Genomic DNA, 56,035 nt, shown 5'->3' on the forward strand with positions numbered 1-56,035 from the left:
CGAACGCGCCTCGTTGTAGATGGAGAGCAGGGCTTCGCTCCGTACCTTGTACTGGCCCTTGATCTGCTTCACCAACAACTCCGAGTCGCTGACGACCTTTACGGTCCCGTAGCTGTGTTCAATGGCGTATTCGAGCGCCGCGATCAGTCCGGAATATTCGGCGAAGTTGTTCGTTTGCACGCCAAGGAAATCGTTGAGCTCGGCAATCCGCTTACCTTGTGCGTCAGTGATGTAGGCTCCGTAGCCAGCAGGGCCGGGATTCCCTCGTGAGCCGCCATCGATGTGGGCCACCATCACCTTGCTGCTCGGAGCGGTGTCGGTCTCGGGGCCGTCGTTAAAAAGTCCGTATGACATAGCGCGAGTGTATCGCAAGTGCTGCCGCCGACTGCTTGAGGAAAACTCTACAGCTCCCGCTATCTTCCTTCGTCCAACCGCAGAGCCAGCGCCTGCGGCAAGCCTGCCTGCAGGATGCGTTGTTGCGCGCGGGTAATCTCGTACGCGATGCGGTAGAAGAGTACCTCTTGCTTGTCGCTGTCATAGAGTGCAAAAGCCGCGCGGCGGTCGCGATCGCGAGGCTGTCCTACCGACCCAGGATTTATGAGGTAATTGCGCAATGCATCGAGTCTCAGCCGAGAGATCTGCAACTGCCCCGAGCCATTGAGCCGTTCCAGCGGAAGCATTTCCGTCATCACGTTCACCTTTGCGAACGCGCATTGGACATGAGTATGTCCGAAGAAGGTGAGGTGAAATGGCGAGTTAGCCAGAGCCTCGGCCGCCGCAAAAGGAGAGGCAATGTAGTCATCCTCTTCCAGTGGGGAGCCGTGCACATAGCGCACACCTTTCAGGTCAGGATCGAGTAGGGGCCCCCCGGGCAGAGCTTTCAGCCAATCGATGTTTGATTCTCTCAGCTCGCGTCGAGTCCAGTTCACTGCGCTGGCGGCTATGGGATTGAAGTTGGAAATGTCTTCCAATCCACAGCATGAGCGATCGTGATTTCCCCGCACGCTGATGGCACCTATCTCGCGGATGCGCTCGATCACCTGGTTGGGGCTTGCGCCATAACCCACGACATCGCCGAGGTTAGCAACGCGATCGTGCTCGGGAGCCGCGTTGAGACACGCCTCGAGTGCTTCAAGGTTGCCGTGGATGTCACTTAGGACAAGTACCCGCACGGCGCACAATTATAGATGGCGCGCATCCCTGCCTAGAAAGAATTAAGCAAACTCGCAAATTCATGCTGGCTAGCTGAGCGAGACCGGATAGAGTAGCGATATGCATTTCCGTTCACAATCGGCGTTCTTGATCCTGCTCACCTTGTTCTTAGCTTGCTCATTCAGCTTGGCTCAGACAGCCCCTGCGGCGTCGCCGATTGGGAATCCTGCTGCTTACGTTGCGGGGCAGTTTGGCCGAAGTTTCAAGGTGGATTCAAAGGTGGCACCCTTGTTTGGCGATCTTGACGGGGATGGCAACGAAGACGTCGTTTTGGTGGGAACCAGCAACACTCCTCTGCTTTCTCAGGAGGATTTCCGGTTCAAGGTTCAGGACCCTTACGATTCCTACTTCGGGACGGGGGACCCCAAAATTACGGCACAGTTCGGACTGCATTTTGATGGCTCTTCCCGCTGTATTCTCATTGTCTTCGGCTGGCGGTTGCCGGAAGGAAAGCCCAAATCCAAGGTGTCGAAGTTCGTTCTGATCAACACGCCATTCGAGACTCTGAGCCTTGTCGATCTGCGGCTCAAGAAGAAGCACCTCCAAGCGATCGAGGCGGTTGACCGAACGACTTTGCACGCATTGGTCTATTGGGATGGCCGACGGTGGCGTTGGCGCGCCGAAGGTATGGAAGGCGACGATACACTTTTCAATATGCCATCACAAAACTAATCCTTGTCGGTACTCGGTATTATCTGGCTATAATTCCCGCCTATGAATATCGAGCAGAAACTTGCAAAACTCAGAGAGCGCGACGAACTGGCCGAAGCCGGCGGTGGCGCAGAGCGGCGTGCACGCGAACATAAGCTTGGAAAGATGACCGCCCGCGAGCGCATTGAATTTCTGCTCGATGAAGGCACGTTTGAAGAGACGGACAAGTTCGTCACCCACCGCACAACCGAGTTTGGAATGGCCGAGCAAGTTGTGCTTGGCGACGGTTTCGTCACAGGCTACGGACGCATCGAAGGCAGACTGGTCTTCGTTTTCGCGCAAGATTTCACCGTCTTTGGTGGCTCCCTTTCCGAAACCAATGCCGCCAAGATCGTGAAGATCATGGACCAGGCTGCGCGTGTCGGCGCACCCGTAATCGGACTCAATGATTCGGGCGGTGCGCGTATTCAGGAAGGCGTTCGCTCGCTCGCCGGTTATGCCGACATCTTTCTTCGCAACGTTCTGTCCTCAGGAGTCGTCCCCCAAATCTCGGCCATCATGGGACCATGCGCTGGCGGCGCCGTGTATTCCCCGGCCATTACGGACTTCATTCTGATGGTGGACAAGACTGCATACATGTTCATCACGGGCCCTGAAGTCATCAAGGCCGTTACGCACGAAGAGGTCACGAAGGACGAACTGGGCGGCGCAACCACTCACAACAGCAAGTCTGGCGTGGCGCACTTCCTGGCCCACGATGACGCCGAATGCCTGTCGATGATCCGCGAACTGCTCAGCTTTGTTCCTTCCAACAATCTCGAAGAGCCTCCACGCAAGCCGACTAATGACCCCGTCGATCGCACGGACGACAAACTCGACACAGTGGTACCTACCGAAAGCAATCTGCCGTACGACATTAAGGACATTATTCACAGCGTCGTCGATGAAGAGTACTTCTTCGAGGTGCAGGAGCACTTCGCAAAGAACATAGTGATTGGCTTTGCGCGTTTCAATGGACGTTCGGTAGGCATCGTCGCCAACCAGCCCAACTACCTTGCCGGGGTGCTCGACATCTCAAGTTCCATCAAGGCGGCTCGGTTCGTTCGTTTCTGTGACTGCTTCAACATCCCGCTCATTATTTTTGAGGATGTACCCGGCTTCCTGCCCGGCGTTCAGCAGGAGCACGGCGCCATCATCATGCACGGCGCGAAGCTCCTGTATGCCTTTGCCGAAGCTACGGTGCCGAAGGTCACGGTAATCACCCGGAAGGCATACGGCGGCGCGTATTGCGTTATGAGTTCCAAGCACATTCGGGGCGATGTGAACTACGCCTGGCCTACTGCTGAAATCGCCGTAATGGGGCCAGCCGGAGCAGTGAACATCGTCTATCGACGAGAACTCGAGCGCGCTGCCAAAGAGGGCGTTGATGGCTTGGCCGGCGAGGCTGCATTCAACAAGATTCGCGATGACAAGATCGAGGAATTTCGTGAGCGCTTCGCGAACCCGTATATCGCTGCCGAACGCGGGTACATCGATGGCGTGATCCGTCCACGCGAGACGCGCAAGAAGATCATTCAGGCGCTCGAAATGCTCGACGGCAAGCGCGACAAGAATCCGTCCAAGAAGCACGGCAACATTCCGTTGTAGTCGGCGATTAACGTTTCTGACGAAAAGTGGACTTTCGCCTGCTCGCGTCATCTAACAGGAGATGTCGTCCGCGCCTTTGCTTGTCTTTGACGGTGAGTGTTCTTTCTGTAATCGTAGCGTGCAGTTCGTCCTGGCGCACGAGCAGCGCCATGATCTGCTGTTCGTGCGCCGCGACTCTTCGCTTGGCCTCAGCTTGCGGCGTCAGTACAACCTTGAGCGCGTGGAATCGCTGCTCTGGATTGAGAACGGACGCGCGTACACAGAATTCGAGGCGGTGGCCCGGACTGCCGCTTACCTTGGTGGAACCTACGCAAGGCTGGCCGCCATCGCTAGTCTGCTGCCCAGTCCGGTGCTTAACTTCGTTTACCGCACTTTTGCCCGGATGCGTCGCCGCCTTTTCGGACGCCCAAAGCGATGCCTCCTGCTCACGCCAGCCCAGCGGCGGCGTTTTCTGGAGTCCGTACCCGCGGTTTCCTGAGTTGAGGACCCAAATAGCTGCAAGTGTAAAATCGTAGACGTATGCACAGTCTTCCTTTGCCGATCGCGGCCTTTTTTGCCGGAGTGCTCTCCTTCCTCTCGCCGTGTGTCCTGCCATTAGTGCCGGGGTATGTTTCGCTCATCTCTGGAGCCAGTGTTGAATCGCTGCAGGAGGCCGACCGCAAACTGCTGCGTACGGTCATGCTGAATTCGCTCTGCTTCATCCTCGGCTTCAGCGTGGTCTTCATCTCTTTGGGCGCAGTCGCGACCAGTGTCGGGCAACTCACACAGCAATACCATCGCCCCCTCGCCGTCCTTGCCGGTGTAATCATCATCATCTTCGGATTGCATTTGACAGGCTTGTTCAAGATCAACGCACTTTATTCCGACAAGCGCCTGCACAGCGTTAAAGGCGGTGCCAGTCCGCTGGGTTCTTTCCTCATCGGTTTCGCTTTTGCCTTTGGCTGGACACCTTGCATCGGACCTATCCTCGCCGGAATTCTTCTGCTGGCCGGATCGCAGGACACGGTGGCGAAGGGCATCATTTTGCTCGCCGTGTACTCGGCTGGGCTCGCCGTTCCGTTCCTGCTGACGTCCCTGGGTGTGAACCGATTCCTTGGTTTTTATGCCCGTTTCCGCCGTCACCTTCACACGGTGGAGGTTCTGAGCGGAGCGCTGCTGATCGTTTTCGGACTGCTAATAGCGCTAGGTCGTTTTACGATGCTCTCTGGCTACCTCGGGTTCCTGAATCGCTTCTCCTTGTAGGTCATCTGTATTAGGGTGTGGTTCGCACCTAAAACGGAGCGTTTGGCGTGAAGCGGAAGATCATTCTGTTTGCTGTCATGGTCGTGGTTGTCGCGGGATTGCTGTTGATGGCCCGCTTCCGCGGCAGCTTTGCACCCAATCGGAGCGGAGTCGCCGCCAAAGGCCGCACCGCTCCTGACTTCGTCCTCACCGACCTGCAAGGAAACAATGTCAAGCTGAGCGATCTGCGTGGCAAGGCCGTAGTGCTCAATTTCTGGGCCACCTGGTGCCCGCCTTGCAAGCAGGAAATTCCGTGGTTTGTCGATCTGCAGAAGAAATATGGTGCGCAGGGACTTCAGGTGATCGGCGTCTCTATGGACGACGGCGACCAGAAGGAAGTTGAGAAGTTCGCCACGGACAATGCGATCAACTACCCTGTTCTGCTCGGCAAGGAAAACGTCGCGCAGGAGTACGGCGGCATCGACTATCTCCCCACTACCTTCTACATCGACCGCAACGGAGTCGTAATCGACCGCGTCTTTGGCCAGCCCGCTCGCGACGAGATTGAGCAAAACGTAAAGCGCGCCATCGCAAGCCAACCCTGCTCCTGAAACGTCAGGCCCGCCTCGTGCTGTAAACTAAAGTTTCAGCCATGAAGCTTTCATCGCGTATTGTTTTGTCGCTCTCTGTACTGTTTTGCGCCGCTGCTGCGCTCGCGCAGGGATCCTCCCCTGCTATCACCGTGTTGCCCATCGATACCGTAGTCGTTGCACGCGGACACAAATCTCCGCTGCACATTCCGCTGCAGGTGAATCGCGGATTCCACGTTAATTCCAATAAGCCCAACGATGAGCTTCTGCTTCCGACAGTGGTACGCGTCACGCCTCCGGATGGGGTGATGATCATGAACATTCAGTATCCGGTCGGCGAGCAGCTCTCCTTGCCATTCATGGGAAACGAGAAGCTCAGCGTGTATTCGGGAAACTTCTCCGTGAACGCCGAAGTCCGCGTGCCGGCCAATGCGCAGCTCGGAACCTTCCGCGCCCACGGTGAAGTCAAGTTTCAGGCCTGCGACAACCGTCAGTGCTTCCCGCCTAAATCGGTGCCGCTGGAGTTCGACGTAAGGGTCGTGAAGGCGGCTTCGGCCCGGAAATCCACCTACACTCCTGCCAGTCCACATATCCGCTAGCTTACGGCTACTGCTGCTGGCTGCGTTTCCCTAAGGACGATCTCGGTTCCCAGCACCTTGAGAAACGCTGCCAGCCACGCCGGATGCGCTGGCCACGCCGGAGCTGTCACTAGGTTGCCGTCCACCATCACATCATCCACCTTGATGTCGGCATACGTTCCACCTGTGGACGAAACCTCGGGGCCGACAGCCGGATAGCAACTGCATGTCTTTCCGGTGAGCACGCCTGCTGCGGCCAGAATCTGCGGGCCATGACAAATGGCAGCAATCGGCTTCTTGGTGGTCGCAAAGTGCCGCACGATTTCGAGCACGTGCGGATTGAGGCGAAGATATTCAGGAGCGCGCCCACCCGGTATGACCAGTGCGTCGTAATGTTCTGCCTTCGTCTTCGCGAAGTCGGCATTGATTACAAAATTGTGGCCGCGTTTCTCGCTGTATGTCTGGTCGCCTTCGAAATCGTGGATAGCCGTGCGCACAAATTCTCCAGGCTTCTTCCCCGGACACACCGCATCGACCGTGTGTCCCACCATCTGCAATGCCTGGAACGGAACCATGACTTCGTAATCTTCAACATAATCACCGACGAGCATCAGAATGTTCTTTTTCGCCATTGCGAAATCTCCTGTTGGGATCTACGCCACTACGACGTCATAGCTTAGCTCTGTTTCAGCTTGCACGCACAGCACAGGGTTCGGCTCTCATCCATCACATTTTCCGTAAGCTTGGCTCTGCTAACATCGTTCCCATGGCGTCCGAAATCTCAGGCAAAGTGCGAGTTCGCTTTGCCCCATCTCCTACCGGTCAGGTCCACGTCGGCAACGCGCGAACCGCATTGTTCAATTGGCTTTTTGCCCGCCAGCAGGGCGGCACGTTTATCCTGCGCATCGAAGATACGGATCTTGATCGCAGCGAAGCGCGTTACGAAACGCAGCTCATCGAAGACATCAAGTGGCTCGGACTCGACTGGGACGAAGGTCCTGACGTTGGTGGCCCCTACCCGCCCTACCGCCAGAGCGACAAATGGCAAACCTATCGCGACTATGCTGAGCGCCTGGTAAGTGAAGGCAAAGCCTACCGCTGCTTCTGCACGCAGGAGGAACTCGAGCGCCAGCGCGAGCAGGCACTCGCGCAGCACCTTCAGCCCAACTATCCCGGAACCTGCCGCAATCTGTCCGCAGAAGAAGCCGAGCGTCGACGCGCGGCTGGGGAACCCTGCGCCATCCGCTTGAAGATTCCCGAAAAGCCTATTCGCTTCCATGACGTCGTTCGCGGCTGGGTTGAGTTCTCAAACGAAGTTGTCAGCGATCCCATCATTCTTCGATCCACCGGCGTTCCGGTTTACAACTACGTGGTTGTGATTGACGACGCGGAAATGAAGATCACGCACGTCATTCGTGGCGACGACCATCTTTCCAATACGCCGAAGCAGGTTGCGCTCTACGAAGCGCTCGGATGGGCGGTGCCTGAGTTTGCTCACCTCTCGACGATTCTCGGCCCGGACAAGGAACGACTCTCGAAGCGCCACGGTGCCACGTCTCTAGCCAATTTCCGGGAGATGGGTGTTCTGCCTGAAGCCCTGATGAATTACATGGCACTGCTCGGCTGGGCACCGACGGGAGGCGACCGCGAAATCTTCTCGCCCAATGAACTCGTTCAGGAGTTCGATCTAAATCGCGTGACGCCTTCGCCCGCGGTGTTCGATTTCGAGAAGCTCTACTGGCTGAACCGGCACTATCTTAAGCAGGCGGAACCTGAACGGATTGCTGCCCTGGCCGAACCGTTCTACGTGCGTGCATTAGGTCTCGATCAGCTCACGCCCGAGATCAAAGCCTGGCTAGCGCGCATTACCGCCTCGTTTGCGCATTCCGTGAACAAACTTGATGAACTGCCGGAGCGTGCATCGGCTGTTCTGCACTTCGACCCTGCGGGAGCAAAGGCGAATCCCGAGAACGCAGCAATTCTTGCGGCGGAAACCACGCCCAAGGTTCTGGATGCGTTCACTGCAAAGATCGCTGCCGAAGCCGAACCAGTCGCGGCCGATCGTTTCAAGGCCATCATCAAGGAAGTGCAGAAGGAAACAGGCGTGAAGGGCCCGGCGCTCTTTCACCCTATCCGCATCATGCTGACCGGTGCGCAGTCTGGGCCGGAGTTCGACAAACTGGTGCCGCTGATGGAAGAAGGTTCGAAGCTTGCCTTATCCAAGCCCATCCTCAGCGTCAAGCAGCGAGTGAACGCCTTCCAGTAGTTGTAATCACTCTACATAAACCAAAGGCGGATCATTGCGATCCGCCTTTGGTATGCGATTGTCGTCACTCCTGAGTTGCCTTCTGCGTTCCGTCCAGTTTCGCTTTACATTCCATCTACTCCGCCTCATACTTTCCAAACTGGATTCAACAATTGTCAAACATGAGCACGCTATTTCGAAGTGTGTTTACCGCTTCTGTTCTGCTGATTGCGCTTGGGTTGTTGACCCAAGCGTTCCACCTGATGAACCAGCCAAGCGATAAGTTGCTCGTTGGCGGAATCGCTATGATCCTCGGCCTCATACTCGCTGTTCCGATGATCCTTCACGTTATCTGGAGCAAGCTGTGATGACAATTCTCAAGGGCAACTATCAAGATACAGACACCAATATCCTTTCCCGCTTCTCCGGAGGTAAAGCCCTCCGCTGGGTTGGTGTTGCAGTGGTGCTCATTATTGGCTGGATCATCCTGACCAGTATTGTCAGCGTCACACGAATCGATGCTGGCCACGAAGGTATCGAGATCAACTTGGCCGGAAGTCAGCGCGGTGCGTCCGACATTCCTATCCGCACTGGATGGGTGTTTTATAGCCCGCTTAAAAGCCAAGTGCTGCAGTTTCCGACGTTTGTCCAAACTGTAAAGTGGACGCGTAATCCAAACGAAGGCCACGATGTGAACGAGGAAATGGGATTTAACTCCAAAGAAGGAATGGAGATCTTTGCGGATGTCTCCCTCTCGTATGCGATCGAGCCCGGAAAAGTGCCCGAGTTCTACGTGAAGTACCGCATTAACAATCTGGATAACTTCACGCACGGGATTCTTCGCGACATCGTGCGCAACTCGCTGAACGAAGTGGCATCGACTTATTCGGTTGAAGATATCTACGGAGAGAAAAAAAGCGAGTTCCTGAAGAAGGTCGAGCAAATGATTGAGAGTAAGGTTTCTCCAGTCGGGGTCAGCGTGCAGCAGTTCGGATTCATCGGTGCGCCGCGCGTTCCCACTGTGATTGCGAACTCAATCACAGCCAAAGCGCAGGCAATACAAGAAGCTGAGCGCGCCAAGAACGAACTGGCAACAACGCAAGCTGAAGCCGCGAAGAAGATTGCGGAAGCTGAAGGAGACGCAAAATCTCAGGTATTGCGCGCCCAGGGGGAAGCCGATGCGAACCGCATTCGCCAAAGCTCACTCACCGCACAGTTGTTAGAACTGCGGCGCCTTGAAAACCAGCGTGTTCTTATAGAACGTTGGAATGGCCAACTCCCCACGGTCGAAGCCGGTCAGGGCGGTATCATGCTGCAAATGCCGAAGCCGTAACCAAGTGCATACTTCCATAAAAAAGCGCCGCGCTTTTGCGCGACGCTTTTTTTGTTTCATGCAGAAACTACGCTGCTCTCTTGAACTGATCGCGCCAGTCTCGCACGCGGTCGTGTGCAGCAATGACGCTTTGGCATTGGCGCTGCACGATCTCGCGGATGTCGGCCGGAAGACCCGCATTCAGCGCATCCTGAAAATGTTTCTTTGCGCTGTCCTCACCGGCCTCCACTGATTCAAGAATCGTTGTGTCACCGCCACCAAGTTTCTCCTTCAGCGAGAACCATGCCCGATGCAGACGGTTTGAAATGCTTGGTCCGCGGTCCGGATCTCGTTCTCCGAGGCGCTGTATGCAGTTTTCCAACTCTCCGGAGAACTGCGCCCGTTCCAGTGACTGCCGGTTGAAGAAATCCTTCAGCTCTGCGCTTTTGCAATGCTCTGCGGCATCACGATATCCTGCCTGCCCGTCGCGGCAGGTCTCAATCAAAGTTTCCAGAACGTCAATTGTGTTGTTGGCCATAATGCGAATTCATCCCTTTCTCGAGTGAATGTCTTTCGCTTCCTCGTGTGAACGTCCCGTGAGAATGTCGCGTTCTGTTCCAGCCAATGGGATGTCGCGTGTATGTCGAGGTTTGTAACGCCAGTGCTCGATTTTCTGAGCCTCAATTGTGATTCAATAGTTTGCATGAGCAAGACCAATGCCTGCCGCATCTTGGATTCCCTCGGCATTCACTACGAATTGCGTGAGTATGAAGTCGATCCTGATGATCTGTCCGCCGAAAACGTCGCCGCAAAGGTAGGGATGCCTGCCGAGCAGGTATTCAAGACGCTGGCTGTTCGCGGCGATCGCAACGGCATTGCCGTAGCTGTGATACCCGGCAACTATGAACTCGACTTCAAGGCGCTGGCGCAATTCACCGGAGACCGAAAGGTGGAGATGATTCCGTTAAAAGAAGTGCAGAGCGTCACTGGATACATTCGGGGAGGCGTTACCGCGCTTGGGATGAAAAAGGACTATCCCGTCTTCGCAGACGAGACCATCGATCTATGGGATACAGTGAGCGTTTCGGCTGGACACCGCGGACTCCAGATCATCATCGCGCCCGCCGATTACCTGCGTGCGACGGGCGCGACTGTAGGTGAAATTTCGCGCGAAAAGCACTAGGCCTCACGCGACACAATACTTACTACGCCTCGCGACTCCACTGCCGGATTCGCGTAATTTCATCAGGAGCGATCTGCAGATATTCCAGGAATTTCTGGTGTTCGTCTGCTGCCTGATGTTCAAACTCCTTGTGCCACCGTCTCATGTCCTCTTCGCTTAGTCCGGCGGAGTGCAGAATTGCAACCCATTTATCTTTCGTCATCGCGGTTGTTCTCCAACTGCCATCCCCGGCCTGTAATAGCCGTGTAATGGCGATCTGATGTCCGCGAAGCGTTTCGATCTCCTCGCCCAGTTCGAGCAACCGACGCTTCAGCACCTCGCTGGCAGCGTTCGACGGTTCATCGAGGATCTGCTGAATATCGCCAAGCCGCAGCCCCGCGCTCCGATATGCGCAGATGGTACGTAGCCGATTCAACTCATCCGTGCTGTACCGGCGATAATTCGCATCTGTGCGAGTTGCAGGCCGCAACAGCCCAAGCGATTCGTAATACAGAACGGTTGTGCGGCTCAGCCCGCAGAGTTTACCGAGTTGGGAGACCGTTAGCATCGCAGCACCTCCACTCTCAACCCTCCAGCTTTAGACAGGTCAACAGGTTTCTTGTCCAGTCGATTCCTCGCAGCAACTAGGCGTGATTCAGAATGCCACGCAGAGCAGGTTCCAGTTGCGGATCTTCGAACCTGAATCCCGCCTCCAGCAAGCGTTTCGGCACGAGCCTCTGGCTTGCGAGCACCATCTCCTCGGCAAGCTCTCCAGCGATAGCTCGCAGTGCGAAGGCGGGCACTCGCAGCAGCGTTGGCCGATGTAGCACCCGTCCAAGCGTTCGCGTGAACTCTCCGTTTGTCACTGCTTCCGGAGCTGCCAGGTTACACGCGCCATGCACATGATCGTTCTCTACCGAAAAGACGTATGCAGCCACCGTGTCGCGCAGGGTTATCCAACTCCACCACTGTTGGCCGCTTCCCAGCACGCCAGCCACTCCCCAGCGAAATGCGGGAAGCATTTGCGCCAGCGCGCCGCCCTCGGATGCCAAAACAATCGCCGTACGCATGTGCGCAACTCGAACTCCGGCCATCGCTGCAGGCTCCGCAGTTCGCTCCCATTCGCGGCAAACCTCGGCCAGAAAGCCCAGCCCAGCCTCATTCTCCTCCGTCAGTTGTTCATCACCGCGAGTGCCGTAGTAGCCGCTTGCGGAACTGCTTATCAATACCCTGGGTCTTCCACTTTGTCGAAAAGCGTCCGCCACAGCCTGTGCCAGGTTCTTTGTGCCTTCCACCCGACTGCTTCGAATTTCGGCCTTGGCCTGTTGCGTCCATACGGTCGCGACCGGCTTGCCCGCGAGATGCACAATGGCGTCAAACTTTGTCAGTTGAGCAGGATCTGGCCGAGCGGCGGGATCCCAAACCACATCGCCCGCATGAGCCCGGCTCGGATGGCGTACAAGGCGTCGAACGTCATGTTGTTTCGCTACCAGCAGAGCTGACACGTTGCTTCCGATCAATCCTGTGGCCCCACTGATCAGCACTTTCATGGGCTTAACGGCTCCTCCGAATCATTCTGCTTCCCAAGAGCATCCGATGCAACAGGAGCAACTTGCAGAGCGCGCTGTTTGGCGCTAGAGAGGGCTTACAAGCTAGAATTAGTCAATGGCGAGCTTTCGCGAGCAGATCGCAACAAATGTACTAACCGCGACGCGGTATCGCGACCTGCTGAAGATTGCGCGCTCAAACAGGCCCAACGACGACCTCGACATCGTCCGCCGCGCTTACGAATTCTCCCTAGAGCACCATTCCGGACAGCTCCGCGCCTCGGGCGAACCTTACGTAATCCATCCCCTCGAAGTCGCCATCCTGCTCGCAGACATGAAGCTCGATACTACGGCCATCGCCGCGGGTCTGCTGCACGATTCTGTTGAAGATACGACTGTCACGACCGAGGAGATCCGGGAGCAGTTTGGCGATCAGGTCGCCCACATCGTCGAGGGCGTCACCAAGATCAGCAAAATCGATTTCGCCTCGCGCGAAGAGGCTCAGGCTGAGAACGTTCGCAAGATGATGTTGGCCATGGTGGACGACATCCGCGTCGTGCTCATCAAGTTGGCTGACCGCCTGCACAACATGCGGACCCTTCAGCATCTTTCGCCCGAGCGCCAGCTCAAAATAGCCAAAGAGACTCTGGAGATTTACGCACCTCTGGCTCACCGCCTCGGGATGGGCAAGGTCCGCGGCGAACTCGAAGACCTCGCGTTCCCTTACGTAGATCCGCTCGGCTACAAAATGGTTTCTGAGCAGGTCGAGGCGCTACGCAAGAATGGGGAGCAGGCGCTCGATCGCATGGCCGAAACCATCCGCCTGAAGCTCCGGGAATCCAAGATCAACGTCGTTCGCGTGGACTCGCGCATCAAGCGCATGTATTCGATCTACCAGAAGGTCGTGAAGCAGAAGATCTCTCCCGATCAGATGTACGACCTCATGGCCCTGCGCGTCATTACCTATTCGGTCAATGATTGCTACGCCGTACTTGGCATCATTCACAATGCATGGCGTCCGGTTCCAGGCCGCATCAAGGACTTCATCGCCATGCCGCGGCCCAATCTCTACCAGTCGCTGCACACCACGGTGATCGCCGAAGACGGCCATCCCTACGAAGTGCAGATCCGAACCGAAGAGATGCACAAGATGGCCGAAGAAGGCATCGCCGCGCACTGGAAGTACAAGGACGGACCTATCTCCGCCCGCGATGAGCAGCGTCTGGCATGGTTGCGGCAGGTTGTTGAGTGGCAAACCGAGATGGCCGATCCCAGCGAGTTCCTTTCCACGCTGAAGATCGATCTCTATCCAGAGGAGGTTTACACCTTCACGCCAAAAGGCAAGGTGGTCATCCTTCCACGCGATGCCACGCCCATCGATTTTGCCTACACTGTGCACACCGAGGTCGGTCACTCATGCGTAGGAGCCAAGGTCAACGGACGCATTGTGCCTCTGCGCTCTACGCTGCATTCGGGCGATATCGTCGAAATCATGACGCAGGCCGGGCACAACCCGAGCCGCGACTGGTTGTCTATCGTCAAGAGTTCTCGTGCTCGTCAGAAGATTAAGCACTGGCTCAACATTCATCAGCGCGAGCGCGCCATAGAAATTGGCCGCAAGCTGATCGAAAAAGAAGCGCGCAAGTATCGCATCGCGCTCAAGGAAATTAAGGACACGGAGTTCATCAAGGCTGCCAGCGACTACGGCGTCACCAAGGTCGACGACCTCATGGCTGGCATCGGATACGGCAAGTACTCGGCCCGTTCCGTGTTAGCCAAGGCTCTCCCCGGCAGCAATCTGCAGCCCGGCGAAGAATCGCAGGGGATTGCCTCCGCCGTAAAGCGCGCATTCGGGGCCGACACTTCGGCGCTTACCGTGCGCGGCACCGACGATCTGCTCGTGTATCGTGCACGATGTTGTAACCCGATTCGCGGGGAGGAAATTGTTGGCTACGTTACTCGCGGCAAGGGTGTCGCCGTACACAGCAAAGCTTGTCCCAACGTGCAGAACTTGATGTATGAACCCGAGCGCCGCCTCGCCGTTGAGTGGTCTCACAAAGAGCCTCGTATCGCCGGTATGCAGCCTGCCTACCCTGTGAAGCTCGTCGTTGCCAGCGATGACCGCCCCGGCATGATCACCCAGGTTTCAGCCGTCATCAGCGGCGAAGACGCCAACATCCGACACATCGAAGCGAAGACCGGCGGCCCGTACGCCACCATCGATATCGTCTTCGAAACCCGCGATGTCAATCACCTCAATCGCATCATTACTGGAATCCGCCGTATCCCCGGCGTGCGGGACGTCGAGCGCGTCCAGAAACTGAACAGCTAATCACCTCATGTCCCGCTATTCCAAGCGAATCGAAACCCAGCCCGCCACTCTGCCTCCAAGCACTCAGGCCGTTGAGGTCGCCTATCTTTCTTTGGAGCGCACGCAGCGCGGATTGATCGGAATGCTGATCGCCTGCGCGATTCTTGGGCTCACCATTTTTCGCCCCTCAGGCGATGTCCTTCGTACCCGGGCTTTCTGGCCCATCATTCTCTCCACCTCGTTGCTGACATTTGCGTTCACGATTCGCAACTCGATCGTGATGCCTGCGCTTAACGATCTTCGGCGCAACCCGCGTGATGCTGCGGCCCTCAAGCGCTGGAGCCGCAATACGCTCTACGTGCTATCGCTGTGTGCGGCGGTCGGCCTCACCGGATTTGCGACTCAACTACTCGGCGCTGCTATGCCAATTTCCATGACGATGTACGCTATCGCGGTCGCCTACTTGTTCCTGTTGCGGCCCATAAAGCCCTAGGCAACGCACTCGATTCCTACTTCCGACCGCAAGTTTTGTAGCCCTTCTGGGCGCCAGCAAAACCCCAAGCGAATCGAAGACGATTCTCTGATCGGGAAAGTTCATTACTTGTTCTGTTGTGCCAAGTAACTGAATGGATGTGGGCTCTGACTTGAAAGGTCAGTGTATGGACAGAGCAATCGACTGAGACGAAGCCGCGGTTGTACGTTGGTTTCTCGCACCGTGCGAAGGTTGACGTAGCGGTGCATCGAGTACACTCTGCTCTGTGGACTAGCGCTGTCTTAGGCGTGTTCGCTAGCTCTCAAGTTTTATTCTTGCGAGTTTGCGGATCCCGGGTATGTCGCGTTGTGTGACCTGGAGACGGATGCCGGTGCCTTCGGGAAACTTGGGTGCAGTTGCCACGACCTTGGCGATGCGGTCAGGTAGAGCGGCTTCGCAAACGGAACGAAAGGCTCTATCCCCGAAAATAAGCATCACCTCGAAGCCGCCGGAGTAGGGGCCGAAGTGGATGATGTTTCGCTTTTTGAGCTGCAACCGGAAAGCCCACCCCATCCTGAGAGAGTAGAACTTCCATTCCGGCACGAGTTCGGGGCAGTCGGCAGTGAGCGCAGAAACCAGTCCGTCCCAGATCGGTTTCGCATCCCCCAGCGCGGCTGCCAGATCTGCTTCTGTGGGGCACTCCTTCTTCCCAATAAAGGCATTTCGCGGAAGTGTTGGCTTGGGCTCAGGAGCTGCTGACTTCATTGTGATCCTTTCTTCCACTCACGTCCTCAGAAGCCGAATACAAACTACCGTTCCGGCGAGGCCGGACTTAGCTAAGGAACATCTCGCCGCGAACAGCTAAATCTATTCCAACTCAGGCATCGCAACAAGCTGAATTGGCTCTACAACTGCACTGCGCAAATGCGGTGGGGCGGCTTAGTTGGCGGAATATCCTAAGCAATAGCAATGAGTAATCCCAGATCGGGGCGGTTCAGCGTGGTGATTGCAATTCCACATTCGCCCAAGGCGGGCGGGGTCGCAGTTGATTCTGCAACCCGTTTGTCCAGCGCGCTAGAATGTTGCTTCGAAACACTTATGGAGAACGAAATGCGCGAAGTCATTGCAACTCAGAACGCACCGCAAGCTATCGGCCCTTATTCGCAGGCCATCCGCGCCAATGGGTTTGTTTTTATCAGCGGCCAGATCCCCGTTGATCCCGCCACCCAGCAGATCGTCGATGGCGGTGTGGCCCAGCAGACCGAGCGCGTTCTTAAGAATCTCGAGGCCATCCTCACTGCCGCTGGAAGCAGTCTCGACAAGGTTGTGCGTACCGGCGTGTATCTCAAGGATATGGGTGAGTTCGCCGCAATGAACGAGGTGTACCAGCGTTTCTTCCCACTGAACGCTCCTGCTCGCTCCACCGTGGAAGTCGCTCGCCTTCCGAAAGATGTGCGCGTCGAGATCGACGTGATCGCCCTGGCAGAGTAGGTGTTTATCTCGAGCCAGCGCAGGTGGAACTTTTCCCGAAGCGTGCGCGTATCTCCCATCATCCAGGGGGAGGGCGCAACGATGCTCAGGAAAATCGTTCCACTAACGCTGGTTGCTTCCGCTTTTGTTGTCTGCGGTTGCACAGTGCAAAGCAAGAGCAGCAATGGTAAGGAAGATGTGCGAGTCGAAACTCCCGTCGGCGGCGTGAACGTAAAGACCGACGATACGAAGGTCGTCGCCAACATCGGATTACCGCTCTATCCCGGTTCAACTCTGCTGAAAAACGGGAAGGACAAAGCCTCCGCCGACGTAGACATGAACGTTGGCACGTTTCACATGCGCGTAAAGGCCGTCAGCTATCAAACCAGCGACTCGCCCGAGAAAGTAATCGCCTTCTACCGCAAGGAACTCGCGCATTACGGCGATGTCATCGAGTGCAAGGGCAAGCTGGCCATCGGAAAGCCCTCGAAAACGAGTGATGGTCTCACCTGCGATGATGACGACAAGGGTGCTTCGGGGAACGACGATTCCCGTGGCGAGATAGAGCTGAAGGCCGGAAGCAAGGTCCACCAACGCATCGTTGGAGTCGAAAAGGAGTCTGGCGGAACAAAGTTTGCGCTTGTCCTGCTCGACTTACCGATCGATCGCAAGGAGAGCAACTAACAAAGCGCTGGAAGATTCTGTTTAGACCGCCTTGGATACCGCCGCACCAGCCAGCTCGCGACGCAACCACATAACCCTGCGTCGCCAGGCCACGGCCAGAATGCAGCCGATGGTGACAAGTCCGCCACACAAACCGGCCCACAAGCCCCGGACGCCCCAGCTTTGGCCAAAGCACAGCCACCAGCCTAGGGGTAGGCCGATGAGCCACCACCCCACTAGGTCGGTGATCATCGCGATTCGTGTATTCCCCGAGCCGCGCAGCGCTCCGATGGCTGTTACCTGCACACCATCAAAGAACTGAAACACGGCGGCAATGGCCAGCAGCGAAACTCCCACTCCAGAGATCTGAGGATCGTCGGTGAAGATTTGAACAATGGCATGAGGAATGGTCCATAGCGTCACAGCCGAGCAACTCATAAATGTTGCACTCAGAGCCACGCCGGTCCATCCACTCACGTTCGCTGCTTCGGCATCGCGCCGCCCAATGGCATTCCCCACGCGTACTGAGGTCGCTTGCGCCACTCCAAGCGGCACCATGAAAGTCAGCGAAGCCATCGTCAGCGCAATCTGATGCCCCGAGACCGCTACTGCACCCAGTCTTCCAGCAACCAGAGTGCTCGCCGAAAAGATCGCCACCTCCAGAGCAATCTGCGCCGCCGCCGGAGCTCCGAGCCGAATGATGCCGCGAATGCAGTCCAGGTAAAGCCGGTGCCCATACTGTGATAGTCGCCAGTGCTCGCAGCGATTCCGCCACGCAATGTAAGCCAGCAGCACCGCCAACATGTAGTAACGCGAGAGCGTAGTCGAGATGCCCGATCCAGTCGCGCCCAGTGCCGGAAATCCGAGGTGCCCGTAGATCAGCGCATAGTTCCCGGTGAAATTTACGATGTTCGCCGAAACCATCGCGAAGGCCACCACCTTCACCCGATGGGTTCCTTGGAGGAAGACCCGTACGGCTACGAAGCCCATCAGTGCAGGAAGTCCAAAGGCCATGGCATGCAGGAACGGAATCGTCTGACGCACGATCTCCGGCGCAATGCCCATGGGCGCGAGCAGTTGTCCGCCAGCCGCCACCATCAGCGCGCCAAGCAGACCTAGCGGCAGCGCGAGTTGCACCCCGGCCCACAGCGTTCGGAAACACTCCGCAATGCGCCCAGCCCCAAAGTGCTGCGAGATGATCGAATCGGTGCCCAGCAGCATGCCTTCGCAAACAATGGCAAACACCACGAAGACGGCTGATCCCAAGCTCACGGCGGCCAAGGCGGTGGAATTCACACGCCCGATCATGGCAATGTCCACGAATTGCATGGACATCCACCCAACCTCGCCCATGACAATGGGCACGGCCAGCCGCAAAAGTTGCGGCATCTCGCGACGAATTTGGGCTATGCGAATCATCGGATAACTTTGGTGCCGCACATCTCCCTGTTCCGTGGGATTTGTGGGGTGTGCACTGATCTATGCATCTTTGTCGCGCACAGCAAAAGGCCCCCGCGGCAGCGGAGGCCTACACTTCTTCCCACCTCGCACCCGACTGGCGGCGCGAGCGGTGTAATCCTGCAACTAAGCTTTGGTGACTTTACCGCTACGCAGGCAGCCCGAGCACACGCGAACTTTCTTCGAGTTCGACGAGCCCGCGACCTTTGCCTTCACCGGATGCAGGTTTACGTTCCAGCGACGACGGGTCTTGTTGTTTGCGTGCGAAACGTTATTGCCGAACTGCGGACCCTTGCCGCAGACTGAACAAACCTGAGCCATGACTAACTCCAAAATGTTTGGAACCGCTTGGGCTTCGACCGCTGCACTGGGCCAATCTGACCGGAGCAACACTGGGTGTCACTCATAGTGCAACCCAAAGGAAAGAAACGCGCGGAACCTGAAATGAACAAAAGAGGCTGGACGCCAACCTCCAAATTCTACCCGAGCCTGTGGATTTCAGCAACCTACTGCGCCAGCCGAAATGTTTTGGTGGCCCATTCAAGCCCTCTTTCGGCTTGAGTGGGGTAGTTGAACTGCTTCAATTACTTCCACCCGCTCCCGCCACCACCGCCAACCCGCGTATACTTCGCCACCGATCCACATCGCCCCGAATATAACCTTGTTCCACCGCGCCAGCGATACGGGCAGGTAAATATCGAAGTTCTCTGCCCGCTCTGCCGTGTATCGCGCTGCCACATCGGTCAGCGGACATCGCCCGCCATTCACGGCCAGCACCACGCACTCCATCAGGACCAGCGCACTCAGCACGGCTGCCCACCTGAAACGTCTCTTTGCCGCGGCCACGGGAATTCCCGCAATGCAGGTCACAAAGAACAGCCAGACCACGGTGTGCAGCAGTTTGATCCAACCTAGCATTTGTCAGGCTCCGGACAGCTATCAACGCGAGAGTAGCTCTTGCGCGATAGATTACACTAGCGCCTATGAGCCCAGTTCAACCGGCATCGATCAAGGTCCACAAGACGAGCGGCAACACGATGGAAATCGTCTGGAAGGACGGACACCACAGCGCCTACACCTTCACCTACCTGCGCGATGCTTGCCCCTGCGCCCTATGCATCGAGGAGCGCGAGAAGGTCAACCGCGAACCGGGCCAGCCCGCTGCTGCCGCGTCCACCGGCCCGCTCCAGATGTTCAAGCCCCAGCCTCGCCCCACGGAAGTCGCCCAGGTTGGGAACTACGCTATTCGCTTCAGTTGGAACGATGGCCACCAGCACGGCATTTACTCGTGGGACTACCTTCGCGAGTGGTGCCCCTGCGATGAGTGCAAAGCCTCGCGCCACTCCACGGATGGCTTGAAGCATGACATCGAGAATCATCCACCACGGGTGCAGTAGCAAACTGCACGGAGCAGGTGCGAGGCGGTGGAGCCCAAAATGCACTCGAGTTCTCCCCTTCCCATCCCGCCCTGCCTCGCGTGAAAATGATTCATTCCCGTGAACACAACAGAAGCGCCAACTCGCCCCTCCATGTCTCCCAAGCCCGGGTTGTACGCCATTTTCGCGTCGCGTTGGATCAAGGTTCTGGGTCTAGTCATTCTGTTTTGCTGGTACCCGCTCCTCACCATGCGAGCAGCAAATGTCAGCGATCCCGATGTCTGGTGGCACATCCGGACAGGCGAGTGGATTCTGCAGCATCATTCGGTGCCGCGGGTGGATGTCTTTTCCTACAGCACCATGGGCAAGCCGTGGGTAGCGTATAGCTGGCTCTTCGAAGTCCTCATCTACTTCTTCAGCACGCAATGGGATCTGCTGGGGATCTTCCTCTACACCTCGCTGATGTATGTCGCTATCGCGGCAGCGTTGATGAAGTTATTGCGAGCCGTGTCGGCAAGTTTCTGGCCTGCGCTCACGATTGCGCTCGTCGGAACCATTGCCATGGCACGGGTATATGCGCCGAGACCTGGAATGTTCTCGACGTTGCTATTCATTCTCACCCTGTACCTGCTTTTCACCTCGCGCCGCACTGGCGAAGTTCGTAGGCTGTGGGCGTTGCCCGGAATTCTTGCCGTCTGGGCTAATCTTCACGTGCAGTTTGTCTATGGATTGTTCGTTATCGCCCTGTTCTGCGCTGATGTGCTGATTACTCGCGTCAGCAGCCAGTCTTCAGACACCCGCATTCCATTTCTCACCTGGTGTGGAGTTTTGGCTGCCAGCACTCTTACCACGTTGCTCAATCCATACGGCATCGGCGTCTATGAAGTGCTTTGGGACTACCTCCGTCAGCCGAAGCTGCCTGGGTTGGTCACCGAGACGAATCCCATGGATTTCTCAACTTGGGTCAATTGGATCGTACTGGCCTTAACGGCGTCTGCTGTGCTCGCGTTATGGAAGGTTCGCGAAGGGAAGTTGTTGCTTGGAGTATTGCTCCTATGGGCTGCTCAATCTGCGTTTCGTTTTGAGCGTGACGTATGGGTGCTAGTCACAATCGTCTGTCTAATCATTGCTGCTGCATTTGCCAGATCTAAAGAACCTTCGCCGCTTCCACGTGAAGTCCAGTACGCAATCGCAAGTTCAGTTGGGCTTATCATTCTGCTCGGGTTAGCGTTCATCGCCCCAACAAGCAGGCAGATTCTTTCACGCGTTTCCACCGTGCTCCCCTTGGGATCGGTAGCCTACATTCACGAACACCATCCGAGCGGGCCGATTTTCAACGACTTCAACTGGGGAGGTTTTTTGATCTATGCCGTGTCGGACATGCCGGTATCGATCGATGGACGTACAAACGTCCACAATGCGCAGGAAATCGAGCAGTCCTGGAACACTTGGAACTTGGGTTTAGGCTGGGAGCAGGACCCCAATCTTGCAAAAGCTAACATCATTCTTGGTGACCCCAATCGCGCGCTGACCAAGTTTCTTGCGCACGATCCTCATTACCACGTTGCATTCAATGATGGAGTTTCCGTTTTGATTGTCAAGAATCCGTAACAATCGCGTGCTTTTTCAAAGTCGAGCCAACGGGCTTGGGCGATCACGCTCCGAAGCACTTCTCAGGAACCCTGACGCCCTCTCAAACCTGTTAGTCTTTTAGTAGACCCTTCTGGTCACATTTTTCATGGATTTTCTAGCTAAACTCAATCCGCAGCAGCGCGAAGCGGTCGAAACCGTGCGTGGCCCTGTCCTTATTCTGGCCGGAGCCGGTTCGGGCAAAACTCGCGTTATTACCTATCGCATCGCTTACCTTGTCGACCACGAAAACGTGCCGGCCGACCGCATCCTGGCTACAACTTTTACCAACAAAGCCGCCGCCGAAATGGCCGAGCGCGTCGATAAACTCATCGGCCAGCATTCAATCTCCAAACCGACCATCAGCACCTTCCACTCGTTCTGCGTGCGCATGTTGCGACGCGATATTGAAGCGCTGCGCGTGAACGGCAAGGGCTTCACTCGCGATTTCGTCATTTACGACGAAGCGGACCAGCAGCAGGTCGTGAAATCGGCCATGAAGCGCCTGGGCATCGATGACAAAAAGCTCACACCCCGCGCCGTTCTCGGCTTCATTTCGCATGCCAAGAACCACATGCAGGATCCGCAGGAGGTGTACCTTAACGCCGCCGATCCTAAGATGGAGCGCATCGCCCACATCTTCAAGGTTTACAAAGACGAACTGGCCAAGGCCAATGCGCTCGACTTCGACGACCTTCTGCTTGAGAGCGTGCGTCTGCTCAAGGCCGATCAGGCCACGCGCGAGAAATATCAGCGCCGCTACCAGTACATGCTCGTGGATGAGTATCAGGACACGAACCGTCCGCAGTACGAAATCATGGTCGCCCTCGCCGAAGCGCATCACAACATCTGCTGCGTGGGCGATGAGGATCAGTCGATCTACTCTTGGCGCGGAGCGGACATCAACAACATTCTCGACTTCGAGAAGAACTTCCCCGAAGCCAAGACCATCCGCCTTGAGCAGAACTACCGGTCCACGCAACCCATTCTGCAGGGCGCCTCGGCCGTTGTCGCCCACAACACCCAGCGCAAGGGTAAGAATCTATGGACCGCCCGCGAAGGCGGCACCAAGATCGGTTTCTACGACGCGCCCGACGGAGAAAACGAGGCGCTCTTTGCTGCCGACTTCATCTCAAAGTGGCAGCGTGGGCGTGCCCGCGACGGCGATGAGAATAAGGCCGCCATCCTCTATCGCACCAACTCGCAGTCGCGATTGATGGAAGAGGCGCTGCGCCGTTACAACCTGAACTACAACGTCGTCGGAGGTTTCAGCTTCTACGAGCGAGCGGAGATCAAGGACATGATCTCTTACCTCAAGCTCATCCTGAACCCCGATGACTCGGTCGCCCTCATGCGCGTGGTCAACACGCCTGTGCGTGGCATTGGCCGAACCACGATGGAAACCGTCGAGCGTGTTGCACTTGAAACGAACACGTCGCTGTGGCAGGGACTCCAACACGTCGTGGACAACCGCCTGCTTCCCGCTCGCGCCTGCTCCGCGCTTTCCGGATTCCGCGATCTCATCCGCGATGCTCGCGCCATGGTCACGGGAGAGTTTGTTGAACGCATGGAGGAAACGGCGCAGCCCGAAACCGCAAAGGCCGAGGTTGCTGCTCCCTCTGCACCCGCTCGCGTACAAATCGGCGGAAAGTCAGCTTCCCCGTTCGGCGCTTCGCCATTCGCTGTCGCCGGAACCACGCCCGTGCGTCCATTCGGTGGATCGGCACTTACTGCGCCACATGACGAGGCCAAGCCAGCCGCTCAGCACGGATTCGATTTCGGAGACCTAGCGCCTGCAGCCGGAAGCGAAGCGTTACCCGACCTGGCTCCAGCGGACGGCAGTGCAACGTTACCCGACCTGGCTCCAGCGGACGGCAGTGCAACGTTACCCGACCTGGCTCCAGCGGACGGCAGTGCAACGTTACCCGACCTAGCGCCTGCCGAAGTTAGCAAGACTGCATCCGATGCCGACGCCAGTTTCGATCCGAGTAGCTTCGGAGAAGAAGCCGAAGGCGACGAGACGGCTTTCAATCCAGACGAGTTCGGATCGGACAACGGTGATTTCGCGCCCGATACCGCCGATCAGGCCATTGCCGAAGCCGCATCTGATGATGATGCTCCAACTGAGCCCGAGCAGAAAGTCTCGACGGCCGAGCTTCTCAAGTTCCTCATCGACCGCACGCGCTACATTCAGCTTCTCGAAGCCGAAGATTCTCCCGACGCGCAGGCCCGCATCGAAAATATCCGCGAACTGGTCAACGCCGCCATGGATTCCCGAGATCGCGGCGAAACCATCGGAGATTTTCTCGATCACGCCGCACTGGTCAGCGATGTCGATCAGTTCGATCAGTCGCAGCAGATCACGCTGATGACTCTGCACGCAGCCAAGGGCCTCGAGTTCCCGCTGGTGTTCCTTGTCGGCATGGAAGAGGGCTTGTTCCCGCACTCTCGCACGCTGCTCGCGCCTGATGAGATCGAAGAAGAGCGGCGCCTGTGCTACGTCGGCATGACGCGAGCCATGGATACACTGATCCTGAGCCGTGCCCACTACCGCCGCCGCTACGGCACCGATACTCCGGAGCCTTCGACTCCGTCGCGTTTTCTCGAGGAAATCCCCATCGAGTTGCTCGAAGACGTAGGCTCGCCCGGCAAAGTCAAGGGATCCACACCGCGCTTCAACGACTACGGAGCGACATCCTCCTCCGAGTCTCATTACGACTACGAGAATGAGGATCAGTCTCGCGTGTGGGATAACCGTCCCAACCAGCGCAGCAGCACGCCGCGCACAACCTACAGCGGCAATAAGTACAACTCGATCGATAACATTGCCGAGTTCTTCGCCTCACGCGGGAAGAAGTTTTCCCGCCCTGAGATGAAGCTCGACGAGCCCTCCGGAGGCCGTGGATTGCGGAAGGGAGACCGTGTCCGACACCCGAAATATGGCGAAGGAGTCGTCTTTCATCGCGAAGGGGATGGGGATCAAGCGAAGATTACGGTACAATTTCATAGTTTTGGTATCAAAAAGCTAGTCGAGAAGTACGCCCAGCTCGTCAAAGCTTAGTGAAGCTACGGGCGCTGGTTCGACGTTAAGCTTAGGAATTCGAGCCGTTCACGGCACACGCGCCAAGAGCGCAGATTTATAGCAAAGGAAACGAGAATGCCCAACACCACAGCACTGCCCAAGGAAGAACGCAAGGCCGCCAAGCGCACCGCGCGCAAGAAGGCAGCTCCCAAGGCCGCTCGCACTTATGAACGCGGCTCCAAGAAGCCCAAAGTGACGAAGGCCGCACGCGGTCAGTCAAAGCGCTAGTTCAACATTCCAGAAGTCTTTCGATGCCCCACCTTTGCCTTATCCGGCGAGAGGTGGGGTTTCTAGTTTTATTCTGCTTTTGACCCGCAGTCATCCAGCGCGAACTCGAAGACCCTGCTTGCGGCTGAATCTGCCGCTGGCGTTTCAGGCCACCTGTAGCGCTCCAATCTTTGTTCGTACAGGGCCTCAATGCATCTTCTTAACACGCCACCCGCGTTTTGCTTGTTATGATTGCATTCGGGAACATTCCCCATCACACCCGAATCGCAAGAAAGCCGGGAACGAGGAGCAATTCCGCTGGCGAGTCAACTTTTTGCCCGCAAGTCCATCGACAGGCTCATCTCTGAGGCCGAAGAACCTGGCCACCGCCTGCAGAAAACTCTAGGCCCCTGGTCGCTCACTGCGCTTGGCATCGGAGCCATTATCGGCTCCGGCATTTTCGTGCTTACCGGCACGGCCGCCGCTGGCGAACATTTCGAGGTTCCCTCGATCTTCCACGCCCAGGTGATGGACATCCTCTGGAACTTCCTGCGGCACGGCAGCATGCACGGCGCGCTCATGCATGGCCGTCCGGCTGCCGGACCTGCTATCGCCATTTCGTTCATATTGGTCGCCATCGCCTGCTCGTTCGCCGGACTCTGTTACGCCGAACTGGCCTCGATGATTCCTATTGCCGGGTCGGCCTACACCTACAGCTACGCGACACTTGGCGAAATCTTCGCCTGGATCATCGGCTGGGATCTCATTCTCGAATACGCCGTCTCCAACGTTGCCGTCTGCGTCGGGTTTGCCGGATACCTGAAGGCTCAACTCGCGCAATTTGGGCTCGTGTTGCCGGAGAGGTGGTCGTCCCCTGTCTGGGCCTCGGGCAAGTGGACTGGAGCCTACTTCAACCTTCCTGCATTCATCGTCGTCATGATTCTGAGCTGGCTCCTGGTGCGCGGAGTGCGCGAGTCGGCGAAGGTCAACAACGCCATGGTCGCCATCAAGATTGCTGCCATCGCGCTGTTTCTCGGTATCGGCGGCATGCTGGTGAACAAAACCAACTGGGTTCCGTTCGCGCCCTCCGGATTCAGCGGCGTTCTCACCGGTGGGGCCATCGTCTTCTTCACCTACATCGGCTTTGACTCAGTTTCCACCGCCGCCGAGGAATCCAAGAATCCGCAAACCGACATTCCGTTCGGAATCATCGCCTCTCTTGTCGTTTGCACAGTGCTCTACGTCGGTGTAGCTCTCGTGCTGCTCGGCATGATGAAGTACTCGGTTTTTGGCGAGGGCGCAGCGGCCGAAGCTCCCGTGGCCTATGCCCTGCAGCAGCTCGGAGCCAAACCGATTTGGCGTTCGGTCATCATCATCGGTGCGCTCATGGGCATGCTGAGTTCCTTGCTGGTCTTCCAGTACGGACAAACTCGCATCTGGTTCGCGATGTCCCGGGACCGCTTGTTGCCCGAGTTCTTCTCCCGCGTCCACTCGCGTTTCAAGACGCCCCACTGGTCCACTTGGGTTGCTGGACTTGCCGTGGGCCTGCCCTCGGGATTGGTTGATATCGGCGACGCTGCCGACCTGTCGAACATCGGCACCCTGTTTGCCTTCGTTCTTGTTTCGCTCGGAGTTATCGTCCTGCGCCGCACGCAACCCGACCGCCCGCGTGGTTTTCGCGTGCCGCTTGTGCCCCTGTTCCCGCTTATCTCAGTGGTTCTCTGCGGGAGCCTCATGGCGGGCCTGACGGTAATTACCTGGATTCGTTTCTTTGTGTGGTTAGGTTTGGGGCTCGTGATCTACTTCGGTTTCAGCCGCAAACACAGCGAGTTCGCAACTAACACACAGTAAGACAAGCTGTGCCGGACCTCACGCGTCGTGCGTAGAGGTCCGGTTCCAGCCTACTCAGTTCTTACGGCGTAATGGTCGAGGCGTAGATGTTCTGGTCTAGTCCGCCTGTCGCATCGAAGCAGGCCGTTAGGGTTGACGTGCAGGCTCCTCCCGTCTCCGGATCGCCAGCCACATCCGCGCCATCATTGTCTGCCGACGCGTCAGGTGCAGGCACCGTATCCCTTTGATCGGTCCATGTTGCACCAACCGTATTGCCCTGTGCGGCGACAGTGATGTAGTCGCCGAAGAAGGGCACCGTCCTCCCGCTGAATTGCTCGTAATTGGGGTTTGTAGGAGTATCCGTCACCTGGATGCTCGTTGCCCAGGTCTTCCCTCCATCCAGCGATTCCGTATAGCGCACGTTCACGCAGGCGCTGGTTTGCCCCGTAGCGCTATTGCATGGTGGCCTGGTTGGAGCATAGGTCGAGTCGCCCCGCGAGTCATACCAGATGGCGTTCACTCGTCCGGCCGACGCAGCCAGGAATGGGAAGAACTGGTGTCCAGTGCCGCTTTGCGCGAGCAGCGCCGGGCTGCTCCATGTGCTCCCGCGATCGGTGGAGTAAACGTATTCAATCTGCCCCTGACCCGAAGACTGTGCTGCCTGGAACGCCATCACTACCGTTCCATGCGCGTTGTCGGCGGCAAGGTAAGGCGGAGCCAAGTCGAATCTTGGGAAGGTATATCCAGTTGGGCAGTTGAACGGCGCATCGCCACATTCACGCGCACCGTTGCCAGAGAACTGCTCTGAAACGAATGGTGTATAGACGACCGCAATGGTCGGTTTGCTGAACGTTTGCCCATAGTCGCCGGAAACCGTGAAGGCTGCACCGCTTACGGACTTAGGTGCAAGGGCGAAAGATCCGCCTGTGGTCGCTTGCCATCCGATGTACACCGTTCCCGACATACCTATTGCGATTGAAGGCCCCTGGTTGTTGCAGATTCCAGTAGAGATCTTTTGTGGAGCACTGAATGTTGCACCATGATCGGTCGAGCGGCTGAAGAGAATCTGGTTACAACCAAAGCCGTGGAAATCGGACCACGCGGTGTAGATGTACCCTGTCGCGGGATCAACCGCCATGCTCGTCTTATCATTGAACGAGCCAAGACCAAACGTGTTCGTCGCAATGAGCACCGTGCGCACATACTTTGCGCCGTCCGTTGACGTATTCGCCGGATCGACCGGTGCGTAGGTGGCTACCCAGATGGAGCCAATGTTGTTGCGCGTTGTACCTGAGACGCCGTTCTCGGTTCCCCGACTGAAGTTGTTGCCCATCACAAACAGATTGCCTTGACCGTCCCAGCTCATCACCGGGTCGCCGGCGGCTGTAGATCCCCGCAGCACAAGGCTGTGCAGAGGAGAACTCGCGGCCTCAGGCGATGTGTCGCCGTTGTAGCCCGGCACCAGGCTGTCAGTCCAGGTCTTGCCTGTGTCGGCGCTTCGATAGAAACCAACCCACGCATCGCCTGAGACCGGAACCGTACAGTAATCGTTTGCGCCGCTCGCCCAGACGTTTGCGTTTCGCGGATCGATGGCCAGTGTTGGCTCATTCTGCGGCCTCCGATCAACTCCGCAACGTTTCAGCACCGCATCTGTGTATGACCCTCCTGCTAACTGATCGGCGCTTACATACGTGCTGTTTTGGTCGACCGTCACACGAACGTTTGCGCCTGCCGTTGGTGCGGCGAGCGATGCCGTTACACCTGCGCATACCACTATGCTTGCGGCCGCAATTCGAAAAAGTGACCGGGCAGTGGAAGGACGTGTTTCCTTCAATGTCGCCATGAAATCCTCCTCGATAAGCACGACAGATGAGTCGGCTTGCTGGTGAGTTCCCCGATGAGCTTCTGAGCCGTCCTTATTGATCTAGGTCAAACAGGTCGGGTTGTCCCATGACTTGCACTGGAGGAGTGCTTTGGTTGCTGATCGGAATCGAGGTGGGGTCAACTGAAAGAGTGTCTCTGATTGTAAGCAGGCGAGATCCGCTGAAAACACGCCTTCATTGGCCTAGGCGGCGGTAACACTTTCCTGCCACAAAGAATTGCGCAGCTTACTCGATGGCTGCGCAATCCTGGTCTCAATAATCTATGCGCGCCGAACTCTTACTCCATTCCTGGAAAGCTCTCTCCGCATCGGCATGATCGAAGTGTATCAACTCAATTTCGCGTTCCTCGCGCGGAACCCTGAACTGTTCGTACATAAATGCGTCACTGAAACCCGCTGCGGCGGCACCATCCGCGTCTGCCGCGTAGTACACCCGAGGAATATGCGCCCAGTACGAGGCGGCAAGGCACATGGGACAAGGCTCGCAACTGGTGTAGAGCACGCAATCTGGAAGGTGAAACTGCCGTTGCTGTTTACACGCCTCCCGTAGCGCGATCACTTCGGCATGTGCCGTCGGATCCAAATCCCTTGTAACGCGATTCGCGCCCTCGGCAATGATCTTTCCGTCGCGTACCACTACGGCGCCAAACGGTCCGCCTCCCGCCTTCACGTTCTCAACCGCAAGCTCGATCGCACGTGAGATGAAGAGTGAAACGTCAGCCGACTCCAAATCACCAGACTTACTCCCTTGAATCGCCACAGCCCCCCTCTCGCTTCCAAACTCGAATTCTGAGCACCTGCTCTGGCATCACATTTGAAATACATGCACTGAGCAGTTTGTGATTGGCTTCCTAGCCTCTGATTCGAGCAGTGTGTACAGCATCTTGATAACTCCACCATGCGTCACCACCGCCAGGTCGCGACCGCCATCGAGTTTCGACGCGCTCTGCAGGAACCTCTTCATCCTCGCAGTGACGTCGACGACCGATTCGCCGCCATACGGACGGTAGTCATAGGCCATTTCCTGCACGTCCACGCGTCGGAGGTCCTTACCCGTAGCGGCTTCGACTTCGGCCCATGTCTTTCCAGCAAGCGAACCGAAGTTTCTCTCGCGCAGGTCAGGATCGAAAACGAGTTTACTGCCGTGCTTCGCCGCTATGAACTTCGCGGTGTTTGTGGTTCGCAGTAAGGGCGAACTCACGATCAGGTCGAAATCCTCGTTCAAGCTCTCGGCTACGGCCTTAGCCTGTTCTCTTCCGGTGTCATCCAGATCGTCATCCAGCCATCCTGTAAGCCTGTTTTCAAGGTTCAGTGCTGTCTCACCATGTCTTATTGCAATGATTCTCATGTCTATCCAATCGTCAGTTCAATTCCATTCTCAACACGACGCAAGGGGAAATTCAATAGAATGATCCAGTGAACACCGACTTCATTACTCGCCTGCCCAAGGCCGAACTTCACCTCCATCTTGAAGGCTCGGTCGCCCCTCTTACACTCAGCCAGCTTAGCGAGAAGCATCACACGCCTTTTCCATGGGTTAGTAATCGATATAAGGCGCTGCCTAACTCGCATCGCACGCTCACGCCAGCAGAGTGTGCCGCGCTTTACAACTACAAGGACTTCACCGGCTTCCTCGTCGCTTTCAAGTCGGTCACCGAGCGCTTGCGCGATCCTGAAGACTACGAACTCATCACCTACCGACTTGTAGAAAAGCTTGCCGCCCAGGGATGTCTTCATGCGGAGGTGTTCGTCAGTGTCGGCGTCGTCTTCTGGCGAGGGCAGGAATTCGATCCACTTTTTGAAGGCATGGAGCGAGGCCGTCAACGCGCCGAAAAAGATTTCGGCACTACGCTCTACTGGATCTTCGACGCTGTTCGCGACTTTGGTCCCGAGGAAGGTGAAAAGGTTCTCGCCAGTGCCATCCGGCACCAATCGCGGAATGTCATCGGAATCGGTATCGGAGGCGACGAGCGCAACGCCGGTCCTGAGCTCTTTGAGCAGGTTTACGCTCGCGCCGCCCGCCATGGACTTCGCCTCAGCGTTCACGCCGGAGAAACCACTGGTCCCGTGTCGATCTCCGGCGCGCTCGACGTGCTCAAGGCCGAACGTCTGGGCCACGCCCTCAACGCGTATCAGGACCCCAAACTTGTCGATCGTCTCGTGCGCGATCAGGTTCCGCTTGAGCTCTGCGTTACTTCGAACCTGCGTACGAGTTGTTGCGCCGATCTTTCGTCGCATCCGTTGCGCCGCTACTTCGACGCCGGAGCTCTTGTCACTCTGAATACCGACGACCCGGAGATGTTTCAAACGACACTTGTGCACGAGTATCAGTTGGCGCAAGATGCTTTTGGATTTACGAACGAAGAGCTTCGCCAGCTTGCTGCCAATTCCTTCCGCGCCTCATGGCTGCCCGAGGAGCGCAAGCGCGAGTTGCTGAAGCTCTTATAGGCTGGACACGAACTTACGATGCCTCAACCATTACACATTGGAATTGTTGCCTGCTCTGCCGAGGGTGCTGCGCTCTGTTATCGCACCATTTGCGCCGAAGCGCCCGCCATCCTCGGGCGCCACATGCATCCCGAAATCTCGATGCATACTCACTGTCTTGGTGAATACATGCAGGCCATCGAACGCGACGACTGGGACGCCGTCGCCAAACTCATGCTTTCATCCGCGCGCAAGCTCCAGCAGTGCGGAGCCGATTTCCTGCTCTCGCCTGACAACACGATCCACCGCTGTTTTGAGCGAGTCGCATCGGCCTCGCCACTCCCTTGGCTGCACATTGCTGAAGAGGTCGCCAATGCTGCCCAGGAACACGGATTCCAGCGCCTTGCTATCACCGGAACCAAGTACACCATGGAGGGCCCAGTGTATCCCGAGGTGCTTTCGCGCCGCAGTATCGAATACCGAGTTCCCTCACCGCTCGATCGCGGACGCATCGACCACATCATCTTCAGCGAACTCGTGAACGGCATTTTCCGCTCCGATTCTCTCGGCGTCCTTAGCACGATCGTGAGCCGCATGAAGGCCGAGGGCTGCGATGCCGTTGTGCTCGGATGCACGGAACTTCCTTTGCTTATCGGCAACGAAACGTCGCCTCTTCCGGTGCTTGATTCCACGCGCCTGCTTGCGCGTGCGGCACTCGCCCGAGCCACGCGCGAAGTCGCCGAACCAGCCACCAAATAGAAAGGGCTCCCATCACGGGAGCCCACTTACTCAAGTTCCTTGCGTTGATTACATCGCGCTCACTGCTGCGCCCAACAGCTTCACAAACAGGAACAGGCCAAAGATCGTCGCGAACGCCGTCCCCTTCTTGACCTTGCTCAGCTGCGAAATTCCAATTGCCATCAACAGAATCGTCCACAGACTGAACACATCGAAGGCTCCGAGCAGTCCCTTCCAGAACGGCATGGTGTTCGGGATGAAGTAGCCAATGCTGGTCGCTGTCGGGAACTTCACATCGAATGCCTCTGGATCCACCACGCATACTACGATGGTCGCAAGCACCGTACTTAGGATCGCCGGCAGCATGCTATACGCGGTCACGGCCATGCTCTGTTTGAAATTAAGTTTTGCACCAAATCCAAAGTTGAACAATCCGAGCAACACGCCTGCCGTCACCACCAGCATCAGCAGATTGGTAACAGGCGCGGCATAGCCCACATACTTCGCGCCCACTTCCTGCTGTTTCATGATCTTTTCGCGCTGATCCGCAGGAATCTTCTCCAGTCGCTCGGCGGCCTTTGAGTTTGCCTGGATCTGCGTTTCAATGATCTGTCCCCAGCCGATCTTTTTGTCGATAGCGAAGACAAACGCCATCGAAAACACCGAGATCAGCAGCCATGGCACCCACCAGCTCGCATTGTTGCGCAGGTCGGCCATCGTTTTCGAAGGCGCTGTGAAGGTGTACAGCAGGCGCTGGCCTTCGCCAAGCGCGGGTACTGGCTCCACTGAGACTGCAGAGGTGCTCATAACTTTCTCCCGGAGATGAAAATTGCGTTCGTGCGATTCTAGCGAATTCCATGTCTCTGCTGAGAGTTTTTTGCTCCCGCAAATCCAAAAAACCTCGACTTGAATCCCTGCTTGAGTTCTCTCTTACGACGAATGGTCGTGAATGATGCGCCATCCATCGTCGAATTTCTTGAAAATGAGAGTGAACAAGCCGCTGTGTGTCTTGCCGTCTTTCATTGTCAATTGCCAGCCGCCACGCACAAAGGCCGCATCGCTTCCGAGCGTCTGCACCTTAACATCGTTGAAACTCAGCTTGCCCATGTCTTTGTCCTTGCCAGCATAGGCTTCGCGATAGCGCTCGTACGCCGCATTCCAGCCTGCGGTCCTCTTGCCAACGGCGAAAAAGGTCAACTGCGGCGAATCCCAGTAACCCTGCATGTAGCCCTTCAGGTCACCTTGATTCCACGCTGCCAGTTGTGCATCAAGCACGGCGCGGATTGCGCTCTCCGGGTCTTTCTTGTCCCCGCTCTCTTCCTTTGGGGAAGTTTTATGCTTGCCCTTTGCCGCGTGGTGGGTCGTTTTCTTGCGCTTATGCGTTTGCGCGTGCCCTATGGTCGTGCCCAACAACAGCAACGCCAGCACGATCGCAGCTCCCAGTCGTTTTGTCATTTGCATCTCTATCCTGCTGCTCTGCTTTTTTGCCCTGTATTGAGGGCCAACATGCATCCAAAACTTGAATGCGAGTAGATCACCGCGTAGTCTCCTTTGATACCACTCAGGGGAAGCACCTATGTTTCGTTCGGAGGACTCATGAACGTTAAGCTCTTTCAGCGCACTCTCGACGCGCGGATTGCGCGCCACGATCTTCTGAAGCATCCCTTTTATCAGGCGTGGACCAATGGCACTCTTTCTTTCGATCACTTACGGGCCTACGCCGCCGAATATTTTCATCACGTAGCAGCATTCCCAACATTTCTCAGCGCGCTCCACTCGCGTCTCGCTGACGGACCGCTTCGCCGAGCCGTGCTTCGCAACCTCGCCGAAGAGGAGATTGAAGGACGCGCTCACAGCGATATGTGGTTAGACTTCGCCGAGGGGATTGGGCTTTCTCCCGACAGGGTGCGAGGCAGCGAGCCGAGCCCGCCGGTTCGCCACCTGATCGAGCGTTTCTATCGAAGCGCCTGCAAGGATTCTCCCGCCGAAGTGCTCGCTACCTTCTATGCTTATGAGTCGCAGGTCCCCCGCATCAGCGGGGAGCGCGCTCGGGGCTTATTGCGTCACTACGGAGCTGACGCCCGTACCTGTGGATACTTCGCACTCCATACGTATGCTGACGTTCGCCACTCTGAGATCTGGCGCGAGGAATTGGTCAGGGTAATTTCGCGCAATTGCAACCTGGTGATACCAGCTCTTGACGCAGCAGAACGAGGGGCGTTCTGGCTCTGGCAGGCTCTCGATTCGAGTAATGCTCATCGCCTGCAAGCGGGATTTGCGCTGGCCGCATAGCTCAAGCAAGTGGGAAGGCGGCTGCTAGTGGTCGCCTGTCCCGAAAATTCTTGTATCCGGAATAAATCAGAGGTGCTGAATACTTTCGCTTGCCGTCCGGCCCGCACTTAGGTAGAGTGTCCGCCCTATGGTGAAAACGGTCCCAATTGGCGCGAAAGGTACGGCAGAGGAGCGAGTGCAGTACGAGCACACCCTGACCGCGTACAGTCATTTGCTTCCGCCCCTCTATTCAACGCCCGATATGATTCGACTTATGGAGACGGCCGGCACACACGCATTACAGCCTTACTGCGAACCGGGGGAGATCTCGGTCGGCACTGCTGTATGCGTCGAGCATCGCGCTCCAGCCGGAATCAACACTGTCGTGCGCGCTTCCGCCGAAGTCGAGGCAATCGAGGGGCGTTTTTACAAAATTCGTGTTTCCGCCTACGAAGGCAAGCGAGAGATCGGCAGGGGAACAATCACCCGTACCATCGTCCGCGCTGACGACTTCCTCAAGAAACACGACATCCCGAAGCCATAATTCTTCAACACTCGACGCACACACTTCTGCACAATCCCTTTTCGTGCACCCACATCTGCTACCTCAACAACAGATGTGGGTTTTTCATTGCACTTGCAACGTTGCTGAAGTACGGGGACTATCGCTGTTCTGCCGCGACCGGCTCTGTTTCGCCCAGTAGCAGAGCTCTCAGCTCACCCACTGAAATTTCCGGCTTTCCCGTCAGCATCACCGGATCGGGAGCCGAGTGGAAAATGTAGCTCTGCAATCCAGCTTTCTTTGCCGCGTCGGTGTTCACCTTCTTGTCGTCCAGGAACAATGCTTCTTCAGGCCTGCATCCAAGACGCTCACAGGCAATGCGGTAAATCTCGGGCATTGGCTTCATAATCCCCAGTTCGCATGAATAGATCTGGACATCGAATTCGTCCAGCCAGTCGAACTTTCGGCGCATGGCTTCCAGCATCTTGAACTCCATGTTGCTCAGGATGCCGATCTTGTAGCCGGCTGCTTTCAAATCCCGCGCAAACCGGATCATCTCAGGAGATACGTTTGTCCATTGCGCGTTGTCCACATCCATCAGCTTCTTTGCATCTTCGTCGTTGATCGAAATCCCGCAGTCCCGTCCGAGCACTTTCCAGTAGCTTGCGTTGTCCAGCGTTCCCAGGTCGAGTTCTTCGCGATGTCCCCAATAGGTCTTCTGGAACTCTTGCAGTTCCTTGCCAAACAGCGCACTCATCCGCTGCCAATTTTCCAAGGTGGGAGGCAGCGACAGCACTTTTCCATAATCGAAAATGACGGCTTTCAACGTATGCATATTGAAATCCTACACTCAGAATGGGGAAGTTCAGGGGCCCCATTCAGGGTTGCAGTTTGCTTGGGCGGAATTCAGCAAGGCACAAAACACCAACAGGAGCGAACCGAGTCCGCTCCTGCCAATTCAAAGCTGGTTCAGCTTACTTCACCACAGCATCCGAACTGAACGTGTCGATCAGATACAGATACGGAAACGCGCCATCGTCCCCTACCTGGGTTTCCATGATCGTCACCGTGTCGTTTGTAGGACTGTTATTCCAGAGCGTGCTCCAGATGCCGCGCCAGCCGTAGCTGCCCTTGCCTCCCAGCCAGAAGCCCGGGCCGCCATGCGTATCCGTCACCTGCACGTCCACTCCGTAGCCCCACATATTCTCGGTTAAGCTCGAGGTCTTGAACTTGTCCGGCGAGGGATGAGTCATCAAGTCCACTGTCTTCTGGCTCAGTACGCGAACGCCGTCCAGCTCACCTTTGTTCAGCATCATTTGGCCAAACCGATAGTAGTCATAGGCCGTGCAATGCAACCCCGCACCTGCCGAGAGATACTCTTTGTTCTTTCCAAACGAGTACTGCGTATCCTCTTCCAGTAGCCCGAGCTTCTTCGTGGCAAACAGTGCGGTCGAGTCGTTCTTTACCGTCACTTCTGGGATCCTCGCCTGCACGTCTTCCGGCGGATACCACCAGCTCTCGTTCATCTTCAGCGGCTTGAAGATCGCCTTCGTCACGTACTGATCCAGTGGCATCCCGGAGAACTTTTCTACCAGGTATCCAATGATGTCCTGCGAAGCGTGAGCATACTGCCAGCCCTCACCCGGTTGAAAAGCCAGAGGGCACTTCGCCATATTCATTACGTTGTCTTTCAACGTGTGCGTGTACGAAGCGTTGAACAGATCCCGCACACCCTTCTCGGCATAGCACTCTGTGACAGCATTCGTAGCTGCGTTCGTGCCATGGAAGAAGGTGGCCGTGAATCCCGCCGAATAGCTCAGCAGGTCGTGCATGGTGATTTCGCGTTTGGCTGGGACGAGGGTTATGTGCCCCGTGCCATCGTCCTGCGCCACCTGCATGTTCTTGAACTCGGGAATGAATTTTGAGAGCGGATCATCCAGCTTGAACATTCCTTTGTCATAGAACTGCATGAGCGCCACCGTCGTGATCGGCTTCGTCATCGACGCCTGCCGGAAGATCGCATCCGTCTTCATCGGCACGCCTGATTTCGATTCCCCGTATGCCTTGTACAGAACAATCTGCCCATGCCGCGCAACCAGCACCACTGCGCCTTTGTAGTACTTAGCTTTGATTCCAACCTGCACGAAGTCATCAATGGATGACACTACCTCGCGAGACATTCCGACCTTGTCGGGACTCACCACGTTCACCGGCCCGGCCCAACTCGGCACGGCCAGCAGCAGGAAACCGATGAGAGTCGCTGAAATCAGACGCGTAACTTTCTTCATAGTTCCTCCTCGCAACGTCACAATCGACAGCCCGAAACCATGTATTCAGATGCTCTTCGGGCAACCTAGGGCCAACCCTTCGGCCCGGTCCGTTCCCGTATGGAGACGAAGTTCTGGTTCTGAAACTTACTGCTGCGAAACTCCGAGTTTCTGGTCGCGCGACCTTAAAGACCTTTCGACTTTTGAACCTTGAAACCTGGTCTTTTACAATCAACTCTCCATGTCATTTTCTTTTCAGGTCGAAGCCACTTGTGGCGCCGCGCGCGCTGGCCGTTTCATCACTCCGCACGGAGAGGTTCGTACCCCCGTTTTCATGCCCGTTGGCACCGTGGCTTCGGTCAAGGGTGTTTCTCAGGATTTGCTCGAAGAACTCGGCGTCCAGATCCTGCTCAACAACACCTACCACCTCTATCTGCGCCCCGGAGTCGAGACCGTTCGCCAGCTCGGCGGCGTGCAGAAGTTCATGGCATGGAACAAGCCCATACTTACCGACTCCGGCGGTTTCCAGGTCTTCAGCCTCAGCGAGCTTCGCAAGCTCACCGAAGATGGCGTGCAGTTCCGCTCTCATCTCGATGGCTCGCTGCACTTCTTTTCGCCCGAAACCTCCATCGCCACCGAAATCGGCCTCGGCGCCAACATCATCATGGCTTTCGACGAGTGCACCGAGTTTCCGGCGACCTACGACCGCGCCCGCAAGTCCATGGAGATGACGGCCCGCTGGGCGCTTCGCAGCAAGCAGTATTTCGAAGCACACAAGCGCGAGGTGCCCTGGTTCGAGGAAAAGACGCGCGAGTTCGGCACCGAGCAGTCCCAAGCTCTATTCGGAATCGTGCAGGGAGGTATGTACCCAGACCTCCGCCGCGAATCCGCCGAGCGCACAATCGAAATTGGGTTCCCGGGATACGCCATAGGAGGGCTTGCTGTCGGAGAGCCTCGCGAGAAGACTTGGGAAATGATGCACGCCACCATTCCGCTGCTTCCGACCGACAAGCCACGCTACGTCATGGGCGTCGGCACCCCGGAGGAGATCGTCGAGTACGTTCGCCTTGGTGTGGACATGATGGATTGCGTTTTGCCCACCCGCGCCGCGCGACATGGGCTGCTCTTTACCTCGGAGGGCAAGGTCAATATCAAAAACGCGCGTTTTGCGCGTGACGAAGGCCCAATCGATCCCAATTGCAAATGCAAGGTATGTGCCCGTTATTCACGAGCTTATCTCCGCCACCTGTATTCATCTCAGGAGGTGCTGGCACAAGTACTTAACACCGTGCATAATCTCGCGCACTACCTTGACATCATGCGGCGCGTCCGAGAGACTATCATTTCAGGGGAATTTGCAAGCGCTCGTTCGGCTGTTTAAGGGCGGGCAAAGTTGTGGGCGTTCGCTAAGGTTTCACCTCTTCGCGGCCGTCTTCCCTAAATTCTGCGTGCTGGAACTTGGAATTCGCGTTAATCTGAACTCCCAGATACCAGAAGAACTTTGGCACCACCGGTGAGTCACTGTGCCCAGGGTGTGTCTCTCGTGCGCAGACCTCGCCGTGATGTTTCAGGTAATTTCAAATTCTGCGCCGCGTTCTGCCAGCGGGCACCGGCAAGCGGCGGGAGCCCTAGAGAATGATTGCTCATTTCGCATCCCTCGTCCTGTTCCAGCAGTCTGGTGGAGGGATGACTGGTCTTCTGATGATGGTGGCGATTTTCGCCATCTTCTACTTCCTTCTCATCATGCCGCAGCAAAAGCGGCAGAAGAAGTGGCAGGAAATGCTGGCCAATTTAAAGTCCGGCGACCGTGTCACTACTACTGGAGGAATCATCGGTATCATTCTTTCAATTAGGCAGAGCGAGGGAAATGACGCGGGCAGTATTGTTCTGCGCGTCCCCCCGGATAACCTGAAAATTGAAGTTGCACGTAATGCCATCGCATCGGTCACCCTCGACGATGGCGCAAAGAAATCTTAGGCGGTCGCGGTTTCCATGAAGAAGAACCTGCTTTGGAAGGTCGTACTCATCCTCGCTACTCTGATCGTATTCGTCTGGGGAATTTTCCTCGGCACCGATCCTCAGAAGAGCATTGAAGCCATTAAGACCAAAGGTCTTATCGCTGGCATTCAGCAAAACATCCATCTCGGCCTCGATCTTCGCGGCGGCACTCACCTCATCCTTCAGGTGCAGGTCAATGATGCTGTCAACGCCGAAACCGATCAGACCGTTGAACGTCTCAAGGACGCGCTGAAGAAGAAGAACATTGGTTACGGTGACATCATCAAGACGGACCCTGTCGCCGCTCCCCAGGCTATCAGCGTTCGTGGCGTCGATATCGGTGCCGCGGGTGATCTTCGTTCCGTAGTCACCGAGCAGTTTGGCGAATACGATCTCGCCTCTGGTGCCGAGAATTCCTGGACCGTAGCTCTGAAGCCCCAAGTTCTCGATTCCATCAAGAAGCGCGCCGTCGAGCAGGCCATTGAAACCATCCGCAACCGAATTGACCAGCTCGGCGTTTCCGAGCCTGTGATTCAGGAACACGGCCTTGGCGAGCACCAGATCCTAGTGCAGCTTCCCGGCGTGGACGATCCCGCCCGCGTGAAGGAAGTCATGCAGTCCACCGCTATGCTTGAGATCCGCCAGGCGATCGATCGCGAAGCATATCCGAGCGAGCAGGCCGCGTTGGCTGCCCACGGCGGCATTCTTCCTCCCGACTCCGTGATCATGAAGGGCAAGAACATCGGTGGCAAGGCGAGTTCTGATGGTGGAGACGTCTACTACATCATCAGCCGTGTTTCGGCCGTCAGCGGACGCGATCTGCGTTCTGCCGAGGCTGGACGCGAGGACACTGGTCGCCCCGACGTCATGTTCACGCTGACCCGCGATGGCGGCGACCGCTTCTACAACTTCACCTCCTCGCACGTAGGCGATAGCCTCGCGATCGTGCTCGATGGCAAGGTGCAGGAAGTTGCCAATATCAAGGAAGCCATTCGCGACACCGGCCGTATTTCCGGTTCGTTCACCGAGCAGCAGACCAAGGATCTTTCGATGGTCCTGCGTTCTGGTGCTCTGCCTGCCTCGATCAAGTACCTCGAAGAGCGCACCGTCGGTCCCTCGCTCGGTGCTGACTCGATTCGCCAAGGCATCCGCGCTGCTCTAATCGGCATGGTCGCTGTCATGGTCTTCATGCTGATCTACTACCGCTTCGCCGGTATCAATGCAGACCTTGCGCTGGTCCTGAACTTGGTGATCTTGCTTGGGTTCCTTGGCTTCTCCGGAGCCACGCTCACCCTGCCGGGCATTGCCGGTCTGATCCTCACCGTCGGTATGGGCGTTGACTCCAACGTGCTGATCTTCGAGCGTATCCGCGAAGAACTGCGCGCTGGCAAGACGCCGCCTTCGGCCGTAGAGCAGGGCTTTGGCCATGCTTGGGTGACCATCGTTGATACGCACGTCACCACCATTGTTTCGGCGGCCATCCTGTTCCTGTTCGGAACCGGTCCGGTCAAGGGCTTTGCCGTCACACTGACCTTCGGTCTGCTGGCAAACCTGTTCACCGCCGTGTTCGTATCGCGCACCATCTTCGACAGCATCCTCAACCGTCACAAGGTTGGCGAGGCGCTCTCGATCTAGTTCGCCGGCGGGTAGCTCCGGTTTCGGAGCGCCCGCCGCAGCAAGTCAGGTGTAGGAACCGCGGCAGCGGCTGCGGCGCAAAAGAATTCAAGAGAAGCACGTGCTTCTCGGGTAGAAGGCTTCTACTGTGGAACTGTTTCGCAATACAAATATCGACTTCCTGAGCAAGAAGTGGTACTTTCTCGCTCTCTCTCTGGTCTTCTCCGTCGCCGGCGTCATTTCCATGGCTGCCTGGCACGGCATTCCGCTCGGGATCGATTTCCGCGGCGGCACCGTGGTGGACGTCAAGTTTACGCAGACGCCCAACGTTGATGCCATCCGTGCTGATCTCGACCGTGCGGGCCTGAAGAACCCGACCATCCAGGCCGACACTCGCCCGGGCCACAACGAACTGCTCATCCGGCTCGACATCCGCGAAACCAGCGAGCAGGCGCTCGATCAGGGCAAGGAAAAGATCATCAACGCTCTTGAGACCAGTTCTCAGCCGGGCAAGACCGACCTCAACAACGTCGGCTACAGCTCGCTGCAGGATTACTTGCTCAAGAACGATCCTCTGCACCTTGGCACCGACGCTCCGCAGCAATACGGCCAGATCGCCCGCGCAGTTGTCGATTTTCGTGACAAGACCCGCGGCGGCGTGCTCAACTCCATTTCTGATGTGAGTGGCGTGGCTCCTGCCCCGGTTGTTCAGGCCCTGCAGCAGGACTTCTTTACCTCCAACTTCGGCGTGCGGAACGTGGAAATTGTCGGACCGCAGGTCGGAGCCCAGCTCCGCCAACGCGCTCTGCTCGCCACCCTCTACTCTCTGCTCGGAATGCTTGTTTACCTCTGGTTCCGCTTTGAGTTGATCTATGGTGTGGCTGCCGTCGTCGCCTGCTTCCATGACACGCTGATCACGGTTGGTGCATTTTCGCTGCTCAACACTGAGATCTCGCTGACGGTAATCGCCGCGATTCTCACCCTCGTCGGCTACTCGATGAACGACACCATCGTCGTTTTCGATCGTATTCGCGAGAACGTGAAGCTACTTCGTAAGGAGTCGCTCACTGAGATCGTAAATCGTAGCATCAACCAGACTCTGAGCCGAACCGTTCTGACCTCAGGCTTGACGTTCCTGACCGTGCTTGCGCTGTTCGTCTTCGGCGGCGAAGTTTTGCATGGCTTCTCTCTTGCCCTGGTCATCGGCATCATAATTGGCACTTACTCGTCTATCTTCATTGCCGCACCTATGCTGGTCGCATATCAGCAATGGCGTGGCAAGCAGACTGTCCCCGGTGCGCCGGCCTCTTCGAGCACTGAAGGCCGTCGTTACAAAGCGCCTGCAAAGGCTTAAGACTGGGCCAGTCTACAAACGTAGTTCAGGTAAGGCGGGCAGCCCCAGAGGTCGCCCGCCTCGCTGTTTTCCGAAACTGTTTTGCTTTGCCTCGCCGTTCTCCCCTGAAATTTTGACCGGATGAGGTTTTTGAGGAATTTTTTTAGAGTTCGTGCCCAATTCCGGGAGCAAATTGAACGTCCCCGGTGTCTATTCGATTAGTAACGGAGAACAGGCTTATGTTTGAAGACAGCCTCTTGGAGTCTGGCGGGAAGAATTCGAAATTGAAGCGGCGTGGCCCTTGGGCGACGCTCCTCTCATTTTTGATTCAAATCGCTCTCGTGGGCGTACTCGTGCTGATTCCTTTGATCTACACTGAAGCACTTCCCAAGCAGCAGCTGATGGGCTATCTGGTTGCTCCTCCGCCGCCTCCACCTCCGCCTCCGCCTCCAGCGGCGACCCCGGCGCCGGTTAAGGTGGTTAAGGTTCAGACCGAGATTGACAATGGTCAGCTCAAGGCGCCAACCACCATCCCTAAGAAGATCCAGATGATCAAGGAAGACGACGCTCCGCCGCCGTCCAGTGGTGGTGTCGTAGGTGGCGTCGTAGGTGGCGTACCGGGTGGTCAGGCCGGTGGCGTTGTCGGCGGCGTGCTCGGGTCCATCATGTCCTCTGCTCCCACTGCGGTTCCCAAGGCAGCCACGCCTCAGCGCGTCAAGGTTTCCTCTGGCGTCACCACGGGTATGGTGATCCGCAAAGTGCAGCCGACTTATCCGCCGTTGGCCAAGCAGGCCCGCATCTCTGGAGCTGTTGTGCTTCAGGCGGTTATCGGTAAGGACGGCAGCATTCAAAACCTGAAAGCCGTCAGCGGTCACCCCATGCTGATCCAGAGCGCCATTGATGCCGTGCGGCAGTGGAAGTACAAGCCGTACATCCTGAATGGCGAGCCGGTCGAAGTGGATACGCAGGTTACGGTCAACTTTAACTTGGCGGGCGCAAGCTAGTCCTCGCTATGGGGGGGGGCGACCAGTTCCCGGCTTGGTATTTTGGCCGACTCTGGTTCCTCTGTCGAATTCCAGCTCTGGCTGGCGCATCTCTTTAGAGATCCTGCCAGTCTCAGTCGGGCGCTTCGTGCTCGTCGCCGCCCGGAAGGATCGCGCAGGCCCTGCAGCGGCTGCGCACTAACTTAGAAAATCAGAACTCTTCCAAGAGGGTGTTCTGAGGAGGAAATTCAACTCATGGTTCTCGCAAACATTGCAACTTTGGTTCTGTGCAACATGCACCAAGCCGCGGTCCTGCTCTTCCAAGAGCCAGAGGGTGGTATCGGATGGGATCCGATCTCGCTGTGGAAGCAGATGGGCGTCCTCGCGAAGGTCGTCGTCATCGTGCTCTTCCTTATGTCCGGTTGGTCGATCGGCATCATGATCGATCGCGCGCTTGCCTTCTCCGCCGCTCGTAGTCAGTCGCGTGCGTTTGCTCCCGCAGTCGCCGGCGCCCTTAAGGACGGCAAGATCGAAGAAGCTATCAAGGTTGCTGATCGCAACAAGAAGAGCCACTTGGCTAAGGTCGTTTCCGCTGGCCTGCAGGAATTCAAGGCTCACGGCGAATCCACCGAACTGCCTGGTGAAGAGCTCGAAGCTTCCCGTCGCGCCCTCGAGCGTGCAGAAGCCATTGTTCACGCTGAATTGAAGCGCGGTCTTGCTGGTCTGGCCACCATTGGTTCCACCGCTCCGTTCGTAGGCCTGTTCGGAACCGTGGTCGGCATCTTGAACGCGTTTAAGGGCATTTCGGGCGCGAAGGCAACCGGTCTCGCCGCCGTCGCCGGTGGTATTTCGGAAGCTCTGGTAACCACCGCTATCGGTCTGTTCGTGGCTATCCCGGCCGTCTGGATGTTCAACTACTTTACCGGTCGCGTCGAAGCGTTCGACGTCGAAATGGAAAATAGCTCCAGCGAATTGATCGACTATTTCCTGAAGCGCCGCAACGTCCGCAAGTAACTGGAACCCCGGAGATAGGGAAGAAATGGCAAACGGCAAGAAAAAGAAAATAGCAGGCGTCAACTCGGACATCAATGTGACTCCGATGGTCGACGTGATGCTCGTATTGTTGATCATCTTCATGGTGATCACGCCAATGCTCCAGAAGGGCGTTAGCGTGACCCTGGCGAAGACCGACAATCCGATCAAAATGCCCGAGGCCGACAAGGAAGATTCCCTCATCGTGGCGGTTATGCGCGACGGGAAGATTTACTTCAATTCCGACGCGGTTTCGGCTGAAAACTTGACTGACAAAGTGAAAGATAGACTCGCGAACAAGCCTGATAAGCGAATCTTCGTGAAAGCTGACGCTGGCGCCAAGTATGGCGATGTCGTCGCCGTGGTCGACAATGTCCGTTCCGCTGGAGTGGATCAGCTCGGCCTTCTCACTGAAGAACGTAAGCAGGGCTCGCTCGAATCGCCGGCAACGGCCAAGTAGGAGACAACCGCTATGGCAATGGCAGTTGGCGGTGGGGACGGTGGTCCCCAGGCAAACATTAACGTAACGCCGTTGATTGACGTGTTGCTCGTGCTGCTGATCATCTTCATGGTGATCACTCCGCTCACGCCCAAGGGCCTTGACGCGCTGGTTCCCCAGCCGCCGAAGCAGCCCCAAAAGCAGACGGAGTCCAACGATCGCACGATCGTGGTTCAGGTGCTCAAGAACAATACGCTCAAGATCAACCAGGACGACGTTACGCTCGACAAACTCCAGGGCCGTCTTGAAGACATCTTCAAGACGCGCGCCGAAAAGGTTGCGTTCGTGAAGGGTGATGAAGACCTCACCTTCTCCGACGTAGCCCAGGTAATTGACAAGGTCCACGCTGCTGGCGTGGACAAGGTGGGTCTCATTACGGCCAAGATCGAACAAGGTCAATAGCCGTAACGCGAGAAAATGAGCAACGGGAGTGCGGTGCGAGCCGCGCTCCCACCTCCTCGCAAGCTCCCGCAATATTCGGGAGAATTGAAGCGCCAGCAGCCATATTCGGCAACCAGCGCCGCCGGACCGGCTCCGAAGCTTCGCCCGAGACCTTAGACCCCGGCCAAGAATTGGCAACGGAAGGTGACATCAAATGAACAGAATCGTACGCGTGCTGGCCGGTTTGTTCCTCGCTCTCATCGTACTGGCCTCTGCCGGCTGCACCAAGCTCCAGGCTCGCGACCACCTCAACAAGGGAGTTCAGTCCTATAAGAACGCCCGTTATGAAGAGGCGATCGAACACTTCAAGACTGCTGTTAGTCTCGATCCCAAGCTCCTCAACGCGCGCATCTATCTCGCGACCGCCTACGCCCAGCAGTATGTGCCTGGCGCGGAGACAGAAGAGAACAAGCGCTTTGCTGCGCAGGCCATCGATGAGTACAAGAAGGTACTCGACGCAGATGCCAGCAACATCAACGCTGTTAAAGGTATCGCCTACCTTTACCTTCAGCAGAAGCAGTTCGATGACGCCAAGCAGTTCTATAACAAGGCCGTCCAGATCGATCCTAATGATCCGGAATCCTACTACTCCGTCGCCTTCATTGATTGGACCGAGGCTTACAAGTTCCGTCAGGATGAGCGCAACAAGATCGGCATGAAGGCCACCGACCCACTCAAGGACAAAAAGGTCTGCGAAGTGGTCAAGGCTCACAACGCGCCTATAGTTGAAGAAGGCATCAACCTTCTCAGCAAGTCCCTCCAGCTTCGTCAGGACTACGACGATGCCATGGCGTACATGAACCTCATGTATCGCGAGCGCGCCGATTACGAATGCGACAATCCTGATGCCCGCACCGCCGATCTCAAGACGGCCGACACGTGGGTTGACAAGACCATCGCGACCAAGAAGGAAAAGGCCAATAAGCAGGGTCCGGGCGGAATCGTCATGGATCAGCAGCAGGGCAAGTAACCTTCTACTACACATCGCTTCACCGAGCGGCCTCTCTTCGGAGAGGCCGTTTGCGTGCCGCAACAATTTCTGATTCCTCTCCGCCCGGCAAAGGGCTACACTGGATTTCTCACAAGACAATCTGGAGTGCAGTGTTGGCTGTCGATCTCAGTTGGGAACTTACTATCCTCGAAATCGTGCATGGTTTCTATCTCAACCTGCTGCGCGAATTTCTTGAGGACGAAGTAACGCCGCCGCGCGGGCTTGAGCCCGAGTCGCTGCGCGCTCGTGATCGCGATGTTGCAACACTGCTACCTGCAATGCGCCGCTGGCTCAAGCTGCTTGACATGGCGATCACGCCCGAAATGCTTCGCCACAGCCTCACCACAACTGTCGATCAAGATCTTGCTGAGGCCCTCCTTCGCTATTACGCACGCAAGCAGTCCAAGAACGACTTCGATCGCGACAAGACGGATTTCGTCGCTACCTTCCTCTATAGAAATCCTCGAGTGCCTGGTCAGTGGGATCGCCGCGGATACTCGATGGATGGTGTTGCGCCCATCCCGCCCTTCGAGATCGCGCTGATGGAAATTCTTGACGACGCCGAACTCCCCCAGCTCACGGCGGACGAGGCGCGTACGCTGGAGGAGTTTGAATACCTCAGCGACGAAGTCGAACACATCAGCCACTTCGACCGGCTCATGGATTCCGGGCTTATGCAGAAGGCCCGGAACATCAAGCACACCTTCGGCCCCGCGTTCTATCACCCTCATGCGCTGGCTACTATCGCACCTTACAATGACAAGTTCGGTCGTCGCTTCATGGAACTGTTCAAGTCGGCGGCCAGCCGCATCAAGGCCTACGCCGACGACATCCAGCAGCGAGGCGGAAGCCTGTCATCGCGGGTGGACGGTGACATCACCGTCGAGCAGCTCACTCGCCTTGAAGTCAATAAGATCCTCGACACTGAGTATCGTCGCGCACAGGACCACTTCCGCCACGTTTCGCGGCTCAAGAAGGCCGTCGACTCTCGCGCGCACACGCGTATTCTCGACGAAGCCATCCAGCCGCGCCCGGTCGAGCGATATTCGGCGCCGCCTCCACCCCCTGTTGCCGCACCCGCTCCTATGCCAACCCCAGCGCCTGCACCGAGTTCGCCTCTGCACGGGTTCGGTGATCCGGGACTGCTGCAAGAGGAGACCCGCATCCGGTCAGTTGAGGACTCACTTCGCAGTTGGGTTCGTGCGGCCGATGAGCGTTACCGCCAGATTGTTCCTATGAAGTTCGGCAACTTCGTCCTGCAGCCGCACGAAGCCGATGCCTGCGCTGCAGAGTTTCATCATGAGAAGAGTTTTCGAGGCGATAACGCCCGCGCACTCGTTCGCATGGTGGCCGTCATGGCGCGCATGCAGGCTGAAATCGAGGAATTCAAGCAGCGTCAGGATTCGACTCACCTTTGGCGTCCCCACGCTGATGCTCTTGTCCGCCTGCTGGACTCTGCCTCCACCGCCACGCAAAGCGCCATGGCTACGCTGAAAATTGCTACCGACCGGGGTTTGCTGGAAAAGGCAAAGGTGCTCACGGTTACTCTCGACCGCCTGCGAAATCGAATCGAGCAGGTGCAGCAGACGCTCGCCCTGGCGCCGATCCACATGGCGGAGCACTCCCGCATTTAGACGTTTTCGCCTGCCGAACGGCTATAAAAGGACGTTTCCAGCTCGCCTTTCCCGCTCTCACCTCAGCATCTCTGTTCCCCGTGGCCCCGAGTTTTTGGTAATATCCAAACCTTTACCCTAGCTCCACCTCTTGAGGGGAATTCTTTCATGTTCAAACGAATTTTGATCGCCAACCGGGGCGAGATTGCAGTTCGTGTCATTCGTGCGTGTCGCGAAATGGGCATCGAATCCGTCGCGGTTTACTCGGACGTGGACCGCCGTGCATTGCACGTACGCAAGGCCGACTTCTGTCAGTTCCTTGGTCCCGCCCAGGCTTCCGAGTCCTATCTGAACATTCCCAAGATCCTCGAAGCGGCTCGCCGGAGCGGTGCTGAAGCCATTCATCCTGGTTACGGATTCCTCTCCGAGAACGCAGCGTTTGCTCGCGCTTGCCGCGAAGCTGGCATTGTCTTCATCGGCCCCTCGCCGGAATCGATGGAGATGATGGGTTCCAAAACCCGCGCGCGTCAGCACATGAAGAAGGCTGGAGTCCCTTTCGTCCCCGGTACTGAGAGCGGACTCAAGAGCGTTGAGGAAGCATTGGAAGTAGCCGAATCCATCGGCTACCCGGTCATGCTCAAAGCTGCTGCTGGAGGCGGAGGCAAGGGCATGCGGTTGGTCACAAACCCGAAGCAGTTGGGGTCTGCATTGCGAGCCGCCCAAAGCGAGGCTCAGCGCTCTTTTGGTGATTCTGAGGTCTACATCGAGAAGTTCATCGAGAGCCCGCGCCACGTCGAAATGCAGATCTTCGGCGACACGCATGGCAATGTCATCTACCTTGCCGAACGCGAGTGCAGCGTACAGCGGCGCCATCAAAAGGTTCTTGAAGAAGCGCCTTGCTCATTTGTCGATCCCGACATGCGCCGCCGCATGGGCGAGGTTGCTGTGCGCGTTGGCAAGGCGGCGACCTACTTCAACGCCGGAACAGTCGAGTTCCTTGTGGATGCCGACAAGAACTTCTACTTTCTCGAAATGAACACTCGCCTTCAGGTTGAGCACCCGGTCACCGAGGCGGTCACCGGAATCGATCTCGTGCAACTCCAAATCCGTGTTGCCGCCGGAGAGCCGCTTCCAATCAAGCAGCAGGACATCATCCTCCGCGGCCACGCGATGGAGCTGCGCGTTTACGCCGAAGATCCCGACAACAATTTCTTCCCGTCCCCCGGACGCATCACTCGCCTCATCTCGCCCTCCGGTCCCGGCATCCGCCGCGACAGCGGAATGTACGAAGGATGGGTAGTACCGCTGGAGTACGACCCGCTTCTCGCCAAGCTCATTGCCTATGGCGAAAACCGCACGCAGGTCATCAATCGCCTGCGCCGAGCTCTCATCGAGTACTTCATCGGAGGCATCAAAACCAACCTCTCACTCTTCCGGCGCATTCTGCTGCATCCTGAGTTTCAGGCCGGAAGCGTCGACACCGGTTTCCTCGATCGCCTGCTGAAGGAGCCGCGCGTAACTGATGAACGCACCGAGCGCCGCCGTCCAGTCGTGGCATTGGCCGCCGCAATTTTCTCGCAGCAACCGCCGCCCGGTTCGCAGCCAGCGCGCAATAACGATGGACTGCATGCAGCCACTCCGCGAGTCGCACCGCCGACCAACGGAAGTACGAAGCCAAGCGGCTGGAAAGCTGCCGCACGCATCGAGGGGGTAGGCCGATGAAATACGAAGTTCTCGTCGAAGGCACTTTGCATCAGGTCGAACTGGAGCGCGTCAGCAACGGCTATCAGGCTACGGTTGATGGCGAGCCCTTTGCGCTCGACGTCGCCATGACCGCGCGCGACGTCCTCTCCATCATCTACGACGGACGAAACTACGAAGCCAAGCGTGAGTACTCTCTGCTGGGCGAAACGCACATCATCATTGGTTCCGAGCGTTTTGCGACCGAGGTCCGCGACCCACGCTCGCTGCGCAGTCGTCTCGCTTCCATGGCAGGAGAGTCTGGCCCAGCCAAGATTACTGCCCCTATGCCCGGCAAGATCGTTCGCCTGCTCGTCTCCGAGGGTGACGAAGTCGAATCGGGTCAGGGCCTCGTCGTGGTAGAAGCCATGAAGATGCAGAACGAGATCAAATCCACCAAGAAGGGAAAAGTAACCAAGATCTCCGTGCCCGAATCCGCGACCGTCAATGCCGGAGACCTCTTGCTCGTTGTTGAGTAAATCTACCTCCGCATCGCCAGGGAGTTCCAGGGTGCCCCATCCTAAACTCATAAGAGTTTAGGGTGGAGTAGTTGCACTTGAGTTTGTTTCCACGTCACCTCAGAACCAAGGGCCGTCGGGATCCCCATCACCCCAAAAAAGGAAACGCCCGGCATTGAGCCGGGCGTTAAACTCGCGATACCTTGCGAACCTCTTCCTTACTGTCCGCTCCCCTTCAGCACCTGATCCGCCATGTAGTTTTCGATCGAAGCGCTGTTGTGGAGCGACTCGTAGTAAGCCGCCTTCAGCAACTGCTCGCGACGATCACGCAACTGCTCGCGGATTGCCTGCTGCACGCGAGGATCATTCAATTCGCGCTGGCCTGCCGGCTCGCGCGAAATCAGCTTGATGATGCGGTAGCCAAACAACTGGTGCGTGCCGCCGTCTGCCGCTGGTAGCGGCGGGGTGAACTGTCCCGGCTTCAGTTTGCTGATAGCGTCAAACGCCTGCTTGTCGCCCTGCAGCGAATTCTCCGGAATGAATCCCAGGTCGCCGCCAGTCGCAGACGTATCGGGCTGCTCGCTGTAGTTCATCGCCAGCGTGGCAAAGTCCTCGCCGCTATCCAGCCGATTCATCAGCATCGAAACCTTCTTCTTCGCCTCGGCCTCGTTCTGTGCCTTATCGTTCTTCAGGTTCCGAACCTGCGGATTTGGCTGCGTCGTCACCAGAATCTGCGCCAGATGATACTGCGGCACGATCAAGTTGAATTCCGCTTTGTGCTGGTTGTAGTAGTTCGAAATATCGCTGTCGCTGATGTTGATCTTCGACGTGATCTCTTTGTTCAGTACCTTTTCGACGGTGATCGAGCGCCGCAGATCGCGTTTGAAGTCGTCGAGCGTGATGCTGCGTTCCTTCATCCGCTGATCGAATTCTTCCTTCGTGAAAGGCGCACGAATTTCGTTCAGCTTGCTGTCCACTTCTTCGTCTGTCGCGAGCAGGCCGAGTTTCTCCGCCCTCTGCAGCAGAATTTCATTTTCGATCAGCTCGCGCAGAATGCTGAGCCGCAGGCTCTGTGCCTGTTCAGTCGAAGGTGAGGGCTGACCTTCGGTCTGGTTGCGATAATACTTCTCGACTTCGGAGCGCAGAATTTTGCGCCCATTCACCCGTGCTACCACGTCTGAGCTGCCCTGCGCGCCTTTGCATCCCGCTCCCGCCAAAAGCGCCAGCGCGCAAAGTATCAGCGTCGCGCTCCAAACATTCACCTTGCGTTTCAATCGAGATCCCTCCAAACCCTGCGTGCTATCCAGCTCAAAACCAACAGTTCTACTCATTTCACTGACAAACGTTTTGCCGCCCTAGCCAGGTCAACTTCAATTCCCCAGCCTATTCTCCAGCGTTGGCCGAAGCCTTCGTCGGAGGCTCAACGCCCACGTCCTTCAGTTGCTTATCGAGAACCAACCGCAGCTCTTCGATCGGCACTGCGCCCTCGAGCTTCGTGCCATTGATGAACACCGCTGGAGTAGCCTCAATCCCGAGCGACTCAGCTTCTTTCACGCTGGCTTCCAAATCCATTTTTGGCTGCGACTTCAAGCAGCTTTCCAATGCGGCTGGGTCGGCCGAGTGCCGCTTGCCCATGTCCATCGCGATACGGTCAACTTCGGCAGCCTGTACGCTTTGCGGGCGTTTCTCGCCCTGAATCTCGCGCCCATTTGCGTGGACGTAATCCGCAAAATCCCAAAATGCGCCTGCGCTCTGTTTCGCCAGGCATTCGGAATCGATTGCAGCCCGCTCTGCCCACGGATGAATCTGCACGAGCGGGAAATCCTTGTACACAATCTTGATTCGGTCGCCGTAGGTCTTCAGAACATCGTTCAGCGTCTGGTGCATGCGCGAGCAGTACGGACATTGGAAATCGTCATAGACGACGACCGTAACCTTGGCATCCTTGTTTCCGCGCACCGGACGTCCCTTCACGTCGATCTTCGACATCACTTCGGCCATCGGGTCGCGTGTTAAGTCCATCTTTACCACGGAAACCAGAGTCTTTCCATCTTTGCTTACCAGCATTTGCCGCGTCTGGGACTGCGGGCCGTACGACATCTTCACTTCGATCTGGTCGTAACCGCCGAACTCGGTGCTGGGCTTTCGCGCACCCACATCGACATTCACATAGGCGGGGAGACCAAACGTAGCGCGCACCTGCTTTTCTATTTTTCGATCCAGATCGGCGCCGTTCGGGTTCTGAGCCCTGCAACTCACGGCCAGTAGCAATACACACCAAATCAAACGGCGCATTGACACTCCCACAGTGACAAATCATCCACTGATAAACTATTCAGAATTATCTCATGCGCATCTTTTCAGGGCACTTAATCTGCTTTAAATAGCGAAGCCGCCAACAGGCGGCCTCAGCGCAAACTCATCTCGTACTTTCCTATCGATCATTGCTCTTGTAACTCGCGCTTGCCTCTGGTCGTCAAAGTCTCCACCGCCAGCACCGCGTTCATCGACCCCGACCGGAACCCTTCCACGTCGAGCGTCACGTACTTGAACCCGCAAGCTTTGATTTCGGCACTCATCTGCGCGAACATTTCCAACGACAGCGCCCGATGCAGTTCATCGCGAGCAATCTCGATTCGCGCAATGTCTCCATGATGCCGCAGCCGGAATTGCCTGAATCCCATGGCTCGCAGCGCATCTTCTCCGCGCTCCACTTGCTCCAGAGCCTCGCGCGTCACCTGTCGTCCATACTCAATGCGCGACGACAAGCACGCCGATGCCGGCTTGTCCCAAACTCTCAGCCCCGCCTCTGCCGCAAGCGCGCGGATGTCTGCCTTCGTCAGTCCCGCTTCCAACAGCGGAGCCGCCACTCCATGTTGCCTTGCCGCTTTTTGCCCCGGACGCCAGTCTCCCTGGTCATCCAGATTCACGCCATACGCCACGGCCTGCCAACCCTTGTCTGCAGCAAACTTCTCCATCACTGCAAACAGTTCATCCTTGCAGTGGAAGCACCGCATCGAGTCGTTGCGCTGGTAATCGGCGTTCTCCAACTCTTCCGTGCGTACGGTTTCGAGCGGAATCCCGCATTCCTCGGCAAACGCAATCGCATCGCGCATCTGCGCCCGTGCCAGCGAAGGCGAATCGGCCATTACCGCCAGCATCTGTTCCCCGAGCACCTCGTGCGCCGCCCAAGCCAAGTAAGCCGAGTCCACCCCACCCGAATACGCCACCAGCACCCGCCCGAGTTCGCGCAAATGCGCATACAGCCGCTCGCGTTTTTCCGCCAACTCAGCCGGTGTAGAAATCCTTACTTCATCCAATTCCATACTTATATTCTAGCCGAATGCTAACTGGCCTCGGTTGTCCCCAAGTTCACCCGGGCATAGGTCCGCCGTCGTCGCCTCCCCGTATCATGCTGCTCCTGAATCCCGATGTCCGCTCTTCCATGTACCGGCGCACGCGATCGGCGTGTAAGTTCAAGATCTACAAACAATTCAGACCAGGCAGATTGACCACCCGGCTATTCACCTTATGGAGGACTAGGGTAAACATTTACGAATAGGAATGTAGTTAGCGGGATATACTGCGCTGATCCCACAAAAGACTAGGCGTCAGCTCCGAGTAGGGTGAAGCTGCGGATCGGGTAGCCTGTCTTGGAGAGTCTCTAATGCCTCCGCCAGCCGCGCAGAACCGTGACGCGTTTCTCCGCCCGACTCCGATAAGACTCTTTCCCGGCAATCAGCACTTCGTGCAACTTCGACCAACTCCGGACAGCGCAAAAGAAGATCTCACGACACTGGAATTGTCAGACTTCATAGAGGTAGGGATTATTCAAGGCCTGATGGACGATTTCTTTGAAATCGTACATATGCCTATGGTGATCGTCGACTTAAGGGGTAAGGTGCTCGCGGGAGTAGGTTGGCAAGCAATCTGTATAGACTTTCACCGTGCCAATCCGGAGAGCTGTATCAACTGCCTGGAGAGTGACACTAGACTGACCGCAGGCATCCGACCAGGCGAACATCGCGTTTACAAATGCAAAAACAGTATGTGGGACGTGGCCACTCCGCTGATGGTGGGCGACCAGCATATTGGGAATATCTTCTCAGGACAGTTCTTCTTCGACGATGAAGAAATTGACCGCGATCTCTTCCTCAAACAGGCCAAGCAATACGGATTTGACGAAGAGAAATATATGGCAGCGCTAGACCGCGTTCCTCGCCTCAGTAACGGGATGGTCGATAAAGCGATGTCATTTATGACGAGGCTTGCGCACATCTTGTCGGAGATGGGCTACAGCAAGCTGAAGTTAACTCAGTCCATATCGGAGAAGAGGCAAGCAGAGGAAGCACTCTTGAGGAGTGAGAAGCTGGCGGTTGTGGGCCAGTTGGCGGGCGGGGTAGCCCATGATTTCAACAATCTGCTCATGGTGATCAGCAGCTACTCCGAACTGTTAGGGCAATATTGCACCGAAGACCCGCAGCGAACTTACGTGCAGCAATTGATGAATGCAGCAAAAAGGGGCGGTGATTTGACCCTGCAGCTGCTGGCCTTCAGCCGAAAACAAGTCATAGCGCCACGCATTTTGAAGCTTAACGATGTGCTGAAGGACTCGATCGCGATGCTGCCCCGGCTGATTGGTGAACACATCACCATAGAGAGCAGATTGTCCACAACTTTAGAGCAATGCGAAGCTGATCCCGGCCAGATTCAGCAGGTAATAATGAACCTCTGTATAAATGCCCGCGATGCTATGCCTGACGGAGGAAGGCTGATCATTGAAACCTCAAATGTTGAACTTGATCACATGCACTGCGATGGATGGACGGAGGTGGCAGCAGGAAAGTATGTGATGCTCGCAGTCACCGACAATGGTGTAGGCATGGATCAAGAGACGCAGGCCCACATCTTCGAGCCGTTCTTCACAACGAAGGAACTCGGAAAGGGAACGGGACTTGGCCTTGCAACTGTTTACGGCATTGTGGCCCAGAATGGAGGTTACGTCTCCTCGGATAGCGAGCTAGGAAAAGGCTCGACGTTCAAGGTGTATTTCCCTGCCATTACCCGACGGGAATCGTCGGAGTGCACTGATCGTAAGCAAGATGAAATGCCGGCGCAGTGCAAGGGGACAATTCTGCTGGTGGAAGATGATCAGGCGTTACGGGAATCCAGCATGGATTTTCTGAGCGCGCTTGGCTATTCAGTTATTGCCGCTGAGAATGGCAATGATGCTCTTCGGAAGCTGAATGATTTCAGCGGCGACATCGATGTCATGCTGACGGATGTCATTATGCCCGGAATGAGTGGGCCAGAGTTGGCGCAGCAGGTAATGGCGGTCAGGCACAATATTGCGATCATATATATGTCGGGCTATGCCGAGCCTGCGATGATCCAGGGCAAAGGCGCTATAAGCGGTATATACCTTCAGAAACCATTCACATTACAGTCACTCTCGAAAGTTCTGAGCAATATGGGTGCTCCTCGAGCGACAAGAAGTGAGCGGTGACTCTCTGTTAGCACGCCCGATCCAGCTTCAGTCTTGTGCCCGGGTTTCGCGCACGCACTTGGCTCTAACCTGAGAGTGCTTCGATGCAGAGTTGAAGTTGGTCAACCTTCGCACCTCTGTATCCCACTCCTGAACACACCCGCAATCCCTGTAGTGCATCCCCGCCTCGCTCCTCGCATTCATAACCTGCATCGCCAAAATTTAGACAGGAGCAGAACGCATGGCACTCTTTGGATTCGGCAATAACAAGCTGAAAGGCGCTCGTGTAGCGATCCTCGCCACCAATGGTGTAGAGCAGATTGAACTCACCAGCCCCAAGAAGGCCCTTGAGCGCGCAGGCGCAACCGTGCACGTCATCTCGCCTAACAAGACAATCAAGGGTGGCAAGATCCGCGCATGGAAATTCGTTAAGTGGGGTGACAACATCAAGGTAGATGTTTCGCTCTCAGACGCCAGCGTGCACCGCTACGACGCGCTGCACCTTCCCGGCGGAGTTTTGAACCCAGACGTTTTGCGCATGGATTCGGACTCCATCGAATTCATCCGCACTTTCTGCCTGTCAGGCAAACCCGTATCATCTATTTGCCATGGCCCCTGGCTGCTGATTGAGGCGGACGTCGTCCGAGGCACCACTCTCACTTCTTGGCCGTCCATCAAGACTGATCTCATCAATGCCGGAGCGCATTGGGTGGATAAGCAAGTGGTCGAAGACAACGGCTTGGTCACCAGTCGCGGACCACAGGACCTGTCAGCCTTCAATCGCCGCATCGTTGACTTCTTCAGCCGTCCCGTGGCCACCGAGCGTTCAGCCGCCGCGGCCTGACAAGACAGTATCAACTTGGTGCACAACAAAAGGCGCTGCTCGAAAGAGCAGCGCCTCCATATTGCGAAACCTCGCCTAACTTCTGGGTTACAGAATGTATCTCGACAGATCCTGATCCTTCACGATGTCCGCCAGCATTGTCCTGACGTATTCGCGATCGATCTTCACATCCTTATCTTTTAAGTCCGGAGCCTCGAAGCTGATCTTGTCGAGCACACGTTCCATAATCGTGTGCAGGCGTCGTGCTCCAATGT

Annotated in this window: 58 protein-coding genes (2 of these 58 only partly in view); 37 read left to right on the top strand and 21 right to left on the bottom strand. The window is 56.7% G+C overall.

All coding sequences use genetic code 11. The features are described from left to right. Nucleotides 1-354: the 5' portion of a ribonuclease HI family protein gene (locus AC6IZD_RS19305; RefSeq protein WP_497785321.1), read on the bottom strand. 258 nt of this gene lie to the left of the window's left edge; the window shows 354 of its 612 coding nt (coding positions 1-354); its start codon is at nt 352-354; its stop codon lies off the left edge, out of view. A gap of 59 nt (nt 355-413) precedes the next feature. After that, nucleotides 414-1,172, bottom strand: a complete 759-nt coding sequence (locus AC6IZD_RS19310; protein ID WP_497785322.1) for a metallophosphoesterase family protein — start codon at nt 1,170-1,172, stop codon at nt 414-416. 100 nt (nt 1,173-1,272) lie between these two features. Between AC6IZD_RS19310 and AC6IZD_RS19315 the strand changes: the two genes are divergently transcribed. The 6 genes from AC6IZD_RS19315 (at nt 1,273) to AC6IZD_RS19340 (ending at nt 5,920) form a co-directional block, all read left to right on the top strand. Continuing rightward, a complete protein-coding gene (locus AC6IZD_RS19315) occupies nt 1,273-1,884 on the top strand; it encodes a hypothetical protein (RefSeq protein WP_497785323.1) in 612 nt (203 codons plus the stop codon). Nucleotides 1,885-1,926: 42 nt separating this feature from the next. Further along, the gene (locus AC6IZD_RS19320) at nt 1,927-3,510 is read left to right on the top strand and encodes an acyl-CoA carboxylase subunit beta (protein WP_497785324.1); all 1,584 of its coding nucleotides are present in this window, start codon (nt 1,927-1,929) and stop codon (nt 3,508-3,510) included. Nucleotides 3,511-3,586: 76 nt separating this feature from the next. Further along, a complete protein-coding gene (locus AC6IZD_RS19325; RefSeq protein ID WP_497785326.1) occupies nt 3,587-3,988 on the top strand; it encodes a thiol-disulfide oxidoreductase DCC family protein in 402 nt (133 codons plus the stop codon). 41 nt (nt 3,989-4,029) lie between these two features. Beyond that, nucleotides 4,030-4,752, top strand: a complete 723-nt coding sequence (locus tag AC6IZD_RS19330; protein WP_497785328.1) for a cytochrome c biogenesis CcdA family protein — start codon at nt 4,030-4,032, stop codon at nt 4,750-4,752. A 47-nt stretch (nt 4,753-4,799) separates the two neighbouring features. After that, on the top strand, nt 4,800-5,342 hold the full coding sequence (locus AC6IZD_RS19335; RefSeq protein ID WP_497785330.1) for a TlpA family protein disulfide reductase: 543 nt from the start codon (nt 4,800-4,802) through the stop codon (nt 5,340-5,342). A gap of 41 nt (nt 5,343-5,383) precedes the next feature. Beyond that, nucleotides 5,384-5,920 (top strand): protein-disulfide reductase DsbD domain-containing protein, encoded by a 537-nt coding sequence (locus tag AC6IZD_RS19340; protein ID WP_497785331.1) that lies wholly within the window; start codon nt 5,384-5,386, stop codon nt 5,918-5,920. Here AC6IZD_RS19340 and AC6IZD_RS19345 read toward each other — a convergent pair. Then, a complete protein-coding gene (locus AC6IZD_RS19345; protein WP_497785332.1) occupies nt 5,917-6,531 on the bottom strand; it encodes a DJ-1/PfpI family protein in 615 nt (204 codons plus the stop codon). The genes AC6IZD_RS19340 and AC6IZD_RS19345 overlap by 4 nt on opposite strands. A gap of 14 nt (nt 6,532-6,545) precedes the next feature. Here AC6IZD_RS19345 and gltX point away from each other — a divergent pair, with 14 nt between their 5' ends. From gltX to AC6IZD_RS19360, 3 genes are all read left to right on the top strand, one after another. Then, complete coding sequence (gene gltX, locus AC6IZD_RS19350) at nt 6,546-8,165, top strand: glutamate--tRNA ligase (protein WP_497785333.1); 1,620 nt, start codon at nt 6,546-6,548, stop codon at nt 8,163-8,165. 161 nt (nt 8,166-8,326) lie between these two features. Next, nucleotides 8,327-8,512, top strand: a complete 186-nt coding sequence (locus AC6IZD_RS19355) for a hypothetical protein (RefSeq protein ID WP_497785334.1) — start codon at nt 8,327-8,329, stop codon at nt 8,510-8,512. After that, nucleotides 8,512-9,477 (top strand): SPFH domain-containing protein, encoded by a 966-nt coding sequence (locus tag AC6IZD_RS19360; protein WP_497785335.1) that lies wholly within the window; start codon nt 8,512-8,514, stop codon nt 9,475-9,477. Before AC6IZD_RS19355 ends, AC6IZD_RS19360 begins: the two co-directional genes overlap by 1 nt. Nucleotides 9,478-9,544: 67 nt before the next feature. Here the strand turns inward: AC6IZD_RS19360 and AC6IZD_RS19365 are convergent, their stop codons facing one another. Then, the gene (locus AC6IZD_RS19365; protein ID WP_497785336.1) at nt 9,545-9,994 is read right to left on the bottom strand and encodes a ferritin-like domain-containing protein; all 450 of its coding nucleotides are present in this window, start codon (nt 9,992-9,994) and stop codon (nt 9,545-9,547) included. A gap of 102 nt (nt 9,995-10,096) precedes the next feature. Here AC6IZD_RS19365 and ybaK point away from each other — a divergent pair, with 102 nt between their 5' ends. Continuing rightward, entirely contained in the window at nt 10,097-10,639 is a 543-nt protein-coding gene (gene ybaK, locus AC6IZD_RS19370; protein ID WP_497785339.1) for a Cys-tRNA(Pro) deacylase, read from the top strand. A gap of 22 nt (nt 10,640-10,661) precedes the next feature. Here ybaK and AC6IZD_RS19375 read toward each other — a convergent pair whose 3' ends face one another. Together AC6IZD_RS19375 and AC6IZD_RS19380 are read right to left on the bottom strand one after the other, a co-directional pair. Then, complete coding sequence (locus tag AC6IZD_RS19375; RefSeq protein ID WP_497785340.1) at nt 10,662-11,186, bottom strand: MerR family transcriptional regulator; 525 nt, start codon at nt 11,184-11,186, stop codon at nt 10,662-10,664. Between the two features lie 76 nt (nt 11,187-11,262). Continuing rightward, the gene (locus AC6IZD_RS19380) at nt 11,263-12,168 is read right to left on the bottom strand and encodes a TIGR01777 family oxidoreductase (protein WP_497785342.1); all 906 of its coding nucleotides are present in this window, start codon (nt 12,166-12,168) and stop codon (nt 11,263-11,265) included. Nucleotides 12,169-12,283: 115 nt separating this feature from the next. Here AC6IZD_RS19380 and AC6IZD_RS19385 point away from each other — a divergent pair, with 115 nt between their 5' ends. Next, nucleotides 12,284-14,497, top strand: coding sequence for a RelA/SpoT family protein (locus AC6IZD_RS19385; protein ID WP_497785343.1), 2,214 nt, complete (start codon nt 12,284-12,286; stop codon nt 14,495-14,497). A gap of 7 nt (nt 14,498-14,504) precedes the next feature. Continuing rightward, nucleotides 14,505-14,969 (top strand): hypothetical protein, encoded by a 465-nt coding sequence (locus AC6IZD_RS19390; RefSeq protein WP_497785344.1) that lies wholly within the window; start codon nt 14,505-14,507, stop codon nt 14,967-14,969. Between the two features lie 294 nt (nt 14,970-15,263). Here the strand turns inward: AC6IZD_RS19390 and AC6IZD_RS19395 are convergent, their stop codons facing one another. Further along, entirely contained in the window at nt 15,264-15,713 is a 450-nt protein-coding gene (locus AC6IZD_RS19395; RefSeq protein WP_497785345.1) for a DUF3788 family protein, read from the bottom strand. A gap of 345 nt (nt 15,714-16,058) precedes the next feature. Between AC6IZD_RS19395 and AC6IZD_RS19400 the strand changes: the two genes are divergently transcribed. Together AC6IZD_RS19400 and AC6IZD_RS19405 are read left to right on the top strand one after the other, a co-directional pair. Continuing rightward, nucleotides 16,059-16,439: a RidA family protein gene (locus AC6IZD_RS19400; protein WP_497785346.1), complete on the top strand. Its 381-nt coding sequence runs from the start codon at nt 16,059-16,061 to the stop codon at nt 16,437-16,439. Nucleotides 16,440-16,520: 81 nt separating this feature from the next. Continuing rightward, a complete protein-coding gene (locus AC6IZD_RS19405; protein WP_497785347.1) occupies nt 16,521-17,102 on the top strand; it encodes a hypothetical protein in 582 nt (193 codons plus the stop codon). A gap of 21 nt (nt 17,103-17,123) precedes the next feature. Here the strand turns inward: AC6IZD_RS19405 and AC6IZD_RS19410 are convergent, their stop codons facing one another. The 3 genes from AC6IZD_RS19410 to AC6IZD_RS19420 all read right to left on the bottom strand — a co-directional run bounded on the left by AC6IZD_RS19410 (nt 17,124) and on the right by AC6IZD_RS19420 (nt 19,457). Beyond that, nucleotides 17,124-18,500, bottom strand: coding sequence for an MATE family efflux transporter (locus AC6IZD_RS19410; RefSeq protein ID WP_497785348.1), 1,377 nt, complete (start codon nt 18,498-18,500; stop codon nt 17,124-17,126). Nucleotides 18,501-18,665: 165 nt separating this feature from the next. Next, nucleotides 18,666-18,860 carry a 50S ribosomal protein L28 gene (gene rpmB, locus AC6IZD_RS19415; protein ID WP_497785349.1) on the bottom strand — a complete coding sequence of 65 codons (195 nt, stop codon included), beginning with the start codon at nt 18,858-18,860 and terminating at the stop codon, nt 18,666-18,668. Between the two features lie 219 nt (nt 18,861-19,079). Continuing rightward, nucleotides 19,080-19,457 carry a hypothetical protein gene (locus tag AC6IZD_RS19420; RefSeq protein ID WP_497785350.1) on the bottom strand — a complete coding sequence of 126 codons (378 nt, stop codon included), beginning with the start codon at nt 19,455-19,457 and terminating at the stop codon, nt 19,080-19,082. A 65-nt stretch (nt 19,458-19,522) separates the two neighbouring features. Here AC6IZD_RS19420 and AC6IZD_RS19425 point away from each other — a divergent pair, with 65 nt between their 5' ends. The 5 genes from AC6IZD_RS19425 to AC6IZD_RS19445 all read left to right on the top strand — a co-directional run bounded on the left by AC6IZD_RS19425 (nt 19,523) and on the right by AC6IZD_RS19445 (nt 26,684). Beyond that, the gene (locus tag AC6IZD_RS19425) at nt 19,523-19,936 is read left to right on the top strand and encodes a gamma-butyrobetaine hydroxylase family protein (RefSeq protein WP_497785351.1); all 414 of its coding nucleotides are present in this window, start codon (nt 19,523-19,525) and stop codon (nt 19,934-19,936) included. 99 nt (nt 19,937-20,035) lie between these two features. Continuing rightward, entirely contained in the window at nt 20,036-21,526 is a 1,491-nt protein-coding gene (locus AC6IZD_RS19430; protein WP_497785352.1) for a hypothetical protein, read from the top strand. A gap of 127 nt (nt 21,527-21,653) precedes the next feature. Further along, nucleotides 21,654-24,605 carry an ATP-dependent helicase gene (locus tag AC6IZD_RS19435; RefSeq protein ID WP_497785353.1) on the top strand — a complete coding sequence of 984 codons (2,952 nt, stop codon included), beginning with the start codon at nt 21,654-21,656 and terminating at the stop codon, nt 24,603-24,605. Between the two features lie 96 nt (nt 24,606-24,701). Next, on the top strand, nt 24,702-24,854 hold the full coding sequence (locus tag AC6IZD_RS19440) for a hypothetical protein (RefSeq protein ID WP_497785354.1): 153 nt from the start codon (nt 24,702-24,704) through the stop codon (nt 24,852-24,854). A gap of 231 nt (nt 24,855-25,085) precedes the next feature. After that, nucleotides 25,086-26,684, top strand: a complete 1,599-nt coding sequence (locus AC6IZD_RS19445) for an amino acid permease (protein WP_497785355.1) — start codon at nt 25,086-25,088, stop codon at nt 26,682-26,684. Between the two features lie 61 nt (nt 26,685-26,745). Here AC6IZD_RS19445 and AC6IZD_RS19450 read toward each other — a convergent pair whose 3' ends face one another. The 3 genes from AC6IZD_RS19450 to AC6IZD_RS19460 all read right to left on the bottom strand — a co-directional run bounded on the left by AC6IZD_RS19450 (nt 26,746) and on the right by AC6IZD_RS19460 (nt 29,893). After that, complete coding sequence (locus AC6IZD_RS19450) at nt 26,746-28,506, bottom strand: sialidase family protein (RefSeq protein ID WP_497785356.1); 1,761 nt, start codon at nt 28,504-28,506, stop codon at nt 26,746-26,748. A 292-nt stretch (nt 28,507-28,798) separates the two neighbouring features. Beyond that, the gene (locus tag AC6IZD_RS19455) at nt 28,799-29,305 is read right to left on the bottom strand and encodes a nucleoside deaminase (RefSeq protein ID WP_497785357.1); all 507 of its coding nucleotides are present in this window, start codon (nt 29,303-29,305) and stop codon (nt 28,799-28,801) included. 48 nt (nt 29,306-29,353) lie between these two features. Continuing rightward, complete coding sequence (locus AC6IZD_RS19460) at nt 29,354-29,893, bottom strand: histidine phosphatase family protein (RefSeq protein ID WP_497785358.1); 540 nt, start codon at nt 29,891-29,893, stop codon at nt 29,354-29,356. A gap of 68 nt (nt 29,894-29,961) precedes the next feature. Between AC6IZD_RS19460 and add the strand changes: the two genes are divergently transcribed. Both add and AC6IZD_RS19470 read left to right on the top strand, forming a co-directional pair. Beyond that, nucleotides 29,962-30,993, top strand: a complete 1,032-nt coding sequence (gene add / locus AC6IZD_RS19465; RefSeq protein WP_497785359.1) for an adenosine deaminase — start codon at nt 29,962-29,964, stop codon at nt 30,991-30,993. 18 nt (nt 30,994-31,011) lie between these two features. After that, nucleotides 31,012-31,731, top strand: coding sequence for an aspartate/glutamate racemase family protein (locus AC6IZD_RS19470; protein WP_497785360.1), 720 nt, complete (start codon nt 31,012-31,014; stop codon nt 31,729-31,731). A gap of 48 nt (nt 31,732-31,779) precedes the next feature. On the opposite strand, the gene AC6IZD_RS19475 is transcribed toward AC6IZD_RS19470, so the two are convergent. Both AC6IZD_RS19475 and AC6IZD_RS19480 read right to left on the bottom strand, forming a co-directional pair. After that, entirely contained in the window at nt 31,780-32,517 is a 738-nt protein-coding gene (locus tag AC6IZD_RS19475; protein ID WP_497785362.1) for a YIP1 family protein, read from the bottom strand. Nucleotides 32,518-32,640: 123 nt separating this feature from the next. Beyond that, nucleotides 32,641-33,165 (bottom strand): YybH family protein, encoded by a 525-nt coding sequence (locus AC6IZD_RS19480; RefSeq protein ID WP_497785363.1) that lies wholly within the window; start codon nt 33,163-33,165, stop codon nt 32,641-32,643. A 141-nt stretch (nt 33,166-33,306) separates the two neighbouring features. Here AC6IZD_RS19480 and AC6IZD_RS19485 point away from each other — a divergent pair, with 141 nt between their 5' ends. Together AC6IZD_RS19485 and AC6IZD_RS19490 are read left to right on the top strand one after the other, a co-directional pair. Beyond that, entirely contained in the window at nt 33,307-34,002 is a 696-nt protein-coding gene (locus AC6IZD_RS19485) for an iron-containing redox enzyme family protein (protein ID WP_497785364.1), read from the top strand. A gap of 127 nt (nt 34,003-34,129) precedes the next feature. Further along, nucleotides 34,130-34,525, top strand: coding sequence for a thioesterase family protein (locus AC6IZD_RS19490; RefSeq protein WP_497785365.1), 396 nt, complete (start codon nt 34,130-34,132; stop codon nt 34,523-34,525). Between the two features lie 118 nt (nt 34,526-34,643). Here AC6IZD_RS19490 and AC6IZD_RS19495 read toward each other — a convergent pair whose 3' ends face one another. Further along, entirely contained in the window at nt 34,644-35,318 is a 675-nt protein-coding gene (locus tag AC6IZD_RS19495; RefSeq protein ID WP_497785366.1) for an HAD family hydrolase, read from the bottom strand. Nucleotides 35,319-35,457: 139 nt separating this feature from the next. After that, nucleotides 35,458-36,771: a serine hydrolase domain-containing protein gene (locus AC6IZD_RS19500; RefSeq protein ID WP_497785367.1), complete on the bottom strand. Its 1,314-nt coding sequence runs from the start codon at nt 36,769-36,771 to the stop codon at nt 35,458-35,460. A gap of 220 nt (nt 36,772-36,991) precedes the next feature. On the opposite strand from AC6IZD_RS19500, the gene tgt reads away from it, so the two are divergent. From tgt to AC6IZD_RS19560, 12 genes are all read left to right on the top strand, one after another. Beyond that, nucleotides 36,992-38,131: a tRNA guanosine(34) transglycosylase Tgt gene (tgt, locus tag AC6IZD_RS19505; RefSeq protein ID WP_497785368.1), complete on the top strand. Its 1,140-nt coding sequence runs from the start codon at nt 36,992-36,994 to the stop codon at nt 38,129-38,131. Nucleotides 38,132-38,385: 254 nt separating this feature from the next. Beyond that, nucleotides 38,386-38,727 carry a preprotein translocase subunit YajC gene (yajC, locus tag AC6IZD_RS19510; RefSeq protein WP_497785370.1) on the top strand — a complete coding sequence of 114 codons (342 nt, stop codon included), beginning with the start codon at nt 38,386-38,388 and terminating at the stop codon, nt 38,725-38,727. A gap of 15 nt (nt 38,728-38,742) precedes the next feature. Next, the gene (secD, locus tag AC6IZD_RS19515; RefSeq protein ID WP_497785372.1) at nt 38,743-40,383 is read left to right on the top strand and encodes a protein translocase subunit SecD; all 1,641 of its coding nucleotides are present in this window, start codon (nt 38,743-38,745) and stop codon (nt 40,381-40,383) included. Nucleotides 40,384-40,510: 127 nt separating this feature from the next. Beyond that, nucleotides 40,511-41,716, top strand: a complete 1,206-nt coding sequence (gene secF / locus AC6IZD_RS19520; protein WP_497785374.1) for a protein translocase subunit SecF — start codon at nt 40,511-40,513, stop codon at nt 41,714-41,716. Nucleotides 41,717-41,934: 218 nt separating this feature from the next. Beyond that, complete coding sequence (locus tag AC6IZD_RS19525; protein WP_497785375.1) at nt 41,935-42,699, top strand: energy transducer TonB; 765 nt, start codon at nt 41,935-41,937, stop codon at nt 42,697-42,699. A gap of 234 nt (nt 42,700-42,933) precedes the next feature. Then, nucleotides 42,934-43,692 (top strand): MotA/TolQ/ExbB proton channel family protein, encoded by a 759-nt coding sequence (locus AC6IZD_RS19530; RefSeq protein ID WP_497785376.1) that lies wholly within the window; start codon nt 42,934-42,936, stop codon nt 43,690-43,692. A 25-nt stretch (nt 43,693-43,717) separates the two neighbouring features. Next, complete coding sequence (locus AC6IZD_RS19535) at nt 43,718-44,170, top strand: ExbD/TolR family protein (protein ID WP_497785377.1); 453 nt, start codon at nt 43,718-43,720, stop codon at nt 44,168-44,170. Between the two features lie 12 nt (nt 44,171-44,182). Beyond that, nucleotides 44,183-44,611 carry an ExbD/TolR family protein gene (locus tag AC6IZD_RS19540; protein WP_497785379.1) on the top strand — a complete coding sequence of 143 codons (429 nt, stop codon included), beginning with the start codon at nt 44,183-44,185 and terminating at the stop codon, nt 44,609-44,611. Between the two features lie 193 nt (nt 44,612-44,804). Continuing rightward, on the top strand, nt 44,805-45,620 hold the full coding sequence (locus tag AC6IZD_RS19545) for a tetratricopeptide repeat protein (RefSeq protein WP_497785381.1): 816 nt from the start codon (nt 44,805-44,807) through the stop codon (nt 45,618-45,620). Nucleotides 45,621-45,670: 50 nt separating this feature from the next. Next, a complete protein-coding gene (locus AC6IZD_RS19550) occupies nt 45,671-47,275 on the top strand; it encodes a hypothetical protein (protein ID WP_497785383.1) in 1,605 nt (534 codons plus the stop codon). Nucleotides 47,276-47,422: 147 nt separating this feature from the next. Then, on the top strand, nt 47,423-48,976 hold the full coding sequence (accC, locus tag AC6IZD_RS19555; RefSeq protein WP_497785385.1) for an acetyl-CoA carboxylase biotin carboxylase subunit: 1,554 nt from the start codon (nt 47,423-47,425) through the stop codon (nt 48,974-48,976). Next, nucleotides 48,973-49,473, top strand: coding sequence for an acyl-CoA carboxylase biotin carboxyl carrier protein subunit (locus AC6IZD_RS19560; protein ID WP_497785387.1), 501 nt, complete (start codon nt 48,973-48,975; stop codon nt 49,471-49,473). The genes accC and AC6IZD_RS19560 overlap by 4 nt, the downstream gene beginning before the upstream one ends. A gap of 197 nt (nt 49,474-49,670) precedes the next feature. Here AC6IZD_RS19560 and AC6IZD_RS19565 read toward each other — a convergent pair whose 3' ends face one another. The 3 genes from AC6IZD_RS19565 to larE form a co-directional block, all read right to left on the bottom strand. Beyond that, nucleotides 49,671-50,726, bottom strand: coding sequence for a SurA N-terminal domain-containing protein (locus AC6IZD_RS19565; RefSeq protein WP_497785389.1), 1,056 nt, complete (start codon nt 50,724-50,726; stop codon nt 49,671-49,673). A 109-nt stretch (nt 50,727-50,835) separates the two neighbouring features. After that, on the bottom strand, nt 50,836-51,747 hold the full coding sequence (locus tag AC6IZD_RS19570; protein WP_497785391.1) for a DsbA family protein: 912 nt from the start codon (nt 51,745-51,747) through the stop codon (nt 50,836-50,838). A 146-nt stretch (nt 51,748-51,893) separates the two neighbouring features. Then, nucleotides 51,894-52,778 carry an ATP-dependent sacrificial sulfur transferase LarE gene (gene larE / locus AC6IZD_RS19575; protein WP_497785393.1) on the bottom strand — a complete coding sequence of 295 codons (885 nt, stop codon included), beginning with the start codon at nt 52,776-52,778 and terminating at the stop codon, nt 51,894-51,896. A 341-nt stretch (nt 52,779-53,119) separates the two neighbouring features. Between larE and AC6IZD_RS19580 the strand changes: the two genes are divergently transcribed. Continuing rightward, nucleotides 53,120-54,958, top strand: coding sequence for a PocR ligand-binding domain-containing protein (locus AC6IZD_RS19580; RefSeq protein WP_497785395.1), 1,839 nt, complete (start codon nt 53,120-53,122; stop codon nt 54,956-54,958). A 220-nt stretch (nt 54,959-55,178) separates the two neighbouring features. Next, on the top strand, nt 55,179-55,781 hold the full coding sequence (locus tag AC6IZD_RS19585; RefSeq protein ID WP_497785397.1) for a type 1 glutamine amidotransferase domain-containing protein: 603 nt from the start codon (nt 55,179-55,181) through the stop codon (nt 55,779-55,781). 87 nt (nt 55,782-55,868) lie between these two features. On the opposite strand, the gene hslU is transcribed toward AC6IZD_RS19585, so the two are convergent. Then, on the bottom strand, nt 55,869-56,035 hold the final stretch of the coding sequence (gene hslU, locus AC6IZD_RS19590; RefSeq protein WP_497785399.1) for an ATP-dependent protease ATPase subunit HslU. The gene runs 1,294 nt beyond the window's last position; only the last 167 of its 1,461 coding nucleotides appear in the window; the start codon falls outside the window, past its right edge — the gene reads right to left on this strand; it ends in the stop codon at nt 55,869-55,871.

This window comes from Koromonas humicola, from assembly GCF_059726255.1.

Excerpts from the sequence above, each read along its gene's own strand:
- AC6IZD_RS19315 (WP_497785323.1), top strand. The coding sequence starts at position 1,273 with ATGCATTTCCGTTCACAATCGGCGTTCTTGATCCTGCTCACCTTGTTC.
- AC6IZD_RS19320 (WP_497785324.1), top strand. The coding sequence starts at position 1,927 with ATGAATATCGAGCAGAAACTTGCAAAACTCAGAGAGCGCGACGAACTG.
- AC6IZD_RS19330 (WP_497785328.1), top strand. The coding sequence starts at position 4,030 with ATGCACAGTCTTCCTTTGCCGATCGCGGCCTTTTTTGCCGGAGTGCTC.
- AC6IZD_RS19340 (WP_497785331.1), top strand. The coding sequence starts at position 5,384 with ATGAAGCTTTCATCGCGTATTGTTTTGTCGCTCTCTGTACTGTTTTGC.
- AC6IZD_RS19345 (WP_497785332.1), bottom strand. The coding sequence starts at position 6,531 with ATGGCGAAAAAGAACATTCTGATGCTCGTCGGTGATTATGTTGAAGAT.
- AC6IZD_RS19355 (WP_497785334.1), top strand. The coding sequence starts at position 8,327 with ATGAGCACGCTATTTCGAAGTGTGTTTACCGCTTCTGTTCTGCTGATT.
- AC6IZD_RS19360 (WP_497785335.1), top strand. The coding sequence starts at position 8,512 with ATGACAATTCTCAAGGGCAACTATCAAGATACAGACACCAATATCCTT.
- AC6IZD_RS19365 (WP_497785336.1), bottom strand. The coding sequence starts at position 9,994 with ATGGCCAACAACACAATTGACGTTCTGGAAACTTTGATTGAGACCTGC.
- ybaK (WP_497785339.1), top strand. The coding sequence starts at position 10,097 with ATGTCGAGGTTTGTAACGCCAGTGCTCGATTTTCTGAGCCTCAATTGT.
- AC6IZD_RS19375 (WP_497785340.1), bottom strand. The coding sequence starts at position 11,186 with ATGCTAACGGTCTCCCAACTCGGTAAACTCTGCGGGCTGAGCCGCACA.
- AC6IZD_RS19380 (WP_497785342.1), bottom strand. The coding sequence starts at position 12,168 with ATGAAAGTGCTGATCAGTGGGGCCACAGGATTGATCGGAAGCAACGTG.
- AC6IZD_RS19385 (WP_497785343.1), top strand. The coding sequence starts at position 12,284 with ATGGCGAGCTTTCGCGAGCAGATCGCAACAAATGTACTAACCGCGACG.
- AC6IZD_RS19390 (WP_497785344.1), top strand. The coding sequence starts at position 14,505 with ATGTCCCGCTATTCCAAGCGAATCGAAACCCAGCCCGCCACTCTGCCT.
- AC6IZD_RS19395 (WP_497785345.1), bottom strand. The coding sequence starts at position 15,713 with ATGAAGTCAGCAGCTCCTGAGCCCAAGCCAACACTTCCGCGAAATGCC.
- AC6IZD_RS19400 (WP_497785346.1), top strand. The coding sequence starts at position 16,059 with ATGCGCGAAGTCATTGCAACTCAGAACGCACCGCAAGCTATCGGCCCT.
- AC6IZD_RS19405 (WP_497785347.1), top strand. The coding sequence starts at position 16,521 with ATGCTCAGGAAAATCGTTCCACTAACGCTGGTTGCTTCCGCTTTTGTT.
- AC6IZD_RS19410 (WP_497785348.1), bottom strand. The coding sequence starts at position 18,500 with ATGATTCGCATAGCCCAAATTCGTCGCGAGATGCCGCAACTTTTGCGG.
- rpmB (WP_497785349.1), bottom strand. The coding sequence starts at position 18,860 with ATGGCTCAGGTTTGTTCAGTCTGCGGCAAGGGTCCGCAGTTCGGCAAT.
- AC6IZD_RS19420 (WP_497785350.1), bottom strand. The coding sequence starts at position 19,457 with ATGCTAGGTTGGATCAAACTGCTGCACACCGTGGTCTGGCTGTTCTTT.
- AC6IZD_RS19425 (WP_497785351.1), top strand. The coding sequence starts at position 19,523 with ATGAGCCCAGTTCAACCGGCATCGATCAAGGTCCACAAGACGAGCGGC.
- AC6IZD_RS19435 (WP_497785353.1), top strand. The coding sequence starts at position 21,654 with ATGGATTTTCTAGCTAAACTCAATCCGCAGCAGCGCGAAGCGGTCGAA.
- AC6IZD_RS19440 (WP_497785354.1), top strand. The coding sequence starts at position 24,702 with ATGCCCAACACCACAGCACTGCCCAAGGAAGAACGCAAGGCCGCCAAG.
- AC6IZD_RS19450 (WP_497785356.1), bottom strand. The coding sequence starts at position 28,506 with ATGGCGACATTGAAGGAAACACGTCCTTCCACTGCCCGGTCACTTTTT.
- AC6IZD_RS19460 (WP_497785358.1), bottom strand. The coding sequence starts at position 29,893 with ATGAGAATCATTGCAATAAGACATGGTGAGACAGCACTGAACCTTGAA.
- AC6IZD_RS19470 (WP_497785360.1), top strand. The coding sequence starts at position 31,012 with ATGCCTCAACCATTACACATTGGAATTGTTGCCTGCTCTGCCGAGGGT.
- AC6IZD_RS19475 (WP_497785362.1), bottom strand. The coding sequence starts at position 32,517 with ATGAGCACCTCTGCAGTCTCAGTGGAGCCAGTACCCGCGCTTGGCGAA.
- AC6IZD_RS19480 (WP_497785363.1), bottom strand. The coding sequence starts at position 33,165 with ATGACAAAACGACTGGGAGCTGCGATCGTGCTGGCGTTGCTGTTGTTG.
- AC6IZD_RS19485 (WP_497785364.1), top strand. The coding sequence starts at position 33,307 with ATGAACGTTAAGCTCTTTCAGCGCACTCTCGACGCGCGGATTGCGCGC.
- AC6IZD_RS19490 (WP_497785365.1), top strand. The coding sequence starts at position 34,130 with ATGGTGAAAACGGTCCCAATTGGCGCGAAAGGTACGGCAGAGGAGCGA.
- AC6IZD_RS19495 (WP_497785366.1), bottom strand. The coding sequence starts at position 35,318 with ATGCATACGTTGAAAGCCGTCATTTTCGATTATGGAAAAGTGCTGTCG.
- AC6IZD_RS19500 (WP_497785367.1), bottom strand. The coding sequence starts at position 36,771 with ATGAAGAAAGTTACGCGTCTGATTTCAGCGACTCTCATCGGTTTCCTG.
- tgt (WP_497785368.1), top strand. The coding sequence starts at position 36,992 with ATGTCATTTTCTTTTCAGGTCGAAGCCACTTGTGGCGCCGCGCGCGCT.
- yajC (WP_497785370.1), top strand. The coding sequence starts at position 38,386 with ATGATTGCTCATTTCGCATCCCTCGTCCTGTTCCAGCAGTCTGGTGGA.
- secD (WP_497785372.1), top strand. The coding sequence starts at position 38,743 with ATGAAGAAGAACCTGCTTTGGAAGGTCGTACTCATCCTCGCTACTCTG.
- AC6IZD_RS19525 (WP_497785375.1), top strand. The coding sequence starts at position 41,935 with ATGTTTGAAGACAGCCTCTTGGAGTCTGGCGGGAAGAATTCGAAATTG.
- AC6IZD_RS19530 (WP_497785376.1), top strand. The coding sequence starts at position 42,934 with ATGGTTCTCGCAAACATTGCAACTTTGGTTCTGTGCAACATGCACCAA.
- AC6IZD_RS19535 (WP_497785377.1), top strand. The coding sequence starts at position 43,718 with ATGGCAAACGGCAAGAAAAAGAAAATAGCAGGCGTCAACTCGGACATC.
- AC6IZD_RS19540 (WP_497785379.1), top strand. The coding sequence starts at position 44,183 with ATGGCAATGGCAGTTGGCGGTGGGGACGGTGGTCCCCAGGCAAACATT.
- AC6IZD_RS19545 (WP_497785381.1), top strand. The coding sequence starts at position 44,805 with ATGAACAGAATCGTACGCGTGCTGGCCGGTTTGTTCCTCGCTCTCATC.
- accC (WP_497785385.1), top strand. The coding sequence starts at position 47,423 with ATGTTCAAACGAATTTTGATCGCCAACCGGGGCGAGATTGCAGTTCGT.
- AC6IZD_RS19560 (WP_497785387.1), top strand. The coding sequence starts at position 48,973 with ATGAAATACGAAGTTCTCGTCGAAGGCACTTTGCATCAGGTCGAACTG.
- AC6IZD_RS19570 (WP_497785391.1), bottom strand. The coding sequence starts at position 51,747 with ATGCGCCGTTTGATTTGGTGTGTATTGCTACTGGCCGTGAGTTGCAGG.
- larE (WP_497785393.1), bottom strand. The coding sequence starts at position 52,778 with ATGGAATTGGATGAAGTAAGGATTTCTACACCGGCTGAGTTGGCGGAA.
- AC6IZD_RS19580 (WP_497785395.1), top strand. The coding sequence starts at position 53,120 with ATGCCTCCGCCAGCCGCGCAGAACCGTGACGCGTTTCTCCGCCCGACT.
- AC6IZD_RS19585 (WP_497785397.1), top strand. The coding sequence starts at position 55,179 with ATGGCACTCTTTGGATTCGGCAATAACAAGCTGAAAGGCGCTCGTGTA.